51 protein-coding genes are annotated in these 56367 nt (G+C 72.8%); 16 read left to right on the forward strand and 35 right to left on the reverse strand.

Annotated features, from left to right (window positions below):
• Positions 1 to 109 precede the first annotated feature (109 nt).
• The 4 genes from IE318_RS37000 to IE318_RS37015 form a co-directional block, all read right to left on the reverse strand.
• Positions 110 to 1864: an NlpC/P60 family protein gene (locus IE318_RS37000; protein WP_189907313.1), complete on the reverse strand. Its 1755-nt coding sequence runs from the start codon at positions 1862 to 1864 to the stop codon at positions 110 to 112.
• A 95-nt stretch (positions 1865 to 1959) separates the two neighbouring features.
• Entirely contained in the window at positions 1960 to 4377 is a 2418-nt protein-coding gene (locus tag IE318_RS37005; RefSeq protein ID WP_189907314.1) for an ATP-binding cassette domain-containing protein, read from the reverse strand.
• Positions 4378 to 4626: 249 nt separating this feature from the next.
• The gene (locus IE318_RS37010) at positions 4627 to 5643 is read right to left on the reverse strand and encodes an LLM class flavin-dependent oxidoreductase (RefSeq protein ID WP_189907315.1); all 1017 of its coding nucleotides are present in this window, start codon (positions 5641 to 5643) and stop codon (positions 4627 to 4629) included.
• Between the two features lie 83 nt (positions 5644 to 5726).
• Positions 5727 to 5969, reverse strand: a complete 243-nt coding sequence (locus IE318_RS37015) for a hypothetical protein (protein WP_030183679.1) — start codon at positions 5967 to 5969, stop codon at positions 5727 to 5729.
• A 285-nt stretch (positions 5970 to 6254) separates the two neighbouring features.
• Between IE318_RS37015 and IE318_RS37020 the strand changes: the two genes are divergently transcribed.
• Positions 6255 to 6746, forward strand: coding sequence for an LNS2 domain-containing protein (locus IE318_RS37020; RefSeq protein WP_030183682.1), 492 nt, complete (start codon positions 6255 to 6257; stop codon positions 6744 to 6746).
• Between the two features lie 36 nt (positions 6747 to 6782).
• On the opposite strand, the gene IE318_RS37025 is transcribed toward IE318_RS37020, so the two are convergent.
• Positions 6783 to 6998, reverse strand: a complete 216-nt coding sequence (locus IE318_RS37025; protein ID WP_030183685.1) for a dodecin — start codon at positions 6996 to 6998, stop codon at positions 6783 to 6785.
• A gap of 285 nt (positions 6999 to 7283) precedes the next feature.
• Here IE318_RS37025 and IE318_RS37030 point away from each other — a divergent pair, with 285 nt between their 5' ends.
• Positions 7284 to 8543, forward strand: coding sequence for an extracellular solute-binding protein (locus IE318_RS37030; protein ID WP_189907316.1), 1260 nt, complete (start codon positions 7284 to 7286; stop codon positions 8541 to 8543).
• Between the two features lie 42 nt (positions 8544 to 8585).
• On the opposite strand, the gene egtD is transcribed toward IE318_RS37030, so the two are convergent.
• Genes egtD through egtA form a run of 4 tightly spaced genes read right to left on the reverse strand, consistent with a single transcriptional unit; the run spans position 8586 to position 13034 of the window.
• A complete protein-coding gene (gene egtD, locus IE318_RS37035; RefSeq protein WP_189907317.1) occupies positions 8586 to 9548 on the reverse strand; it encodes an L-histidine N(alpha)-methyltransferase in 963 nt (320 codons plus the stop codon).
• Entirely contained in the window at positions 9545 to 10336 is a 792-nt protein-coding gene (gene egtC, locus IE318_RS37040) for an ergothioneine biosynthesis protein EgtC (protein ID WP_189907318.1), read from the reverse strand. Before egtC ends, egtD begins: the two co-directional genes overlap by 4 nt.
• Positions 10336 to 11721 carry an ergothioneine biosynthesis protein EgtB gene (gene egtB, locus IE318_RS37045; RefSeq protein ID WP_189907319.1) on the reverse strand — a complete coding sequence of 462 codons (1386 nt, stop codon included), beginning with the start codon at positions 11719 to 11721 and terminating at the stop codon, positions 10336 to 10338. The genes egtC and egtB overlap by 1 nt, the downstream gene beginning before the upstream one ends.
• Complete coding sequence (egtA, locus tag IE318_RS37050) at positions 11718 to 13034, reverse strand: ergothioneine biosynthesis glutamate--cysteine ligase EgtA (protein ID WP_189907320.1); 1317 nt, start codon at positions 13032 to 13034, stop codon at positions 11718 to 11720. The genes egtB and egtA overlap by 4 nt, the downstream gene beginning before the upstream one ends.
• 334 nt (positions 13035 to 13368) lie before the next feature.
• Here egtA and IE318_RS37055 point away from each other — a divergent pair, with 334 nt between their 5' ends.
• Entirely contained in the window at positions 13369 to 14178 is an 810-nt protein-coding gene (locus tag IE318_RS37055; RefSeq protein WP_189907321.1) for a TIGR02452 family protein, read from the forward strand.
• 51 nt (positions 14179 to 14229) lie between these two features.
• Here the strand turns inward: IE318_RS37055 and IE318_RS37060 are convergent, their stop codons facing one another.
• Entirely contained in the window at positions 14230 to 14676 is a 447-nt protein-coding gene (locus IE318_RS37060) for a type II toxin-antitoxin system PemK/MazF family toxin (protein WP_189907322.1), read from the reverse strand.
• Between the two features lie 62 nt (positions 14677 to 14738).
• Entirely contained in the window at positions 14739 to 15140 is a 402-nt protein-coding gene (locus tag IE318_RS37065) for a hypothetical protein (RefSeq protein WP_189907323.1), read from the reverse strand.
• A 97-nt stretch (positions 15141 to 15237) separates the two neighbouring features.
• On the opposite strand from IE318_RS37065, the gene IE318_RS37070 reads away from it, so the two are divergent.
• Entirely contained in the window at positions 15238 to 15915 is a 678-nt protein-coding gene (locus tag IE318_RS37070) for a helix-turn-helix transcriptional regulator (RefSeq protein WP_189907324.1), read from the forward strand.
• A 113-nt stretch (positions 15916 to 16028) separates the two neighbouring features.
• Positions 16029 to 16460: a hypothetical protein gene (locus tag IE318_RS37075; RefSeq protein WP_189907325.1), complete on the forward strand. Its 432-nt coding sequence runs from the start codon at positions 16029 to 16031 to the stop codon at positions 16458 to 16460.
• A 60-nt stretch (positions 16461 to 16520) separates the two neighbouring features.
• Here the strand turns inward: IE318_RS37075 and IE318_RS37080 are convergent, their stop codons facing one another.
• The gene (locus IE318_RS37080; protein ID WP_189907326.1) at positions 16521 to 18026 is read right to left on the reverse strand and encodes an SPFH domain-containing protein; all 1506 of its coding nucleotides are present in this window, start codon (positions 18024 to 18026) and stop codon (positions 16521 to 16523) included.
• Positions 18027 to 18172: 146 nt separating this feature from the next.
• Complete coding sequence (locus IE318_RS37085) at positions 18173 to 18391, reverse strand: NfeD C-terminal domain-containing protein (protein WP_030183716.1); 219 nt, start codon at positions 18389 to 18391, stop codon at positions 18173 to 18175.
• 115 nt (positions 18392 to 18506) lie between these two features.
• Here IE318_RS37085 and IE318_RS37090 point away from each other — a divergent pair, with 115 nt between their 5' ends.
• Entirely contained in the window at positions 18507 to 18956 is a 450-nt protein-coding gene (locus IE318_RS37090) for a CU044_2847 family protein (RefSeq protein ID WP_189907327.1), read from the forward strand.
• Positions 18957 to 18969: 13 nt separating this feature from the next.
• Here the strand turns inward: IE318_RS37090 and IE318_RS37095 are convergent, their stop codons facing one another.
• Positions 18970 to 20436: a chloride channel protein gene (locus IE318_RS37095; RefSeq protein ID WP_189907328.1), complete on the reverse strand. Its 1467-nt coding sequence runs from the start codon at positions 20434 to 20436 to the stop codon at positions 18970 to 18972.
• Positions 20437 to 20805: 369 nt separating this feature from the next.
• Here IE318_RS37095 and fxsA point away from each other — a divergent pair, with 369 nt between their 5' ends.
• Genes fxsA through IE318_RS37110 form a run of 3 tightly spaced genes read left to right on the forward strand, consistent with a single transcriptional unit; the run spans position 20806 to position 23509 of the window.
• On the forward strand, positions 20806 to 20985 hold the full coding sequence (gene fxsA, locus IE318_RS37100) for an FxSxx-COOH cyclophane-containing RiPP peptide (protein WP_189907329.1): 180 nt from the start codon (positions 20806 to 20808) through the stop codon (positions 20983 to 20985).
• Positions 20982 to 22211, forward strand: a complete 1230-nt coding sequence (locus IE318_RS37105) for an FxsB family cyclophane-forming radical SAM/SPASM peptide maturase (RefSeq protein ID WP_189907330.1) — start codon at positions 20982 to 20984, stop codon at positions 22209 to 22211. The genes fxsA and IE318_RS37105 overlap by 4 nt, the downstream gene beginning before the upstream one ends.
• Positions 22208 to 23509, forward strand: a complete 1302-nt coding sequence (locus tag IE318_RS37110; protein ID WP_189907331.1) for an aKG-HExxH-type peptide beta-hydroxylase — start codon at positions 22208 to 22210, stop codon at positions 23507 to 23509. The genes IE318_RS37105 and IE318_RS37110 overlap by 4 nt, the downstream gene beginning before the upstream one ends.
• A 20-nt stretch (positions 23510 to 23529) precedes the next feature.
• Here IE318_RS37110 and fxsT read toward each other — a convergent pair whose 3' ends face one another.
• From fxsT to IE318_RS37135, 5 genes are all read right to left on the reverse strand, one after another.
• Positions 23530 to 27987, reverse strand: a complete 4458-nt coding sequence (gene fxsT, locus IE318_RS37115) for an FxSxx-COOH system tetratricopeptide repeat protein (protein ID WP_189907332.1) — start codon at positions 27985 to 27987, stop codon at positions 23530 to 23532.
• Positions 27984 to 29060: an AAA family ATPase gene (locus IE318_RS37120; protein ID WP_189907333.1), complete on the reverse strand. Its 1077-nt coding sequence runs from the start codon at positions 29058 to 29060 to the stop codon at positions 27984 to 27986. Before IE318_RS37120 ends, fxsT begins: the two co-directional genes overlap by 4 nt.
• Positions 29057 to 30559, reverse strand: a complete 1503-nt coding sequence (locus tag IE318_RS37125) for a VMAP-C domain-containing protein (protein WP_189907334.1) — start codon at positions 30557 to 30559, stop codon at positions 29057 to 29059. The genes IE318_RS37120 and IE318_RS37125 overlap by 4 nt, the downstream gene beginning before the upstream one ends.
• Positions 30556 to 31452 carry an effector-associated domain 2-containing protein gene (locus IE318_RS37130; protein ID WP_189907335.1) on the reverse strand — a complete coding sequence of 299 codons (897 nt, stop codon included), beginning with the start codon at positions 31450 to 31452 and terminating at the stop codon, positions 30556 to 30558. Before IE318_RS37130 ends, IE318_RS37125 begins: the two co-directional genes overlap by 4 nt.
• A 361-nt stretch (positions 31453 to 31813) precedes the next feature.
• A complete protein-coding gene (locus IE318_RS37135; protein ID WP_189907336.1) occupies positions 31814 to 32788 on the reverse strand; it encodes an alpha/beta hydrolase in 975 nt (324 codons plus the stop codon).
• A 232-nt stretch (positions 32789 to 33020) separates the two neighbouring features.
• Between IE318_RS37135 and IE318_RS37140 the strand changes: the two genes are divergently transcribed.
• Entirely contained in the window at positions 33021 to 33902 is an 882-nt protein-coding gene (locus tag IE318_RS37140; protein ID WP_189907337.1) for an LLM class F420-dependent oxidoreductase, read from the forward strand.
• 72 nt (positions 33903 to 33974) lie between these two features.
• Here IE318_RS37140 and IE318_RS37145 read toward each other — a convergent pair whose 3' ends face one another.
• A complete protein-coding gene (locus IE318_RS37145; protein ID WP_030181802.1) occupies positions 33975 to 34538 on the reverse strand; it encodes an NAD(P)H-dependent oxidoreductase in 564 nt (187 codons plus the stop codon).
• A gap of 120 nt (positions 34539 to 34658) precedes the next feature.
• Between IE318_RS37145 and IE318_RS37150 the strand changes: the two genes are divergently transcribed.
• Positions 34659 to 35324, forward strand: a complete 666-nt coding sequence (locus IE318_RS37150; RefSeq protein ID WP_229904009.1) for a TetR/AcrR family transcriptional regulator — start codon at positions 34659 to 34661, stop codon at positions 35322 to 35324.
• Positions 35325 to 35379: 55 nt separating this feature from the next.
• Here IE318_RS37150 and IE318_RS37155 read toward each other — a convergent pair whose 3' ends face one another.
• Positions 35380 to 36519 (reverse strand): FAD-dependent oxidoreductase, encoded by a 1140-nt coding sequence (locus IE318_RS37155; protein ID WP_189907365.1) that lies wholly within the window; start codon positions 36517 to 36519, stop codon positions 35380 to 35382.
• 82 nt (positions 36520 to 36601) lie between these two features.
• A complete protein-coding gene (locus IE318_RS37160) occupies positions 36602 to 37288 on the reverse strand; it encodes a TetR/AcrR family transcriptional regulator (protein WP_189907339.1) in 687 nt (228 codons plus the stop codon).
• A gap of 161 nt (positions 37289 to 37449) precedes the next feature.
• On the opposite strand from IE318_RS37160, the gene IE318_RS37165 reads away from it, so the two are divergent.
• Positions 37450 to 38484, forward strand: coding sequence for a LacI family DNA-binding transcriptional regulator (locus IE318_RS37165; RefSeq protein WP_373311392.1), 1035 nt, complete (start codon positions 37450 to 37452; stop codon positions 38482 to 38484).
• Between the two features lie 119 nt (positions 38485 to 38603).
• Here IE318_RS37165 and trxA read toward each other — a convergent pair whose 3' ends face one another.
• Entirely contained in the window at positions 38604 to 39008 is a 405-nt protein-coding gene (gene trxA / locus IE318_RS37170; RefSeq protein ID WP_030181825.1) for a thioredoxin, read from the reverse strand.
• A 139-nt stretch (positions 39009 to 39147) separates the two neighbouring features.
• Here trxA and IE318_RS37175 point away from each other — a divergent pair, with 139 nt between their 5' ends.
• Positions 39148 to 40578 (forward strand): dihydrolipoyl dehydrogenase family protein, encoded by a 1431-nt coding sequence (locus IE318_RS37175; RefSeq protein ID WP_189907341.1) that lies wholly within the window; start codon positions 39148 to 39150, stop codon positions 40576 to 40578.
• A gap of 71 nt (positions 40579 to 40649) precedes the next feature.
• On the opposite strand, the gene IE318_RS37180 is transcribed toward IE318_RS37175, so the two are convergent.
• The 4 genes from IE318_RS37180 to IE318_RS37195 form a co-directional block, all read right to left on the reverse strand.
• Entirely contained in the window at positions 40650 to 41294 is a 645-nt protein-coding gene (locus IE318_RS37180; RefSeq protein WP_189907342.1) for a peptide deformylase, read from the reverse strand.
• A 47-nt stretch (positions 41295 to 41341) separates the two neighbouring features.
• A complete protein-coding gene (locus IE318_RS37185; RefSeq protein WP_189907343.1) occupies positions 41342 to 41689 on the reverse strand; it encodes a tetratricopeptide repeat protein in 348 nt (115 codons plus the stop codon).
• A 79-nt stretch (positions 41690 to 41768) separates the two neighbouring features.
• Complete coding sequence (locus IE318_RS37190) at positions 41769 to 42236, reverse strand: winged helix DNA-binding protein (protein WP_189907344.1); 468 nt, start codon at positions 42234 to 42236, stop codon at positions 41769 to 41771.
• Positions 42233 to 42724: a MarR family winged helix-turn-helix transcriptional regulator gene (locus tag IE318_RS37195; RefSeq protein ID WP_189907345.1), complete on the reverse strand. Its 492-nt coding sequence runs from the start codon at positions 42722 to 42724 to the stop codon at positions 42233 to 42235. Before IE318_RS37195 ends, IE318_RS37190 begins: the two co-directional genes overlap by 4 nt.
• A 199-nt stretch (positions 42725 to 42923) precedes the next feature.
• Between IE318_RS37195 and IE318_RS37200 the strand changes: the two genes are divergently transcribed.
• A complete protein-coding gene (locus tag IE318_RS37200; RefSeq protein ID WP_189907346.1) occupies positions 42924 to 43889 on the forward strand; it encodes a pirin family protein in 966 nt (321 codons plus the stop codon).
• Between the two features lie 1415 nt (positions 43890 to 45304).
• On the opposite strand, the gene IE318_RS37205 is transcribed toward IE318_RS37200, so the two are convergent.
• The 7 genes from IE318_RS37205 to IE318_RS37235 form a co-directional block, all read right to left on the reverse strand.
• Positions 45305 to 46198 carry an aldo/keto reductase gene (locus tag IE318_RS37205; RefSeq protein ID WP_189907347.1) on the reverse strand — a complete coding sequence of 298 codons (894 nt, stop codon included), beginning with the start codon at positions 46196 to 46198 and terminating at the stop codon, positions 45305 to 45307.
• Positions 46199 to 46218: 20 nt separating this feature from the next.
• Positions 46219 to 47475, reverse strand: a complete 1257-nt coding sequence (locus IE318_RS37210; protein WP_189907348.1) for an MFS transporter — start codon at positions 47473 to 47475, stop codon at positions 46219 to 46221.
• Positions 47476 to 47586: 111 nt separating this feature from the next.
• Positions 47587 to 48429, reverse strand: a complete 843-nt coding sequence (locus IE318_RS37215) for an aldo/keto reductase (RefSeq protein WP_189907349.1) — start codon at positions 48427 to 48429, stop codon at positions 47587 to 47589.
• Positions 48430 to 48561: 132 nt separating this feature from the next.
• The gene (locus tag IE318_RS37220) at positions 48562 to 49248 is read right to left on the reverse strand and encodes an NADPH-dependent F420 reductase (protein ID WP_189907350.1); all 687 of its coding nucleotides are present in this window, start codon (positions 49246 to 49248) and stop codon (positions 48562 to 48564) included.
• A gap of 324 nt (positions 49249 to 49572) precedes the next feature.
• Positions 49573 to 50559, reverse strand: a complete 987-nt coding sequence (locus IE318_RS37225) for an aldo/keto reductase (RefSeq protein WP_189907351.1) — start codon at positions 50557 to 50559, stop codon at positions 49573 to 49575.
• A 365-nt stretch (positions 50560 to 50924) separates the two neighbouring features.
• A complete protein-coding gene (locus IE318_RS37230) occupies positions 50925 to 51671 on the reverse strand; it encodes an SDR family NAD(P)-dependent oxidoreductase (RefSeq protein ID WP_189907352.1) in 747 nt (248 codons plus the stop codon).
• A 103-nt stretch (positions 51672 to 51774) separates the two neighbouring features.
• Positions 51775 to 52710 (reverse strand): quinone oxidoreductase family protein, encoded by a 936-nt coding sequence (locus IE318_RS37235; RefSeq protein WP_189907353.1) that lies wholly within the window; start codon positions 52708 to 52710, stop codon positions 51775 to 51777.
• 156 nt (positions 52711 to 52866) lie between these two features.
• Between IE318_RS37235 and IE318_RS37240 the strand changes: the two genes are divergently transcribed.
• On the forward strand, positions 52867 to 53751 hold the full coding sequence (locus IE318_RS37240; RefSeq protein ID WP_189907354.1) for a helix-turn-helix transcriptional regulator: 885 nt from the start codon (positions 52867 to 52869) through the stop codon (positions 53749 to 53751).
• Positions 53752 to 54104: 353 nt separating this feature from the next.
• Here IE318_RS37240 and IE318_RS37245 read toward each other — a convergent pair whose 3' ends face one another.
• Complete coding sequence (locus IE318_RS37245) at positions 54105 to 54995, reverse strand: helix-turn-helix transcriptional regulator (protein ID WP_189907355.1); 891 nt, start codon at positions 54993 to 54995, stop codon at positions 54105 to 54107.
• Between the two features lie 262 nt (positions 54996 to 55257).
• On the opposite strand from IE318_RS37245, the gene IE318_RS37250 reads away from it, so the two are divergent.
• Complete coding sequence (locus tag IE318_RS37250; RefSeq protein WP_189907356.1) at positions 55258 to 56274, forward strand: zinc-dependent alcohol dehydrogenase family protein; 1017 nt, start codon at positions 55258 to 55260, stop codon at positions 56272 to 56274.
• The last annotated feature ends 93 nt before the right edge of the window (positions 56275 to 56367 follow it).

The raw sequence follows: 56367 nt of genomic DNA on the forward strand, positions 1-56367 counted from the left end.
CTGCCTGAACGGCGTGGGAGGTGCCCCCACCACCAGCCGCCGCTCCCTGATCCGGCCTGATCGACGAGACACCCCCTGGTCGCGTGAACACGCAGAGCGGCGCGGTGCCTCAGATACGGCGCACGGTGTGCAGCGACGTGGCGTAGGTGCCCGTGCCGTCGAGGAGCGAGGCGCCGCCGAGGTCGGACATGGTGGGCCCGTCGACGGTCTTGCGGCTGGACAGGAAGCGGCGCTTGCCGGCCGCGTCCGCGCCCAGATAGATCCCGACGTGGTCGACCGTGACGGTCGGGTTGTCGTCGCCGGAGTCGGCGTTGAACAGCACGAGGTCACCGGGCTGGAGCAGAGTGGCGGCGGGCGGCTTGGTGCCGTCGGTCCGGTCGATGACGACACCGGGCGCGTAGTCGACGATGTAGCGGGAGTTGCGCGGTATCCGCTCCCCGGACGTGTCCGCGCCCGCGGCCATCGGCACGCCCATGTGGTAGCCGTACACCATGCGCGTGTAGCCCGAGCAGTCCAGGTTGCCGACCTGCTTGCTGGACGGACCGGTGTAGGTGCCGTCGGGGAACGTCCATCCGACGTTCATGTACTCGTGGAAGTCGGCGCCCTCGTAGCGGAAGCCGTGCGGGTCGAGATAGCCGTAACCGGACTCGCCCAGCACCTGCTTGCCCTGCGCCGGCCCGTCCCCGGTCGTGACCGCGGGAGCGCCCCCGAGGAACATGGCGGCGTACGCCAGCACGTCCGGCACGGTGGAGCCGGCCCAGCCGCGGATGGTCTGCTCCAGCTCCGTCGTCCAGGTGCCGTCGAAGGGCTGGGCCAGCACCCGCACCCAGTCGCCATGGGTGACGGTCGGCGGGGTGTCCCAGTTCGCGGCGTCCACCTCGAATCGGCTCACCAGCAGCTTGACCGGCAGGTTCGTGCACCCGTCGTTGGCCAGGGCGCGCAGACCCACCCGGCCCTTGCCGAAGGTCGGGTCACTGGTGTCCACGGCCCACGCGGACGGTTCCGTCGCGTCCGAGCGCCAGGCCTTGGCCCGGATCCGGGTGCCCTCGCGGCGCACCCGGATCGTCCAGTCGGTGCCGGCGGGGTTGCCCGTGGCCAGCGTGACCGCCGGGACGAGGGACGTGACCGTGTCGGCGACCTCCTTCTCGACGCGCAGCTCGACCGCTCCGGTGGTCAGGAAGGACAGCCGGGCACGGTAGTTGTTGTGCGGGTCCTGGTAACCGAAGGACAGCGCGTACGAACACGCCTGCCCGGTGGGCACCTTGTCGAACCGGGCCACGGAACGCACGTCGACGTCGGTGATCTCGCCGTCGCGCAGGGTCGCGTGACGGCTGGCGTAGTCGGTGGTCAGGGCGATGATGCCGGTGCCGGACACGACCGAGTAGTCCGTGTCGGCGGGCCCGAGCGTGGACCAGCTGCCGCCGCCCGGGGAGGTGCCCCAGTACACGCGGTCGGCCTCCGGCAGTGTGGTGTCCGGCAGCGTGCGCCCGAAGTCGTCCACGAAGGGGCGCTTGTTCTCGGCGAACGTTCTTCGCGGGCCCGGCAGCAGCACGGTCCGGGCGCCGTGGGTGAGCAGCGCGACGCGTCTGCCACCGGAGGTGATCTCCGTGCGGGCCGGGGTCCCGGGCAGCACGGTGGCGGTGAGCGGCGAGGACAGCGTCACCGGCGTGAAGTAGGAGGCGTCCAGCGGAGGCAGGGTCACCGAGGAGCGGGCCGCGGTCAGGCCGCTCGGCGCCGGCAGGGGGTCCACGGTCGTGGGGGCGGCGTCCGCACGTGCGGGGGCCGCGGCCAGACCGCTGAGCGGGACGGCGGCGGCGGTGGCGGCGAAGGCGGCGAGCAGGCCGCGACGAGAGGTGTGCGTCATGGTCGCCATGATCCAGTACGGCCCGGCGGCCGCGGGCGCCGACTCGGGACAAGTCTCGTAAGATCCCTATGCGTTGAGCGTCCCGATGTGCCCGGTCAGTCCTGTGTCGGGACCCCGCCTTCCTCCTCGCGGCGGCCCCCACCGTCCTTGCCGCCTCGAGTCCCCTCGGCGCTCCCGGTGCCCGGCCGCAGTGCCCGCGCCAGATAGGGCGCCGTGGCGCTTCCCTCCGTCCGGGCCACCTGAACCGGCGGTCCCGCCGCCACGATCCGGCCACCCGCGTCGCCGCCGCCCGGCCCCAGGTCCACGACCCAGTCGGCGCCCGCGACGACGGACATGTCGTGCTCGACGACGACCACGGTGTGCCCGGCGTCGACCAGCCCGTGCAGCTGCCGCATCAACACCTCGACATCGGCCGGGTGCAGACCGGTCGTCGGTTCGTCCAGGAGGTAGAGGGTGTGGCCGCGGCGCCCGCGCTGGAGCTCACTGGCCAGCTTGATGCGCTGTGCCTCGCCGCCGGACAGCTCGGTCGCGGGCTGGCCCAGACGCAGATAGCCGAGGCCCACGTCGAGAAGGGCGCCGAGGCTGCGGGCCGCGGCCGGGGTGTCCGCGAAGAACTCCGCCGCGCCCTCGACCGTCATGTCCAGCACCTGGGCGATGTTCCGCCCGCGGTACGTCACCCGGAGCGTCTCGGGGTTGTACCGGGCCCCACCGCAGTCCGGGCACGGGGCGTAGGTGCTCGGCAGGAACAGCAGCTCCACGCTGACGAACCCCTCGCCCTGGCAGGTCTCGCACCGGCCACCGGCCACGTTGAAGGAGAACCGCCCGACCCCGTAACCGAGTTCGCGGGCCGTGTCGGTGCCCGCGAACACCTTCCGTACGACGTCGAACAGCCCGGTGTAGGTGGCCAGGTTGGAGCGCGGGGTACGCCCGATCGGCTTCTGGTCCACGCGGACCAGCCGCCCGACCCCGGCCAGATCCTCCGTGATCGCCCCGATGAGCGTGGACTTGCCGGACCCCGACACACCGGTGACCGCGGTGAACGCCCCGAGCGGCAACTCGGCCGTCACCCCGCGCAGATTGTGCCGGGTGACCGGCCCGACCGTCAGCTGCCCGCGCGGCGGCCGGACCTGGCGCACCGGCGCGCCGCCCCGGCCGAACAGGTGACGGGCCGTGGCCGACTCGGCCACCCCCGCCAGCTCGGCGACGGGTCCGCTGTGCAGGACCCGCCCGCCGTGCTCGCCGGCCCGCGGCCCCACGTCCACGACCCAGTCAGCGCCGCGCACCACGTCCAGATGGTGCTCCACCACGAACACCGAGTTGCCCGCGGCCTTCAACCGCTGCAACACCGTGAGCAGGGCCTCGGTGTCCGCCGGGTGCAGACCCGCCGACGGCTCGTCGAGGACGTACACCACGCCGAACAGCCCGGAGCGCAGCTGGGTGGCCAGCCTCAGCCGCTGGAGCTCACCGGCCGACAGGGTGGGCGCGGCCCGGTCCAGGCTGAGATAGCCGAGGCCGAGCTCGAGGACGGGCGCGATACGGGACTTCAGGTCGTCGGTGAGGACACGGGCGGCCTCCGAGGTGCCCCGAAGGACCCCGGCCAGCTCGCCGAGCGGCAGCGCGGCCAGCTCGGCGATGGTGCGCCCGGCGAAGGTGACGGCCAGCGCCTCCGGCCGCAGCCTGCTGCCACCGCAGACCGGGCAGGGCGCCGAGACGAGGAAGCGCTCGGCCTTCGCCCGCAGCGTCGCGCTCTTCGAATCGGCGAACGTCTTCATCACATACCGGTGGGCGCTCATGTACGTGCCCTGATAGGGCCGCTGGATCCGATCGGCCTCGCGCACCGGATGCACGGTCACCACCGGCTGCTCGTCCGTGAACAGGATCCACTCCCGCTGCTCGGCGGGCAGCTCGCGCCAGGGCCGGTCGACGTCGTACCCGAGCGCGTCCAGGATGTCCCGCAGGTTCTTGCCCTGCCAGGCACCCGGCCACGCCGCGATCGCCCCCTCGCGGATCGACAGCGAGGGGTCCGGGACCAGCAGGTCCTCCTCCGTACGGTGCACCCGCCCCAGGCCGTGGCACTCCGGGCAGGCCCCGGCCGCCGTGTTCGGCGAGAAGGCGTCCGAGTCCAGCCGCTCGGCGCCCTGCGGGTAGTCACCGGCCCGGGAGAACAGCATGCGCAGCGAGTTGGAGAGGTTGGTCACCGTGCCCACGGAGGACCGCGAGGTCGGCGTTGACCGCCGCTGCTCCAGCGACACCGCGGGCGGCAGCCCGCTGATCTCCCCGACCTTCGGCGCCCCCACCTGGTGGATGAGCCGGCGCGCGTACGGCGCCACCGACTCGAAGTACCGCCGCTGCGCCTCCGCGTAGATCGTCCCGAACGCCAGCGACGACTTCCCCGACCCCGACACCCCCGTGAACACGGCCAGCGCGTCCCGCGGCACATCGACGTCGACGCCTTTGAGATTGTGCTCACGGGCACCGCGGACACGGACGTACGGGTCGTGGGGGGTGTGCATGGGGTCGCTCCGTACCCAGGTGCGGTGGTCGAGGGGCAAACCCCGCAATCGTATGCGAACTCCCTCCCGGGCCGGGATCCGCTCCCACGGCGGGCCGTGCGGGACGAACGGCCGGTGTCGGAGGCGCTGCGCAGCGCCAGCGGCTCGTGCGGCCGGCGGCCGGGGCCGTCTCGGAACTCTTCGGCAGCCCGGACGAGTTGAGTGGCGATGGCGAGGGCGGATTCACCGACGCCGCATGACGGCGCCGCGCTAGCGGCCGGTTCGCTCCCGGGCGGTGAAGAGGCGTGCCAGCCTCCGGTAGGAGTCCAGCAGCGCCTCGCGGTCGTACGTGCTGGTGGTGAGCAGGACCTCCTGGGCGCCCGTCTCCTGCAACACCGTCTCCAGTTCCCCGGCGACCTGTTCCTCGGTGCCCGTGAGGTGGCCGGCCAGACCGGAGTCGTAGAAGCCGCGCTCCTTGGCGGTCATCGGCAGGGACTCCACGCGCTCGGCGGGCGGCAGCGGCGGGAAGGTGCCGTGGGTGCGGGCGTGGGCCATGGACCAGGCCTCCGGGATCAGGAGCCGGCGGGCCTCCCCGGGGGTGCCGGCCACCGCGACCGTGCCGGAGATCACGACGTACGGCTCCCGCGCCCAGGGGGAGGGGCGGAAGGCGTCGCGGTACCGCTCGATGCCGCGCAGCGTCTTCTCCCGGTCGCGCAGGTCGCCGATGACCATGGGCAGGCCCGCGCGGGCCGCGATCGCGGCGCCCTCGCCCGTCGCCAGCACGAACGGCGGCACGCGCAGACCCTCGGCGGGCCGTGCGCGCACGCCCGTCGGGGACGTGCCCTCGAACCAGCCGAGCAGTTCGGCCAGCTGCGCCCCGAAGTCCTCGGCGGCGTGTCTGTCCCGTCCCAGGGCCCTGCGCACGCCGTCGGTGAAGCCGACGGAACGGCCCAGGCCCATGTCGATGCGCCCCGGGTACAGCGACTCCAGCACACCGAACTGCTCGGCCACCACCAGCGGCTGGTGGTTGGGCAGCATCACGCCGCCCGCGCCCACCCGGATCGTGCGGGTCGCGGCCGCCACGGCGGCAGCCAGCACCGTCGGTGCGGAGCCGGCGACGCCGGGCACGCCGTGGTGCTCCGAGACCCAGAACCGGTGGTAGCCGAGGCGCTCCACCTCCTGCGCCAGCCGCACGGTGTCGCGCAGCGCCTCCGAGGGCGGGTGGCCCTCGCGCGTGCGGGAGCGGTCCAGGACGGAGAAGCGGGTGGCCGAGATCAGGGAACTCACACCCGGTTCAACGCGGGGGCAACGCCGTGATTCCCGCGCGGTGCCGTGGGGCGGCGAGCGGTGCTGCGGGGTGGGCCCCGGGGTCAGCCGGAGTCGGGGGAGGCGCCGTCCGTCTCCGGGCCCCAGTACTCGGGGCCGACGCCGCGCCAGTCGATCAGCGGGGACACCGAGACCTCCGCGGGGTCGACCTCGAGGCCGGCCCGGCGCAGGAACTCGGCGACATCCGCGATGCTGTACGCCAGCCCCAGGATCTCGCCGTCCACACGGACGCGCCGGCCGCCCGTCGGCGAGGGCGGGTGCACGGTCACGGGCAGTGATCCGGACATGTTCCCAGCATCAGGCGCCGCGCCCGCCCCCGCATCCGGACGGCACGCAGTCCGCTCCGCCGGGCGCACGCGCACCCTAGGGTGGTGTCTCGTCGATCATGCCGGGCTCGCGGTGGCCGGCACCGCACCTCGCCGCGTTGTCGTCGGTCGCCGATGCTCCGCATCGACTCCCTCCTCCGCCTTGCGATGCTCCCCCACTGCCTGAACGGCGTGGGAGGTACCCCCACCACCAGCCACCGCTCCCTGATCCGGCCTGATCGACGAGACACCCCCTAGGCTGTGCGTGTGAAGGAGAGCAGCCAGCGGCCCCTCGCCGTGTTCGATCTGGACAACACCCTCGCCGACACGGCGCACCGGCAGCGGTTCCTCGAGCAGCGGCCCCGGGACTGGGACGCCTTCTTCGCCGCCGCGCCCCAGGATCCGCCGCTCGCCGAGGGCGTACGCCTCGCCCTGGACAGTGCGCGCGAATGCGAGGTCGTCTACCTCACCGGGCGGCCCGAGTGGTGCCGCCGGGACACCCTCGACTGGCTCGCCGCCCACGGGCTGCCCGAGGGACGTGTGCACATGCGGCGCGACGACGACCGCAGGCCGGCCCGCCGCACCAAGCTGGAGATCCTGCGACGGCTCGCCCGTACCCGGGAGATCCGCGTCCTCGTGGACGACGACGAGCTGGTGTGCGCGGAGGCCGAAGGGGCGGGCTTCCGCGTCCTGCGCGCCCGCTGGGCGGCCCCCTCCGCCGAGCTGAAGATCGCGCAGGAGCGCGAGGGGCGGACCTGACGGGTGCCGGGGCTGCCCGTGGCGGTCCGGCCGGCCTCAGTCCGCGTCCTCGATCCGGAAGCCGACCTTGAGCCCCACCTGGTAGTGCTCGATCTGCCCGTTCTCGATCTGGCCCCTGACCTGGGTCACCTCGAACCAGTCCAGGTTGCGTACGGTCTGCGAGGCGCGGGTGATGGCGTTGCGGATGGCCTGGTCGACTCCCTCGTGCGAGCTACCGACGATTTCGGTGACCCGGTAGATGTGGTCGGTCATGCGGGTGCTCCTCTCGCGGACGACGCGCCTGGCGCCGTGGACGGTGACGGGGGTCGTCACATCCGTCGGTGACACGCCGGTGACGAGCGTGTCCCACGTCACTCCACCGTGCCGTATGCGGAGGCGGATCGCGAGATGTGCGGACTGTGACCGGTGTGCCACTTGACCAATGTATTGGTCCATACCAAAATCCCAGCACACCCGTGCGAGCCTTCTGCTCGGCCCCCCACGTCGGGATCTTCCCTGTCCACAGACAGAAGTCCACAGACAGAAAAGGACCCCTTCGTGAGACGTCGCCTTCTTGCCCTCGTCTGTGCGTCCGCCTCCCTGGTCAGTGCCTGCGGTGCGCTGCCCGGCGGCGGAGGCGGGCGGCACACCGTGACCGTGTGGCTGATGCAGGGCAGCGCGTCGCAGGACTTCCTGCGCCGCTTCACCGAGGACTTCGAACGCGGCCACGACGATCTGCGCCTCGACATCCGTATCCAGCAGTGGACCGGCATCGGCCCGAAGGTGCAGGCCGCGCTCTCGGCGAGTTCCGACGCCGGTCCCGACGTCATCGAGGTCGGCAACACACAGGTCGCCCAGTACGTGGAGGGCGGCCGGCTGACCAACCTGACCCTGGAGTCGATGCGGGACTGGGGCATGCAGGACTGGCTGCCCGGCCTCGCCGAGCCGGGCCTGGACAACTCCGCGCAGTTCGGCATCCCCTGGTACGCCGCCAGCCGGGTGGTGATCTACCGCAAGGACCTGTTCGAGAAGGCGGGCATCACCTCCCCGCCGGGCACCCGGGCCGAGTGGCTCGCCGACACCGAGAAGCTCGACTCCGGCGGCAACCAGGGCATCTACCTGGCCGGACAGGACTGGTACACGCTGTCCGGCTTCATCTGGGACGAGGGCGGCGACCTCGCCAAGCAGTCCACCAACACCTGGAAGGGCACCCTGGACACCCCGGCCGCCCTGCGCGGGATGGACTTCTACCGGCGGCTGCAGGCGCTCGGGAACGGCCCGGCCGACGCCGACGAGGAGCACCCGCCGCAGGCCGGGGTCTTCGCGGGCGGGAAGGTGGCGCAGATCGTGGCCGTGCCCGGGGTCGTCCAGGCCATCGTGCAGAAGAACCCCGCACTCAAGGACGAGCTGGGCTTCTTCCCCGTGCCCGGGAAGACCGCCGGACGGCCGGGCACCGTCTTCACCGGCGGCTCCGACTTCGTCGTACCGAGGAACACCGACGACCGGGACGCCGCCGTCGCCGTCGTCGCGGCCCTGACCGGCGCCAAGTGGGACACCGATCTGGCCCGCACGATGAACTACGTCCCCAACAAGACGACGCTCGCCCCGGCCGTCGCCGGCGAGGAGGCGGTCGCGGCCATGGCGGCGGGCGCCGCGCACGGCCGGGCGACCCCCAGTACGCCGCAGTGGGCGGCCGTCGAGGCCGACAACCCGATCAAGGAGTACATGACCAAGGTGCTCGACGGAGCCGACCCGCGCACCGCGGCCCGCCAGGCCTCCCGGCGCATCACCGAACAACTGGCCCCCGGCCTGGGCTGACCCGCCGGCCCGGGTCGAAGGTCATCGGTTACCGGTCACCGGTCACCGCGCCACGCTCAGCGACAGCGCGAAGCGGTTGTCGGTGTCGGTCCACCAGTGGGTCAGGTCCAGGGAGGCGGCGGCCAGCTCGGCTTTCACCCCCTCTCGGCGGAACTTCGCCGAGACCTCGGTGCGCAGCTCCTCGCCCGCGGTGAAGTGGACGGCGAGGTCGAGGGCCGGGACCTTCACGGTCTGGGCGGTGCGGGAGCGCAGGCGCATCTCGATCCACTCGTGGTCGGCGTCCCAGAGCGCCACGTGGTCGAATGCGTCCGGGTCGAAGTCGGCGCCCAGTTCGCGGTTGACGACGGTCAGGACGTTCTTGTCGAACGCCGCCGTCACCCCGGCCGCGTCGTCGTACGCCCGCACCAGCACGGCCTCGTCCTTCACCAGGTCCGTGCCGAGCAGCAGCGCGTCACCGGGGGAGAGCAGGGCCCGCACCCCGGCCAGGAAGCCGGCGCGCTCGTCGGGCAGCAGGTTGCCGATCGTGCCGCCGAGGAAGGCCAGCAGCCGGGGACCGGGCGTGTCGGGCAGCGCGAGTCCGGCGGTGAAGTCGGCGATCAGGGCGTGCACGTTCAGCCCCGGCCGCTCGGCGGCCAGGGCCTGCCCGGCGTGCTCCAGCGCGCTCTCGCTGACGTCGACGGGCACGTAGCTGTGCAGGCCGGACAGCGCGTCGAGCAGGTAGCGCGTCTTCTCCGAGGAGCCGGAGCCCAGTTCGACGAGTGTGCGGGCGGGCAGTGCGGCGGCGATCTCGTGCGCCCGGCCGGCGAGGATCTCGCGCTCGGCGCGGGTCGGGTAGTACTCGGGCAGTTCGGTGATCCGCTCGAACAGGTCGCTGCCATGCGCGTCGTAGAACCACTTCGGCGGCAGGGTCTTGGGGTCGGTGGTCAGGCCGTGCAGGACGTCGGCGCGCAGGGCGGCGGCCATGGCGTCCTCGGGTAGGGTGCGGGTGACGTGGAAGGGACTCAACGGCTCGGCTCCTCGGATGGTGCGGATGCCAGGTCCTCGGTGAGGTCCTTGAGCGGGGTGAGCAGGACGTCCTGGCGGCTCGCCGCGAGCAGTGTGCGGTCGGGTACCTGGAGCCAGCGCGGGTCGTCGTCGTACGGTTCGGAGGCCACGACCGCGCTCCGGCCGGGCTCGGCGAGGTACCACAGGGTGTCGCCCCAGGCGGTCGCGGTGATCGTCCCGCCGTCGGTGAGCAGCAGGTTGAGCCGGGCGCCGGGGGCGGCCGAGGCCACCTCCACAACGGTGTCGGCGAGCGCCTGACCCGGCTCGTCGCCGCCGCGCAGCCGGGCCAGTGCCAGCGCCCAGACGAGCGCGGAGTCGTTGCGGGCCTCCAGCGACAGCAGGTCCTGGGCCGGCAGGCTGCGGGCGAGGCCCGCGAGCGAGCCCGGCCAGCCGGGGACGGCGCCGTTGTGGCTGAACAGCCACCGGCCCGCGGCGAACGGCGCCGCCGCGGCCTCCGCGTCCGCGCCCGCCAGGGTCGCGTCCCGTACGGCGGCCAGCAGTGCGGTGGTGCGCACGACCCGGGCCAGGTCGGTGAAGGACAGGTCCGCCCACACGGGCCCGGCCCGGCGGTAGCGGGCCGGCACCGGGTCGCCCGCCGCGTACCAGCCGACGCCGAAGCCGTCGGCGTTGACCGTCCCGTACCGCTGCTGCCTGGGCGCCCACGACTGCCGGTACAGGCCGTGCGGCGGTTCCACCAGGAGCCGGCCGATCGGCTCCTCGTCTCCCACGTACGCCAGGTGACGGCACATCAGGCGTCTCCCCGGTCGGCCGAGCGGGCCGTGCGGAACCCGGAGAAGATCTGCCGCCGGATCGGGTAGTCCCAGTTGCGGAACGTGCCCCGGCAGGCCACCGGGTCCACGGCGAACGAACCGCCGCGCAGCACCTTGTACTCGGGCCCGAAGAACACCTCCGAGTACTCCTTGTACGGGAACGCGACGAACCCCGGGTACGGCACGAAGTCGCTCGCCGTCCACTCCCACACGTCACCGATCAACTGCCGTACGCCCAGCGGCGACTCACCGGCCGGGTAGCTGCCGGCCGGGGCCGGGCGCAGATGCCGCTGGCCGAGGTTGGCGTGCTCGGGGGCCGGGTCGGCGTCGCCCCACGGGTAGCGCGTCGAGCGGTCGCCCGCCGGGTCGTGGCGCGCCGCCTTCTCCCACTCGGCCTCGGTGGGCAGCCGGCGCCCCGCCCAGCGGGCGTACGCGTCGGCCTCGTACCAGCACACGTGCAGCACCGGCTCGTCGGGCGGCACGACCTCGGTGACGCCGAAGCGGCGCCGGAGCCACTGCCCGGCGTCACGGCGCCAGAACAGCGGCGCGTTGATCTCGTGCCGCCGTATGTGGGTCCAGCCGTCCGGCGCCCACCAGCGCGGGTCGTCGTAGCCGCCGTCTTCGATGAACGCCGTGTACGCGCCGTTCGTGACCGGGGTGGTGTCGATCCAGAACGGCGCCACCTCGCGCACGTGCGCGGGCCGTTCGTTGTCCAGCGCCCACGGCTCGGTGGAGGTGCCCATGGTGAACGGGCCGCCGGGGACCAGTACTTCCGCCGGGCCGGTGAACAGGGGCGCCGGTTCCGGGTCCGGCGCGGTCAGGGCCTGCGGGCCCCGGCGCAGCTGATGGGTGATCAGCATCGTCTCGTCGTGCTGCTGTTCGTGCTGGGCGATCATCCCGAAGGCGAAGCCCGCCTCGGTCAGCCGCGTGCCGTGGAACGCGGTGGACTCCAGGACGTCGATCACCCGGCCGCGCACCTCGGCGGCGTACGAGCGGGCCTCGTCGGGTGCCAGCAGAGGCAGCGAGGGGCGTTCGGCGCGCGGGTGCTCGAAGGCGTCGTACAGGCCGTCGATCTCCGGGCGCATGGCCTCCCGGCCGCCGACCGCGCGCAGCAGCCACAGCTCCTCCTGGTTGCCGATGTGCGCGAGGTCCCACACCAGGGGGGACATCAGCGGCGAGTGCTGGGCGGTGAGATCGGGTTCCTCGACGCAGGTGGTCAGCAGGGTGGTGCGGTCCCGGGCCGTGGTGAGCGAGCCGAGCACCCGCTCACGCAGCGTCTCGGGGTCGGACTCGCGGCCGGACGCGGACTCGGGCGCGGAGTCGAGGGCGGTGTCGGGCGCGGTGTCGGATGCGGGGTCGGTCATGTGCGGATGTCCTTCCCGTGGGCGCGACGGCGGTCCGGGCCGCGCAGTCGGTCGAGCAGATCGTCGGCGGGACAGCGGCCCTTGAGGACGTAGCGGTCCAGGTACGCACCGACGGCGTCGGTGACCTCGGCGGTGGCGCCGAGCCGCGGCAGGGCGTCCAGGGCGGCGACGAAGCAGGCGATCGCCGCCTCGTGCAGCTCCGGGTCGGCGAGCCCGGTGCGGGCGGCGTCGGTCCACAGCGGATTGTGCGGCGCGGGCAGCGCGAGGGTGCGCTCGGCGAGCGGCTTCACCGCCCGGTACGCGGTCTCGGCCGCCTCCGGGTCGTCGAAGAGCGCCGTCGTCACCGCGAGCGGCACGATCCACCCGTCGTCGCCGGGCTGGGCGTCGATCATGCGCAGTTCCAGGTGGCCGCGCGGCCTGACCGGAGGGAACAGTGTGGTCATGTGGTACTCGAGGTCGTCTCTCGTCGGCGGCCTCGGCCGGCCCGAGCGGATCCACTCCCGGAAGGTCAGCGCCTCGGGGACCTCCCACGGCCCGCTGTCGTGGCGTACGCACATCACCGGCGCGTCCAGCACGTGCCGCGCCCACGCGGTGCGCGGAGCGCCGTCCAGCGGGGGAGCGCCCGCCCTGCCGGGACCTATCTCCGTCCACAGCAGCTGCCGGGTGGAGAGCCAGCCGGTGGGCCGGCGCCCGAGCAGCGGGGAGTTGGCGAACGCGGCGACCAGGACGGGTCCCAGCTGGTGTGCGAGCCACCACCGTCGCACATGGCCCAGCGGCCCCGGCTCCTCGTGGCCGGCGTCCAGGCACACCTGCACGGATGCCGTGGCGCACATCATGTGCCGGCCGGCCGGGCCGCCGCGGTCCAGACAGGTCTCCAGGGCGTCGTAGCGCCGCTCGCGCAGGAACCTGCGGGGCCTGTGCCAGGGGTCGTGGCCGACGCCGACGAGGCGGAGGCCGCCCTGGGCCAGTACGGCACGGACGGCGTCGAGGTCGGCGGAGACGGTACCGATGCACTCCATCAGGGAGGCGGCGGGCGGCGAGCTCAGCTCCAGCTGGCCGCCGGGCTCGACGGTGAGCGCCGACCTCAGGGGCACGGTCCGCAGTGCGGCGTACGCCGCTTCCAGACGTTCGGGCGTCACGGGGACGCGCGGGGTACGCAGCTCGTGGACGAGCCATTCCACTTCGACGCCGACGGAGCGGGGTGGTCCGGTCTTGAAGCAGATGCCGCTGACCAGTGCCTCGACCTCGGCCTCGGTGAGGGCCGTACGGCCCTGCGTACAGCCGCTCGCCGGGGCGGCGGGCGAATCTGACATGTCGGGATCCTCCTGAGATTCCACCATGCCACCGGCCCGGGATCGGTGGGCCGGGGCGGAGTCACACCGTCCCACCCAAGACCCTGCGGCCGATTCGCACAAGGGTGCAGATCGGGACAATCCTGCCTTGAAATCTCTGTTTCCGCGATGTTTGCCGGTGCCTCACGGCGCTTCACGGGGCGGGTTCCGTCACGGGCCTCTCGTGGGGCCCGCCGGTGGCCTCCCTCCCGGAAACCCGTTTGCACCGCACGTCCAGGATCGCCCACGATGCGTGCATGAGCACGACGGGGGAGGCCGCGCGGCGCGCGGTCATGGCGCGTACGGGGGTGGCGCCATGAGCGCGCGCCTGCGCGGGATCGCGCAGCAGACGGAGCAGATCGTGATGGCGGGCGCCTACCGCGCCGCCGAGGGGCGCGAGGTGCGGATCGCGGCGGCCGTCGAGGCCGCACGGGAGGGCACCCGCGTGTACGGCCCGGAGCCGGTGCCGGTACCCCGCTGGACCCCGGTCGAGACGTCCGTCGAGGTCACCGGCGAGAGCAGCCTGGCGGCGGCCCGACGCCTCTCCGGCCCCCCGGTGGCCGTCCTGAACTTCGCCTCGGCCCGCAATCCCGGCGGCGGCTACCTCAACGGCGCCCAGGCCCAGGAGGAGGCCGTGTGCCGCGCCTCCGCGCTGCACACGTGCCTGCTCGGGGCCAAGGAGTTCTACGACCACCATCGGGCCCACCGAGACCCGCTCTACTCCGATCGGGTGATTCACTCGCCGGCGGTGCCCGTCTTCCGCGACGACGGTCACCGGCTGCTGGACGAGCCGTACACCGCCGGCTTCCTGACCGCCGTCGCGCCGAACGCGGGCGTGGTGCTGCGCGACGCCCCGGAGCGCGCCGGTGAACTGCCGCACGCCCTGGCCGTCCGCGCCGAGCGGGTGCTGGAGACGGCCGCCGCGCACGGCTACCGGCGGCTGGTGCTGGGCGCGTGGGGCTGTGGGGTGTTCCGCAACGACCCGGCGCAGGTGGCGGGCGCCTTCCGGGCGTTGCTCACCCCCGGCGGGCGGTTCGCGGACGCCTTCGAGCACGTGGTGTTCGGGGTGCTGGACCGCACCCGGGACGGCCTGGTCCGCGAGGCGTTCGTACGAGCGTTCGCCTGAGTCCGGGCCTGGGCCTCAACCTCGGCCTCCGTCCGAACCTGGGTTCGAGTCTCAGCTCCAGCCGTACCGCTCCCGCAGCCGGTGCACCACCGAGTTGAAGCGCATCCGGTCCAGCGCACAGGCCTCGCGCCGCATGCCGTCCTCGTGCAGCCGCAGCACCCGGTCGACGTCCACCCAGGAGTCGCGCCCCGACCGGTCCCAGGGCCCGTTCCCGATCGGCACCCACTCCCGGTCGCCGTCGTGCGCCTTGCTGGACAGTTGGACGGCGAGCAGGGTCCCCGCGGCCTCCCGGGCCACCACCAGCACCGGACGGTCCTTGCCCCGCCCGTCGTTCTCCTCGAAGGGCACCCAGGTCCAGACGATCTCCCCGGGGTCAGGGTCACCGTCGTGCGCGGGCGCGTACTCGGTGCGCACCCGGCCGACCGCGCGCGGGTCGGCCTCGGTGGTGGCGGTGGGGCCGTAGCGGCCCGGGACGTCGTCATCGGTGAAGGCAGTCACGGGGGCACCCTAGATCGTGCGCATGTACGCCGGGACACCGGGCGTACGGTGCTGATTCCCTGTCAGGAGACCTCGCCGGGCCGACCGATGCGCATGCCGGGCCGGCGGCGGTGCACGGTCAGGTGGGTGAGGCCGTCCTCGCCCGCGCCGATGCTGCGTGTGGAGCCGTACGGGAGCCGTACCGTGGCGCCCTCGGCCAGTGGCCGGGGCTCGTCCCCGGTGCCCGCGCCGAGCACACCGCCACCGGAGACGACGTACAGCAGCACGTCCAGATCCGCTTCGGCGTGCGGTGCGACGCGCCCGCCCGGTGCGAGGCGGACGAGGTTGGCGTCCGGCTGGCGTCCGCTCTCCGCCGGCTTCCACGGCACACCCGCCGGGACCGGCGGGGCGTCGGCCGGTGGGCGGGCGTCGCACAGGACGCGCGGCTCCGGCGGCTCGCTGTCGTGCGCGGACGGCGGCGTCATGCCGCACCCCTCTCTCCGTCGGCTCCCGGGTATGGCCTACGATTTTTCCATGTGGGTTTCGTAGAAAATCGCCGCAGCTGAGAAGAGGTGAGCAGGGGTGGCCATCACACGGCGGAGCCCTCGCCGACGCGAGGTGCTGGACGTGCTGCGCGCGGCCGCCGGCCCGCTGGGCGTCACGGAGACGGCCGAGCGGATCGGGGTCCATCCCAACACCGTCCGGTTCCACCTGGACGCACTGGTGGCCGAGGGACTGGTCGAGCGGCGGATCGAGGAGCCCTCGGGACCCGGCCGTCCCCGGACCGTCTACGTCCCGCAGCCCGGCATGGACCGCGGCGGAACGCGCGGCTACCGCCTGCTGGCGCAGATCCTGCTCAGCCAGTTGGCGTCCCGGGGGCCCGAGGCCCGGTCGGCCGCGACCGAGGCGGGCCGTGCGTGGGGGCGGTACCTGGTCGACCCGCTGCCGCCCTTCCGGGAGCCGACGGCCGAGGAGGCGGTGGGGCGTCTGGTCGCCCTGCTGGACGACCTGGGCTTCGATCCGGTGCCCGAGGGAAGCGGCGCGGGCGAGCCGCCGGAGCGGATCCGGCTGCGGCACTGCCCGTTCCTCGAGCTGGCCGAGGAGTACGGCTCGCTGGTGTGCCCGGTCCATCTGGGGCTGATGCAGGGGGCGCTGACCGAACTCAGGGCCCCGCTGACCGCGACCGGCCTGGAACCCTTCGCGGAACCCGATTCCTGTCTGGCCCATGTGCGTCCCTTGACGTCCCTTGACGTCCCTTGACGTCCCTTGACGTCCCTTGACGTGCCTTCACGTCGGCTGAAGACCTCTGAACGCCTGAAGTCCTGAAGTGAGCAGGCCGCGGGCCGGCGCCCCGGCAGAGAGGCAACGCATCGATGAACACCACGTCGGCCGCCACGGCGAGCGCGGTCACCTTCGTCTGGCTCGGCATGGTGCTGGCCATCTCCTTCCTGGAGGCGCCGCTGAAGTTCCGCGCCCCCGGTGTGACCATCCCCATCGGCCTGGGCATCGGCCGGCTGGTCTTCCGGGCGCTGAACCTGGTGGAGGCCGCCCTGGTCGCCGTCGTGATCGTCGCGACGGCCGTCGGCGACGCCCCGAACCGCGTCGTCGCGCTGACCGCGGCCGTGGCCGTCCTGCTCCTCGCCCAGCTGGTATTCGTCCGGCCACGCCTCAACCGCAGGTCCGACCGCGTCCTGGCGGGCGAGGACGACGGCCCTCGCTCCCGGGGCCACCTGGCCTATGTGGCCCTTGAGGTGGGCAAGGTCGCTGTGCTGATCGCCCTGGGAATCAGCCTGCTGACGGTGTGAGCGACGCGCGTGAGGCCCTCCGGAGGGAGGACCCCACGCGCGTGCCCGTGTCCGGGACGGTCAGCTCTCGCCGCCGTCCACCGGGACCTTCTGCACCGGGGGCGGCACGCTTCCGTTCAGGGACGGCGAGGCGCCGTTCCCGCCCCCGCCGTTGCTGTTCGACCCGTTCTGGTTCATGGACGCCAGCAACTGGCGGGCCAGGCCCAGCCCGGTGCCGCCCATGGTGAGCGCCTTGGCGAACAGGTCGGCCATGCCGTCGGCGCCGTTGAGCAGCACCATGTTGTCGACGTTGCCGAACGCCGAGGCGCCCGCCTGGACGATCTCCGGCCAGTTCTCGGCGAGTTGCTGGGCGACGACGGCCTCCTGGTTCTCGGCGAGGGCGGCCGCCCGCGCCTTGATGGCCTCCGCCTCCGCCAGACCCTTGGCCTTGGTCGCCTCGGCGTCCGCCAGGCCCTTCGCCTGCGCGGCCGCCGCCTCGGCCTCACCGGTGGCCCGGGTCGCCGCGGCGGTCGCCGCACCCCGGGTCTTGGTGGCCTCCGCCTCCGCGCCCGCGGCCGTCTTGACCCGGGTCGCCTCGGCCGCCGCCGCGAGCTCCGTCTCCTTGGCCTTCGCCTGCGCCGCCGAGATCCGCGCGTCGCGCTCGGCCTCGGCCAGCGTCCGCTTCTCGTACGCCTTGGCGTCCGCCGGCTTGCGCACGTCCGCCTGGAGCTGCTGTTCGCGCCGGTGCGCCTCCAGTTCGGCGACCCGCGTCTCCTGGACGACGACCTCCTGCCGAGCCCCGGCATCGGCGAGCGGGCCGGCCTGACGCGCCTTCGCGGCCGCCTTGTCCCGCTCGGCCTGGTAGCCGGCCTGGAGGATCTCGCTGTCCCGGGTGGCCTCGGCCATCCGCGCGAACGACTGCTGCTCCGCCTCGGTGGCCAGCCGGTTCGCCTCCGCCTGCGCGATGCGGGCGTCCCGCTGGACGGCCGCCGCGTGCGGCATCGCGAGGTTCTGGATGTAGCCGGTCGGGTCCTCGATCTCGTGGATCTGCAGCGAGTCCACGATCAGACCGAGCTTCTCCATCTCCGTGCCGCAGGCCGCCCGGGTCTGCCCGGTCAGCTTCTCCCGGTCGCGGATCATGTCCTCCACCGTCAGCCCGCCCACGATCGAGCGCAGATGACCGGCGAAGACGTTGTGCACCCGCTCCGACATCAGCTTCTGCTGGTCCAGGAAACGGCGGGCCGCGTTCGCGATCGACACGAAGTCGTCGCCCACCTTGAAGATGACCACGCCCCGCACCTTCAGCGGAATGCCCTGATGGGTCACGCAGTCCACGTGCAGTTCGGTCTCGTTCAGGTCGAGCGAGAGCTTGCGCACCACCTGCACCCCGGGCAGCACCAGCGTGCCGCGCCCGGTGACGATGCGAAAGCCCATGCCCTCCTCGAGGCCCTCGGTCCGGTGCTTGGAACCCGAGATGATCAGTGCCTCGTTGGGCTCGGCGACCCGCCACATCAGCTTGAACAGACCGATCAGAACGAGGACGGCGACGACCGCCACCCCCGCCACGACGCCGACGATCATCGGCATACGCCCCCTTTGGGTTGGTGCCCGTTCGGCACCGAACGAAGGGAGTGTGCTCCTCGGCGGGTCCCTGGTGAAGACACCGGCGCGTCCTTGTTGCAATCTTGACGCGTACGGCTCCCACCTGCGCTCTCATCCGCGAGGGAGCAGGCTCAACTGTCGTACACCGCTTCGACGTAGACGGTCCGGGGCGGCAGGTACTCCACCACCATCACCACCGTGCCCCGCTCGAGCCGGCCCTTGCCGTCGGCGGCGTAGGCGAGGAAGTGCTCGGCCCCGCCGCGCACCCGGACGATCACCTCGCCGACCAGCCCCGGCCCGACGGTACCGGTGACACGCCCCATCAAGCCGACCATCCCCGCATCCTCCATGGCCGCAGCCTAGATCCTGCCGGGGCATCAGGCAGGAGGACGGAGGGTAGATGCTCGTACTGGTGCCCCGGGGGACCCCGGGGAGACCGGACACGGTCGGGAGAAGGGGGAGTTCATGTCCGACGAGCTGGTGCGGTTCGAGCTGGGGGAGGGCTCGGCCGGTGTGTACGTCGAGGTGGCCGACGACGACTCCGGAGTGGAGCGCGTACGGCGGCGCGGCGGCGCCCCGCCTCAGGCGGTGGACGGATTCGAGCACGGCCTCGACCAGATCCGGGACGTGGCTGCCCGCACCCTGCGGCGGATCACCTCGATGCCGGCGGCGCCGTCGACGGTGGAGCTGGAGTTCGGGGTCAAGTTCAGTGTGGAGGCGGGCGCGGTCATCGCGCGGACCGGCGTCGAAGGACATCTGAAGGTGAAGGTGGTGTGGGAGAACGCCGCACCGGACGGGCGGGCGAACCAGGACGAGGACGAAGAGGAGGACGAGGGGACCACGCACACGCCTCACGCGACCGACGCGACCGGAGACACTGCCCAAGCCGCAGCCGGTGCCGGAGCCGGCGCCTGAGCCGGCGCCCGGATCACTTCGGCATCGGATCCGTCGACTTGATCACCACAGGGTCCGCATCCGTCGGCTCCCGGCGCATGGGAGCCACCCGCGTGGGCTGCGTCGGAGGCACGGCATCCTCCGGGGGCCCCGCCACCTTCACCAGGCTCGGCGCGGCCCCGACCCGCTCGAGCTGGCTCCGGTACAGCGTCGTCCGCCCGGTGACGGCCTGTGCGCACAGCACCGCCAGGATGCCCGGCCCGAGGAGCGAGGCGTCGCCCAGCATCTCCGCCACCATCACCAGCACCCCGAGCGGAGCATGGGCCACGGACCCCAGACAGGCCGCCATCCCGACCGCCACCGGGACCAGCGGGCTGTGCGGAGCGATACCGAGCGGCTCCGCCAGCCGCCACAGCGCCGCGCCCACACCGGCGCCCACCACCATGCCCGGCCCGAAGATGCCGCCCGAACCGCCCGAGCCGACCGTCAGCGCCGTACCCACGATCTTCGCCAGCGGCAGGGCCAGGACCACGGCCAGCGGCAGATCCAGCAGCAGCTGACGCTGGGTCACCGCCTCCATCAGGCCGTACCCGGTGCCCAGCACGCCCGGCACCAGCAACCCCAGCCCGCCCACCAGCAGCGCGGCGAACGTCGGCGCGGCGATCCGGGCGAGCAGCCCGCGCGCCCGTTTCTCCACCCGCGTGTGCACCGCGTAGAAGCATCCCGTGTACAGCCGCCCGGCGCCGCCCGCGACCAGCCCGACCACGGCTACCAGGGCGAACTCGCCCACGCCGCTCACCGCCTGGCCCGGGTGGGACCCCAGCACCGGTGTGAACCCGAAGCACGCGCCGAACATCAGCCAGCCCGCAACGGAGGCGATCAGCGCCTGCGGCAGCACCCTGGCGTCCATGCCCCTGCGGTACAGCATCTCCGCCCCGAGCAGCGCCCCGCCGAGCGGAGCCCTGAAGATCGCGCCCACCCCCGAGGCGAGCCCGATCACGAGGGCCGTACGGGCCTGCTGCCGTGACATGCCGGTGCGCCGGGCGATGACCGAACCGAACGCCGCCGAGATCTGCGCGGCCGGCCCCTCCGTGCCCCCCGAGCCACCGGAGCCGAGGGTCAGGGCCGAGGCCACCAGCTTCACCACGGTCACCCGGCCGCGCATGCCCGTCGGGTCCTGGTGCGCGGCGGCGATGGCGGCGTCCGTGCCGTGACCGCGAGCCTCGGGCGCCAGCCACAGGGCGAACACCGTGGCCACCAGGGCGCCGCCGGCCGCGACCAGCGGCACCAGCCACGGCCGGTTCGAACCCGCCAGCGTACGGAATCCGCCCTCCGCCGACGTCCGGTAGGGCCGGTAACCGGCCACCGATTCCAGCAACCAGCCGGTGCACAGGTGCAGCAGACCGAACAGCGCCGCCGCGCCCAGCCCCGCCACGGCGCCGATCAGCACCGCCGGCACCACCCAGCGCGCCGGCGAGTCGTCCGCGCCGTCGGCGGGCATCAGCCGCGCGCCCCAGGACCGTAACGACCGGCGCCCCGGCCGCACTGCCGTACCACGCGCCCCCGTGTCCACTTGTACTCTCCCGCCGCCCGACTCCTTCACCAAGTCAGAGCCTGACGGTTGCCCGGTGGCAAGGTCAACCTCGCACCCTCGGACGGACGATGACGGCGGGTCAGGAGAGTGACACCGCATCGCACAACCGTCCAATCCACCCCAACGGAACCGGTGTGCCGCGCCCGAATCGCGGGCTGACCTGCCCACGTTCCTGTGGTTATCCTCAAAGTCGGTGCAACGGACAGTCATGGTGTGGCGGCGACAGGTGGGGGGCTGAGACCGATGCCGAGCGGGGCCGGTGAGCGCACGGCGGACATGCCGGATCTGACGGGGCTGCCCCTGGAGGAGATTCTTGACGGCACCGACTCCGCGCTGTCCGAGGCGTTGCGCCGCGTGCTGCGGCAGCTGACCGGAGAGGAGGCGCCGGTGGCCGCCTACGACTCCGGAGGCGACACCTCAGAGGGCCCCCGCCGGGCCACCACCCCCGCTCCGTGAAGCCGACGGACCGCGCGGAGCCCGGCCGCTGGCCCGACGACCTCCTCGACGTCGCCGCCCTGCGCACCGCCGGCACGCGCCCCTTGCCCTTCCGGGAGTTCGTCGTCAAGGTGCACAGCCGCTGCAACCTCGCCTGCACCTACTGCTACGTCTACGAGGCCGCCGACCGGCTCTGGCGCAACCAGCCGCACACCATGGCGCCGCACACCGCCGAGCAGGTGTGCCGGCGCATCGCCGAACACGCCGCACACCACCGGCCCGCCTCCGTGCGCGTCATCCTCCACGGCGGTGAACCGCTGCTGGCCGGCGTCCCCCTGCTGCGCGGCCTGACCCGCACCCTGCGCGCGCTGATGCCCGAGTGCACCACAGCGGAAGTGATCATCCAGACCAACGGCACCCTCCTCGACGAGGACGTGCTGCGGCTGTGCCGCGAGGAGGACATCCGGATCGCGGTCAGTCTCGACGGCACCGCCGAGATCCACGACCGCACCCGCCGCGACCACGCCGGACACGGCAGCCACGCCCGGGTCGCCGACGCGCTGCGGCGACTGGCCGCACCCGAGCACCGCAGCGTGTGGGCCGGCCTCCTGTGCACCGTGGACGTCACCGCCGACCCCCTGGCCACCTACGAGCACCTGCTGTCGTACGACCCGCCGTCGATCCGCCTCCTGCTGCCCCTCGGCAACTGGACGAACCGGCCGCCGGGCCGCACCGACGACCCCGCCGAGACCCCCTACGGCCGGTGGCTGGCCACCGTCTTCGACCGCTGGTACGCCACCCCCGGACCGCCGGTGCGCATCGCGTTCTTCGAGTCGCTCCTCGACCTGCTGCTCGGCGGAGTCACCCGCACCGAGACCATCGGCGGTGCCCCCTCCCAGCTCGCCGTGGTCGACACCGACGGCGCGCTCACCCTCTCCGACCAGCTGAAGTCGGCGTACGAAGGGGCCGACCGCACCGGTCTGGACGTCCACCGCCACCCGTTCGACGCGCTGCTGGACCATCCCGGGGTCGCGGCCCGCCAACTGGCCTCCGGTGCTCTGGCCGCACAGTGCCGCACCTGCCCGGTCGGCGCGGTCTGCGGCGGCGGCCACTACCCGCACCGCTACCGCGCCGACAACGGTTATCTCAACCCGTCCGTGTACTGCCCGGACCTGATGGCGCTGATCCGGCACGTCGCCGACGTCGTCCGCGCCGACCTCGCCCGAACCACCGGGGTCCGCCCTTGACGCAGGACCGCCCGGCCGCCGCGACGGCCGCACCCGCGCTGACGCTGCCCCGCGACCTGTGGCGGCAGATCGCCGGCGGGGCACCGGACACCGGCACCCTGCGCCTGCTGCGCACGGCCCGCGCCGGCCGTAACCTCCTGCTGCTGCGCGCCGCGCACCACGCCTCCCGCACCACGCCCGACGAGGGCGGCCGGGACTCCGGAACCGCCACCGCCCTTCTCGCCGCCGTGCGCCACCGGGCACCCGCCGTCTTCGACACACTCGTCACGGACCCCGCTGCAGGCGTCCTGCTCGCGGAGGCCGTGCGCAGCGGCCGCCGCGACCCGGTGGCCGTGCTCGCCGCGGTCGCCGCACACCGGGCGGGCATCCCCTTCCGCCTGGAGCTGCCGGTGCGCCACGGCGTCGTCGACCTGCCCGGCCTGGGCCGCGCCACCCTGGACCCGGCCGCGGGCACCGCGCGCGTGGAACGCGACCCGCAGGGCACGACCACCGTCACCGCCCCGGGCACGCCCGCCGCCGTCCGCATACCCGACCTGCCGGACCCGCGGGACCCGCCGCACCGGGCCGAGTCGGCGGCGGAGCCCGCACCCGGCTGGGAGCCGGTGCCACAGGTCCTCCTTCCGGCGCGCCGCCCGGGCCCGGCCCCCGTGATACGCCTCGACGCCCACGGCCCCCTGGAGGCCGACGCCCCGCGCCCCCTCGGCGCGCGGGAGCTCGCGCGCTGGCGGGACCGGCTCGGCGCCGCGTGGGAGCTGCTCGCCGATCGCCATCCCGGCCGCGCGGACGCCGTACGCGGCACCGTGCGCGCCGTCGTCCCCCTCGACCCGCGGCCGCCCGGCCCGCCCGGCGGCACCCGAGGCGCCTGGCTGAGCGCCTCCTTCAGCGACGCCTTCGGGCTCGTGGCCCTCGCCCCGGTGGACGACCCGGCCGAACTCGCCGCCGCGCTCGTCCACGAGACGCAGCACTCCCTGCTGTACGCCCTTCAGGACCTCACCCGGCTGCTCGACGCCCGGCCCGGTGCCCGCGGGCACGCGCCCTGGAGCGACCGGCCCCGTCCGCCGTCGGCGCTGCTCCAGGGCGCCGCGGCCTTCCTGGTGACCGCCGGGTTCTGGCGTCGTGAGGCCGCCCTCGGCCGTCCGGACGCGCGGGCGCCGTACGAGCGCTGGCGGCGCACCGCCCGGCTGGCGTGCGACGAACTGGAGCGCGGCGGCTGGCTCACCGACAACGGCCACCGCCTCCTGGACGCCCTGCGGGACGTCCTCGCCGACTGGGACAACGGCCTTGAACCGGGCGCCTGAAGCGGGTGCTCGAACAGGCCCTAGATCGGCGGCGGCTCGATGTCGCACTCGATGCGGACACCGGCGGCCGCCGCCCGGCTCTCCGGATGGTCCGGGCCGAGCGTCGCGAGGTAGCGCCGCCGTACCGAGGCGAGCAGCTCCTCACCGGCCTCCGCGTCGCCCGTCGCGGTCGTGTCCAGGGCGGCATTGGCCAGAGCGGCCAGCGTCGCCGGATGCCGGTCGCCGTAGCGGGCCTGGAGTCTGCCGGCGCACTCCTCGCCCAGCGCGAGTGCCGCCTCCGGGTCGCCGGCCAGGGCCAGGTCGGTGGCGAGGTTGATCCGGGCGAGCAACAGCCAGGGGTGGTCGTCGGGCAGTGCCGAGGCGAGCGCCGCCACCGTCTCCTCGTCGACCCGGCGCGCCTCGGCGTGCTGCCCGGCGGCGCGCAGGGCCGCCCCGTGGTCGACGCCGGCCGCGCCCGTCAGCGGGTGCCGCGGGCCGAGCACCGCCTTGTAGCGGTGCAGGGCCTCGGCGCTGTGCTCGCGCGCCCCCTCCGGATCCCCGGTCAGCCGCAGGTCGTTGGAGATGTTCGTCAGTGCCGCCAGGGTGTCGATGTGGTCCGGGCCGAAGTGCAGCCGGTACAGCTCCAGCGCCTCCCGCGCCAGGGCCAGGCCCTGCTCCAGCTCGCCCGCCTTGCGGCAGGTCACCGACATGTTCTTGATGGCGCGCAGCGTGTGCGGGTGCTGGTCGCCGTACTGCTCGCGGTAGCGGGCCAGGGTGCTCGTCTGCAGGATCAGCGCGTCCGCGTAGCGGCCGCACTCGCGCATGTCACGGGCGACGTTGTTGATGGAGAACAGCGTCGAGCGGGCCGTGGGCCCCAGGAGTTCCAGGCGGGCGTCGTGGATGCGCTCGTCGAGCGCGAGCGCCTCCTCGTACAGGCCGTTCACGCGCAGGCTCACGCTGTAGTTGTGGCCCACGGTCAGCACGTGCGGGTTCCCCTCGCCGTGGCGTCCGACGCTGCGGTCGTAGGCGTCGCGGTCGAGGGCCAGCGCCTCGGTGAAGCGGCCCGCCGCGCGCAGGTCGGCGGCGGTGGCACCGGCCACCGTGAGGGTGAACTCGTCGTCGTCGCCCAGGGTGGCGCGCAGCCGGCGCAGCACGTCCTCGTTGATCCGCCGGGACTCGTCGAACTCGGCCAGCTGCCAGTGGGCGCTCGCCTGCTGACGGCGCGCCCACAGCGTCTGGACGTGGTCCGGGCCCAGCGCCGCGTGCCACACGCCGGCGACCTGGCGGGCCAGCTGGGCCGCGCCGCGGAAGTCACCGCGGGCGATCACGTAACCGAGGATGTTCAGTGCCGTGTCCCGGGCCTCGGCGTCCCCGCAGTGCAGCAGGCCGGACGGCTCCAGGTGGGGCAGGATGTCGGCGTAGTTGCGCCAGTTCTGCGGGCGCTGCGAGTCCCCGGGATCGTGCGCGCCGATGATCTGGTGGACCAGATGGCGGAGCCGGGTGGCCTCCTCGGCGGACAGCTCGTCGCGCAGGACGCCGCCGAGCAGCCGGTGCACCTGGAGCGTGCCGGTGGCCGGGTTGACGGTCAGCAGCGAGTACTGGTTGATGGCCCGGATCGCCCTGCCCCGGGCCAGCTCGTCACGGGCGACGGGGGCGAGGTCGTCGGGCAGGTTCAGCAGCCGGGCGTCGCGCAGGAAGGACTGCGCGATGGGCTCGGGCCCGAAGAAGGCCAGCAGCCGCAGCAGTTCCAGCGCCTGCGGGTGCTGCGCGCGCAGCAGGTCCACCGAGGTGCGCCAGGTCGCCGCGACGGGCCGGACGCCGGAGGCGGTGGGTTCCTCCAGCACCTCCCTGCGGCGGTTCTCCAGCAGGTCCAGATAGGCGCCGGTGTCGATCCCGGACTGGGTCAGCGCCGCCACCGAGTGCTCGAGCGCCAGCGGCAGGTCGCCCAGCGACTCGGCGAGCCGCTCCGCCTCCTCGGGGCTGGTCCAGGGGGTGCGCCGGCGCAGGAACCCGACGCTCTCCTCCCGGCTGAACACGTCCACCTGCAGGGCGTGCACCCGCTCCGCCCAGCCCGAGTGCCGGGACGTCACCAGGACATGGCCGGCCCCGTCCGGCACGCCGAGCAGCGAGGGAATGTACGGGACGACGTCCTCGGGCGCCCCCGCGTTGTCCATCACCAGCAGCCAGCGCCGGAACGGCGTCCCCGTGGACATCGCCGCCAGCACCCGGTCCACGGGGTCGCCGGGGCCCTCGGCCGCCGTGCCGAAGTCAGGTACCAGGGAGGAGAGTTGCTGCCGGATCACGGCGGGCTGCTCGGCGTCGATCCACCAGATCCGCTCGTACTCGGTGTGGTGGCGGTGCACGTACTCCACGGCCAGCCGGGTCTTGCCGACCCCGCCCATCCCGTACAGGGCGTACGGCAGTACGGCCGCCCGGTCGCCCGAGTTCAGCATGGCCCGCAGCCGGTCCAGCTCCTCCTCCCGGCCGGTGAAGTACGAGGCCTGGGGCAGCGGCATGGTCCGCGGCAGCCGGGCGGGCAGCGGCGGCCGTGCCGCGGTGCCACCGCCACCCTGCTGGTCCGGCCGATCGACGCCCGGAGCCGGGTGCGTCGTACGGGACGAGGCGGGATCCATCGACACGACCTCCATGCGCTGAGCCGATTCCCCGGGGGGAGGAGTGGTGGGCACATCCTGTGCGCCGGGTGCGGCGGACCGACGCCCGCTTTCCTCCCCCTCGACCGCCGTCTCCAAAGACGAGTGCGCCCGTGCGCGGGCCAGTGCGCCTCTGTAGGCCGGTCCGAGCGCCGCCAGGGCGGGCTCCGCCGCCGACAGCAGTTCATGGTCAGCGGCGCCCAGTCCGGCCTCGTCCAGTTCGGCGGGCGCGGCCACCAGAGTGCCCAGGAGCCCGGAGCGCGCGCCCATCACCCGTCCGGCGACCGCCGTCACCTCCTGGAGCGTGCGCAGGGTCTCGGTCCGTCCGAGGCCGCGCAGGAGCCGCTCGCGCACGCCGTCCAGGAACTCGTAGCGCGGGCCGTCGCCGCCCGCGCCGGCGTGCGCCGCCAGCAGCCCGCCGAGCAGGATCTCCGCGAACGGCAGCGGTCCGGCCGCACGGCCCAGCAGCCGCTGTACCGCACCGACCACCTCCGGCCGCAGCGGGACCATCGCGAGCTGTGCCGCGAGCCTGCGCGCCTGCGGGGAGGCGTTGCGCAGGAAGCGGCGCACCGCCTGCTCGGCGGAGACGGGCCTCGGCCGGTGGTCCGGGGCGAGCGGCGGCAGGGACTCCGGTGCCAGTCCCTGCTCGTCCACGAGCAGGGCCGTCACATCGCTGTGCGCCCGCGCCTCGCCCGTCACCATGCGCGCCCAGCCCGCGAACCATGCGCTCTCCAGTTCGAGCACCGGGACCGGCAGCGCGCGCGGGCGCACCCACCGCCGGTCGTGGCGCAGCAGCAGGAGCGCGTTGGGCAGCCCGGCCGCCACGGCCCGCACCCGCAGATCGCGGGGGACCGCCTCGCACAGGTCCCACAGCCTGCTGGGCAGCGGCTGAAGCACCGCGACGGGCGCCTGCCGGGCCCAGCGGTGCAGCAGCCGGGGCACGCTGCCGGACGCCCAGGCGTCGCCCACGCAGTCGCTCATCAGCAGCACCAGCCGGCGCCCCTGCGGATGGAGCAGCTCTCCGGCGTCGCGTGCGGGGCCGCCCCGCTCCGAGCGCAGCCGCGCCGACTTCCCGCCGCGGGTGTCCAGCCACCAGATCCGTACGTCGGCGAACGCGCCCTGGCGGCGCAGGAGTTCGGCCAGCTCGTGCGCGACGCCGCGCCACAGGGCCATGGACACGCTCTGCTCGACGACGAGGGCGACCTCGAACCACCGGTCCGGCACGTCCACCAGCACCGGACTCCACCGGCCCAGCTCGGCCGACCTGACCGCGGTCCGCTCGTCGTCCAGGGTGTAGTGGCGGCGCGAGGGGATCCGGCGGTTGAAGGGGCGCAGGGTCCGGGCGAAGCGCAGCGGGTCGCGCAGGATGCCGGGGCGTGTGTCGGTGTCGAACAGCAGCGGGGCACCGGCCGGGGAGCCGACCGGGGAACCCATGTCGTGCAGCGGCCCGCGGGCCAGACGCGCGGAGGCCGTCCCGAGGGAGGGCACGGCGGCGGGCGCGTCCCCCGTCTCACGTCGGGGCCGTGCCGGATCCGCGGCCGGTGCGCCGGAACCACCCGGACCGCCCGGGCGAGGCGGCGCGCCGGCCAGGTCGGTCTCCGGGGTGGGTTCGGGTCCGCTGGAGAGGTGGGACCGGGAGGCCGCTCGCGACGGGGAGTCGTCGGCGTCCGGCGGGGCGCTCGGGGTGTTGGGGAGGCGCTCGGGGGCGTACTCGGTGCTCGCCGTCGGCGCGTCCGCCCGCGCGGCCCGCTCCGACAGTGCACCGTCGGCCGCCCCGATGCGCTCGGTCAGCCAGAGCGCCTCCGCCCACTCGCGTGCCGTCGGCGCCGGGCCCGCACGGCCGGTCATGGCGAGGAGTCCGTCGCCAGGCTGCGCCACAGCGCGGTCCGCAACTGCGTCCAGGACGCCTCGTCGGCGTCGGCGGCGCCGTTCGTCAGCATGTGCACGGTGTTCAGGAGCTGGTCGGCGGCGAGCGAGCCGTCGCCGCGCTCCTTCAGGAACGAACGGACCAGCTGCCGAGTGCGCGGATCCGTCTGCGGGCCGAAGTGCGCCTCGACCATCGCGGCCAGCCGCTCCTCGTCCGGGACGGCGAGTTCGACCTCCAGGCACCGGCGGCGGAAGGCGGGGGAGAAGGCCCGCTCCCCGTTGCTGGTGATCACGACGATCGGGAACTCCGAGCAGCGCACCCGGCCGTCGCGCACCACCACGGGTAAGCCGTGGTCGGCGGTGCCCACGCTCGCCTCGCGCCGGGACTGCCCCAGCCGCTCCAGCTCCCGGACGCGGAACTCGCCCTCCTCGAAGATGTGCAGCAGGTCGTTGGGCAGGTCGATGTCGCTCTTGTCCAGCTCGTCGACGAGCAGCACCCGCGGCCGTTTCCACGGCAGCAGTGCCGTGCCGAGCGGACCGAGCGTCAGATAGCGGCCCACGTCGGGCAGTGGCCCGCGCTCCGCGCCGGGGGCCGCCGCCATGGGCGTGTCCTGCACCCGGCCGATCGCGTCGTAGTCGTACAGCCCGTCGCGCAGGGTGGTGCGGCTGACGACCGGCCACCACAGCACCCGGCCCAGGCCCAGCTCGGCGGCGATCTGGTAGGCGAGGCTCGACTTCCCCGTCCCCGGCTGCCCGGTGACCAGCAGCGGACGGCGCAGCAGGATCGCCGCGTTGATGACGTCGACGACGGCATGGTCCAGGGTGCCGGGCCGGCGTGAGCCCAGCTTGCGCTCGACGTCCGTGTGGTCGCCCGGGTCGGGGATGTCCAGCGGTGGGCTGTCGGTGGCCGGCCTGAAGCGCCGCCACGGCGGCGCGACGGGCAGCGGAGGCAGCGGGTCGGACGGCGCGTGCTGCGCGCCGTTGTCCCGGAACACCCACCAGTCGGGAGGCCGGGGATGCCGCGCCTCACGCTGGTCGGTCGAGTCCCCGCTCATGGATGGCCACCCCCGGTCCGCGGATGCCCGAGCGCGGCCTCCGCCCCCTCCAGTCCGTCTTGGCTGTCCCACACTAGGGTGACGTGGCGATGCAGGTCCAGCTTCACCGCTGCCCCGCCGCCGCCCGGACCGACGCCCCGCAGATGTCGTACCCGGTCGGGCAGCGCATCCAACCTCCCGGCCAGCACTTCCCACAACTGCGGCCGCGCTTCGGCGTGATGGCCCTGCCGACGCAGCGCGACGATGGCCGGGATGCCTACCTCCAGCAGCACGTACACCGGGTCCGCCGCCGCGTCGCCGTCCCACGGCGGGGGCTCCAGCAGCACGAAGCAGAACGGGGTTTCACCGTCGCGCAGCTCGGTGAGCAGCTCGTACGGGGCGGGGACGCCGCCCGGCGCGGCGTAGCGCACGGCGGGCGCCTCGAAACCGCCGTCCGGGTTCGAGTGCAGCCAGGCCAGGCGCCGGTGCAGGGCGGGCCACCAGTACCGCTTGTGGAACCGGTCTCGACTGCGCACCAGGACAGTGTGATCGGCTCCGATCGGCCGCGCCACCGAACCCGCCGGTCGCACCGGGAACTGGTCCACATCCAGCCACAGCAGCGGCCTGGGCAGCAGGAACTCCACCCGCAGCCCCGCGCTCAGCTCACCCAGCCGCTCCAGCACCGTCTGGTGCAGCGCGGCGACCGTCTCCTCCAGCGCGCCGCGCGAGGCCACCCGGCAGTCGGCGAGCAGCGAACTCGGTCCCTCCCGCGTGGCCAGCAGCCAGCCCCGCACGTGGTACTCGTCGGGGGCGGCCGGATGCGCCACGATCTCCACCAGCAGACGGGACGGGTCGAAGGGCCGCCCCACACGTGCCGCCTCCCGGGCCCGGGCCCACTGGAGGACCTCCTGAGGGCAGCCGATGCGGTGCGCCACCTTGTCGCTCCAGTCCCGCAACTCCGCCTCCAGCGGCGGCGGCTGGCTGACCGCCACGGCCTCGACGAACGACAGCAGCGGGTGCGCCTCGTCCTCCAGCACGAGCGCGTCCTCCAGCGCGTCGAGCAGCGCCTCGGGCGCCTCGGACCCGCCGGCGTCGCCGTCGCCCGGCGGCAGGAACGGCAGGAACCGCAGGGCGACCGACCCGAGCCGCGTACCCGGCGCACGCGCCGCGAGCAGGGCGCACAACTCCTCGCGCTCGGTGGGCGTGAGCAGCCGCTCCGGGTACAGCCGCAGATACATCTGCTCCACCGCCGCCCACGCCAGGGTGCCGGTACGCCCGCTGCCCAGCGTGTCGAGGTAGAACCGCAGCCCGTCGGGGTAGCCGTCGCACTCCCGCAGCGTCGCGTAGAGGTCCTCCCGGAGGATTCCCGACGGCTCCCCGCTCTCCAGCGGCCCGAAGCGCTCGGCGAACGCCTCCGCGGTCCGCCGCAGCGGACGCTGGTGGCCGAGCCCCGGGATCCGCGCGATCAGACCGGCCAGCTCCCAGAACAGGTCCGTGCGCGGTGCGTCGGCACCCGTCATGACACCGGCCCCGGAGCGCCGCGCAGCCGCAGGACGACCCGCTCGAACTCCCGCATCGGCAGCGAGCCCCGCTCGTACCAGCGCAGCGCGGCGGCCAGCCGGTCGATGCCGTCCGCGTACTGAAGGCACAGCTCGACGACCCCGCGCACGTCCTCGATCAGCACAGGCGACCGCTCGGCGAGATCGAAGATCTCGTCGCCGGTGTCCCGCAGCACGCTCTCCCGGCGCTGCGGGTCGCGCATGCTCGGCACCTTCACCAGGGCGGTCGTCAGTTCACGGTCGGCGCCCGGCGGCCAGGAGGGCACGGTGCCGGGACCGCCGTGCAGCGCGTCGCCCAGCAGCGGGCAGTACTGCACGACGGCCTCGACCGGGATCATCCAGGCGACGCGGGAGTCGGCGGGGAGCCGCGCGGCCACGACGATGCCGATGACGTCCCCGCTGTCGTCGACGACACCCGCCCCGCTGTAGCCGCCCCGCACCCGCTCGTCGGCCGGTTCCAGGCTGTCCATCTGGACCCAGTCCGGGCTCAGCCCGCCCGCCCCGCGCAGCCGGGCCGTCACCCAGACGCCGGGACCGGCCGCCGAGGCCTGACCGAACACCCGCACCTCGCGGCCCCGCGCGTGACCGCAGTTCCGCAGCCGCGCCGGGACGCAGTCGGACGGCGCCGGGCCGCTCAGCGTGAGCACCGCGACGTCCGCGCGTTCCTGGTCGGGCGGCGCCCAGCCCTGCGGCACCACCCAGCCGTACGACACGTCAGTGGTGAGGGAGCCCGGGTGGTCGACGGCGACACGCCGTTCCCCGGGAGTCTCGCCCTCCCTCAACTCCAGTGCGGCCTGCACGACATGAGCGCATGTCAGCACCCGCTCCCCGTCCACCAGAACACCCGATCCCACCGGTGTGTTGTCCGCGCCGAGAATCCGAACACGCCATGAGTCCTCGATCGACTGCGACACCCCGCGCCCCGTTCGCTCCGCCTTTGCACGATGTTGACAGACAACCGCTTCTGGTAACAGTTGTGCGCCTGAATCCGGTTTCTGACCCCCGGGCACACGCGGGTGGCGCCGTCGCGTGCGACGTGCACCGCCCCCGGTGTCGTGCCCGGTGACAGGGTGATCCACGCGCGCCGGGGGCGCGCTGGTTCCAGCGGTCCGCCCGCGCTGCGTTCCAGTGGTCCGCCCGTACGGTCGTTCCGGCGGTCCCGGCGGCGGTCGGCGGGCCGGCGGCGGCCGGCAGCCCGCGCCGTCGCCGGCGTCGTCAGTGGGCCAGCAGCCTGCGCAGCCAGTCCATACGGGCGGCCTGCGCGGTTTGGGACAGGGCCGCCCGCGGGGCGATGCCGTCGAAGCCGTGGAAACCGCCGGGCCAGACGTGGAGTTCGGCGACGCCCCCGGCCCGCCAGATACGGGAGGCGTAGGAGACCACCTCGTCGCGGAAGGTCTCCGCGGAGCCGACGTCGAGGAAGGCCGGCGGCAGGCCCGACAGGTCCTGGGCGCGGGCCGGCGCGGCGTACGGCGACACGTCCGGGCCGCCGCGCCGGTCACCGAGCAGCGCGGTCCACGCGGTCTCGTTGGCCGTGCGGTCCCAGAGGCCGGCGCCCGCCATCTGGCGCGCGGACGGCGTGTCGTTGCGGTCGTCGAGCATCGGGGACATCAGCATCTGGCCCAGCGGCCGCGGTCCGCCCGAGTCCCGCAGCAGCAGCGCCAGCGCGGCGGCGAGCCCGCCGCCGGCGCTCCCGCCGACGAGCACGATCCGGCGCGGGTCGCAGCCCAGCTCCCGTGCGTGTTCCGCCGTCCACAGCAGACCCGCGTGCACGTCGTCGACCGGCGCGGGGTGAGGGTGCTCCGGCGCCAGCCGGTACTCCACCGACACCACGGCCGCCTGAAACCCCTTCGCCCAGTCCAGGGCCGTGTTCACGCCCAGTCTGCGGTTCCCGAGGACCATGCCCCCGCCGTGCACGTGGTAGAGGAGCGGCCGGCCGGTGCCGGTGGCCGGTGCGGTGGGCCGGCAGACCAGCAGCGGGACGCCGGGCGCGCCCTCGGGCCCCGGCACGGTCGGCTCGGTCACCTCGAAGGCGCCGTCCACGGTCAGGTCCAGCGCGTCCAGGAGTTCGACGGCGGCACCCTGCCGGGCGGCCGCGATGTCCTCCGGCGCGAGCCCGGGTCCCATCAGACCCCCGGCCTCCTCCAGGGCGGCGGCGAGCTCGGGGTCGAACGGGGGCGGGACCGGCGTCATGGAGTCTCCTCGCGCGGATCGCGGTGTGCGGCGGGCTCGTGTGCCCTGTGCGGGTACCCGTCCGCGGCGTGGACGCCGCCGCACGGCGGACATGTCCCGCCGACCGGCGGGTGGTCACCGGCCCTTCCGGCCCGGACACGGCGGTGTGGCCGGCCTGATCGACGAGACACCCCCTAGCGTCGGGAGGGGCCGAGACGGTCGGCCTCGGAAACGGTGACGTACGGAGGCACGCATGCGGGTCGGTGTGCACATCAACCGGTTCGACAACGCGGGCGGCGCGCCCGCGCTCGGCATGGAACTGGCCGCCGCGGGGGAGGCGGCCGAGGCAGCCGGAGTGAGCCGGCTGTCGGTCATGGACCACTACTTCCAGATGGAGTTCAACGGCGGAGCCGAGGACCCGATGCTGGAGGCCTACACCACGCTCGGCTTCCTCGCCGGCCACACCTCCACCGTGCGGCTCGGCGCCCTGGTGACGGGGGTGACGTACCGCCACCCCGGGCTGCTCGCCAAGATCGTCACCACGCTGGACGTGCTCTCCGGCGGCCGGGCCACGCTCGGCATCGGGGCGGCCTGGTACGACCGTGAGCACCATGGGCTGGGCGTGCCCTACCCGCCGCTCGCCGAGCGTTTCGAGCGGCTGGAGGAGACCCTGCGGATCTGTCTGCAGATGTGGGACCCGGACGCCGATGGCCCCTTCGAGGGCACGCACTACCGGCTCGCCGAGACACTGTGCGTGCCGCCGCCGGTGAGCTCGCCGCACCCGGAGATCATGATCGGCGGCGGGGGCGAGAAGAAGACGCTGCGCCTGGTCGCGCAGTACGCGGACGTCTGCAACCTGATCCCCGCCTCCCCCGAGGAGTTGCGGCACAAGCTGGACGTGCTGCGTGGGCACTGCGACAGCGTGGGGCGCGACTACGACGCCGTACGCAAAACGTTCGTGTACACGGGGGAAGCGGCGACCGAGGAGGACCTCGACACCCTGCTGCGGGACCTGGAGGGCTACGCCGGGCTCGGTGTCGACACCGTGATCCTGGCTCCGCGCCTGGGCGACCCGGCGGGCTGGATCGACCGTTTCGCCTCCCGGGCCGTCCGGCGCGTCGCCGAACTGGAGTGAGGCCGCGCCGTGAACCCGGTGAGGGGCCCGAGCGCAGCGCTCAGGCCCCTCACCGGGTTCGTCCGGGTCGGCTCAGGCGGCGACGGCCTCGCCGGCGTGGCCGTGCAGGCGGGCGACGACCTCGGTCAGCTGGGCGGCGACCTCGGCGTCGTCGACCGGGTGGGTCTCGGCGAAGCGGGTCACGGAGCCCGGGATGGACAGCTTGATGTCCTCGATGACCTTGCCGCCGGCGATGCCCACGGCCTTGCGGGCGTCGTCCTGCGCCCACACGCCGCCGTACTGGCCGAAGGCGGTGCCCACGACCGCGACGGGCTTGCCGGTGAAGGCGCCGGCGCCGTACGGACGGGACAGCCAGTCGATGGCGTTCTTCAGCACGGCCGGGATGGTGCCGTTGTACTCGGGGGAGAAGAGCAGGAAGCCGTCGGCGGCCTGGGCGGCCTCGCGCAGCTTGGCGGCGGCGGCCGGCACGCTGCCCTCGACGTCGATGTCCTCGTTGTAGAACGGAACCTCGGCCAGGCCCTCGAACAGCTCGACCTCAGCACCCGCGGGGGCGAGCTTGACGGCCGCCTCGGCGAGCTGGCGGTTGTGCGAACCGGCGCGAAGGCTGCCGACGAGCGCGAGGATACGAACAGACATGAAGACTCCAATGGGGGGCTGAAACACTGCCGTAACGATCCGGACCGAGGTCCGTTTAATTTTCTACCAGACTAACCGGACCACGGTCCAGTTTTCTTCCCGATGCTTTACGCTGGCTTCATGTCCAGCACCCTCCCGCCCTTCCCCACGCCTCAGGAGCCCGTGGAGAACACGCCGGTGCTGCTCGAGCTCGGCACCGACGTGGACGAGCCCTGCCTGCGCGCCGACGCCGCGCGCAACCGCGCCCGGCTACTGGACGCGGCGGCACGCCTGGTGGCGGAGCACGGCGCGGCCGGCGTCACGATGGAGGCGGTCGCCGCGGCCGCCCAGGTGGGCAAGGGCACGGTCTTCCGCCGCTTCGGCGACCGCACCGGCCTGCTCACGGCACTGCTGGACCACTCCGAGCGGAAGTTCCAGGCGTCCATCCTGAGCGGCCCCGCCCCGCTGGGGCCCGGCGCGCCGCCGGTGGAGCGGCTGCGCGCGTTCGGCTGCGCCGCGCTGCGCCGCGCCGCCGACGACCTGGAGCTGCAACTTGCGGCCGAGCCCTGCCCCGACCGCCGCTTCCTGGTGCCGCCCCGCCAGGTGCGCTACGGCCATGTGCTCATGCTGCTGCGGCAGGCGGTCCCGGACGCGGACTGCGAACTGCTCGCGCAGACGCTGATGGGCTACCTCGAACCCGCCCTGATCCACCACCTGACCCGGCAGTGCCACATGCCGATGGACCGGTTGCAGGCAGGCTGGTTCGACCTCGTCGAACGCGTGACCGGCAGCGGGGGCTCGCGCTGAGAGCGGGCTGCCCTATCGAGAGCGTGCGGCCGGTCGTCGTCGAGGCCGGACGGGCTCAGTGGTGGCCGGCGAACATCTCCAGCAGGCCCTCCGGCGCGTCCTGACGGAACAGCAGGGCCGCACCGCGGCCCGAGTCCTCCGCCGCCGCCTCGCTGCGCGGGAACAGCCTCTCCTCGTACGCCGTCAGCGCGGCCTCCACGTCGTCCGGCCGGGCGGCCAGGAACCGGCCGAGCTCGGCGCCGTCGAGCATGGCGAGGTTGGCGCCCTCGCCCGCGAACGGGGACATCAGATGGGCCGCGTCGCCCAGCAGCGTCACCCCTGGCACGCGTTCCCAGCGGTGGCCCACCGGCAGGGCGTGGATCCGCCGCGGGACCAGCGCGCCGTCGGCATCGGCGACCAGTGACCTCAGGGCCTTGTCCCAGTCGGCGAAGTGCTCCAGGACCCGGGACTTCGCGGCCCCTGTGTCGCCGAAGTCGATGCCGTCCAGCCAGTCCTCCGGGGCCTCGAGCGCCACGTACACATGCAGGCTGCCGTCCGTCTCGCGGTGCGCGAGAAAGCCCCGGCCCGCCCCGAGCGCGAAGAAGAACCCGCCGCCCACCACCTCGGCGGCGACCGGATGGCGTACGTCGGCCTCCAGCAGGTCCACCTCGACGAACGACACGCCGGTGTAGGCGGGCCGCGCCGCCGAGACCAGTGGCCGGATCCGCGACCAGGCGCCGTCGGCGCCGACCAGCAGATCCGTGGTGAACGCCGAACCGTCGGCGAGCCTCACCTCGTGCCGGCCGCCGCCCAGCGGCCGCGCGCCGGTGACCTTCGCGCCCCAGCGCACGGTGCCTTCTCGCAGCGAGCCCAGCAGCAGCTTCCGCAGGTCGCCCCGGTCGATCTCGGGCCGGCCGCCGGTGCCGTCGTCGGGCTCGTCCATGCGGACCACGGCGTCCTTGTCGAGCACCCGCGTGGCCTGGCCGCCCGGCAGCACCGACTCCCGGAACCGCTCGTGCAGTCCGGCGGCGCGCAATGCCTCCTGGCCGGAGTCCTCATGGATGTCGAGCATGCCGCCCTGGGTGCGTGCGGCGGGGGAGGCGTCGAGCTCGAAGACGGCCGCCTCGATGCCGTGCACCTGCAGCACCCGGGCCAGCGTGAGGCCGCCGAGCCCGCCGCCGATCACGGCTATCGGGTGGTGCGGGATGTCGATCATGTCGGTCCTGTCGGTCATGGGGCTCTCCTCGGGGGGCGGCTGGACGGGCGGGGCACCGACGGCCCGGCGGGGGCGGTCTCGGTCACTCGGGCACGCTCGTGCGCTCGATGCCGTTGATCAGGGTCTGGAAGCCCCAGGACAGACGGTCCTCGGGCGCGCCGGACAGCAGGGGGCCGGCGAGGGCGGCGATGTGCGGGTGAGTGCGGTCCGACGCGCTGTGCAGGGCGTGCGCGAGCGCGTCCCACTCGGCCCGGTCGGTCGCCGAACCGTCGTGCGCCGAGTGCTCGGCGGCCGTCGCGGTGGCGTGCTGGAGCAGCAGGTCCACCCCCCACGCGGCCCGGTCGGGCGCGACGCCGCCCTCGTCGAGGAGGCCGAGCAGCGTCTCGATCAGGTTCAGGTAGTGCGGGCCGCTGGGCCGGGCGGTGAGCGCGGACCGGGCGAGCCCGGGGTGCTCCATGAGCATCGCCGTGTACGCCGTGAGCACCTGCTCGAGCCGTCGGCGCCAGCTGCCCTCCGCGGGCGCGGGGCCCACCGTGCCGAGCAGCTCGTCCAGCACGGCCGCGTGCAGCTCGGCGGTGTTGCGCACGTACACGTACAGCGAGGCCGGGCCGGTGTCGAGCTCCTGGGCCAGGCGCCGCATGGTCAATTTCTCCAGCCCCTCGGCCCGCAGCACGGCCACGGCCGTGGCCACGATGCCCTCCCGGGTCAGTGCGGGCTTGGCCGGGCGGTCGCGACGGCTGCGTGGGGCGGTGGGTCGGTGTGCTGTCACACGGCGACTGTAACGAACATGTTCGTTGCGAACAAGTTCGTTACACACATGTTCGTGGCGAACGCGTTCGCCGCAGGCCGTACGTCTCCCGCCCGTTCCGCGCGGCCCCGACGCCCCTGCCCGGTCCGCGCTCCCCGCCTTCTGCCAAGATGCGGTACGTCATGGTGCAGATACCAGAACCCGCCGCGTCCTCGTCACCCGCACCGCACTCCGTCCCCACGAGTGCCGATGTGGCCCGCCTGGCGGGCGTCTCGCGCGCGACCGTCTCCTATGTCCTGAACAACACCGGCGCCGTACGCATCAGCGAGCCCACCCGCCGCCGGGTCCACGAGGCCGCCAGAGAACTCGGGTACGTCCCCCATGCCGCCGCACGCAGCCTGCGCGCCGGGCACAGCCGGATCGTCCTGATGCCCGCCCCCGCCATCGCACCGGGCCCCCTCTACAGCCGGTACCTCAACGAACTCCAGTGGGCGCTCGGCCGACTGGACTACACCGTGGTGCAGCACGGGAACGTCGGCCTGCACGGCGACGAGGCCGTCCGCGCCTGGGCCGAGCTGCGGCCGGTCGCGGTCCTGGTCCCCGGCGCCGGGATCGGCCCCGAAGGCGTCGCGGTGCTCAAGCGCTCCGGCGCCCGCGCCGTGGTCACCCTCGGACCCGAACCCGTGGACGGCGCCCACGCCCTGCTCATGGACAACGAGCGCGTCGGCCACCGCGCGGGCGCCCACCTCTACGCCCGCGGCCGCCGCCGGATCGGTGTCGTCGTGCCCGAGGAAAGCGGCCTCGAGATCTTCTCCCGGCCCCGCCTGGCCGGCGTACGGAACGCCCTGCGCGGCACCGACGGGACCGTGACCGAGCTGCCCCTCGGCTACGACGAGGAGTCCGCGGCCCGCCTCGCCGAACGCTGCCGCGGGCTGGGCCTGGACGCGGTGTTCGCCTACAACGACGAGTACGCGATGCTGCTGATGCGCGCCCTGCAGGACGACGGCGTCCGCATCCCCGAGGAGACGGCCGTGATCGGCGCCGACGACCTGATGCTCGGCCGGCTGCTGCGCCCCCGGCTGAGCACCGTGCACATCGACCTGCCCTCCGGCCGCTACGTCGCCGACCTCGTCGACCGGGCCGTACGCAACCCGGGCGCGGCAGCCGAACGGCTGACCGTGCTCGGCGCGACGGTGGTCCAGCGCGAGTCCACCTGACCCGGGACGCGGAGGAACGGCCCGCTCATGAGTGTCGGGCCCGCTGATGAGCAACGGGCCGTGCGACGAGGGACGGACCCGTCGATGTCGACGGGTCCGTCCCTCACGAGGAAGGGCCCCTACTGCCCGTCAGGGCCCGTCTGCCCCTGTTCCTGGCCCTGCGCCTGCTGCTCGGCGACAGCCTTGCGGACCTCGTCCATGTCCAGCTTGCGGGCCTGCCCGATCACATCCGTCAGGGCGGCCTCCGGCAGCGCGCCCGGCTGCGCGAACACGGCCACCTGGTCGCGGACGATCATCAGCGTCGGAATGGACTGGATGCCGAAGGCCGCCGCGAGCTCCGGCTGCGCCTCGGTGTCCACCTTGCCGAACACCAGGTCGGGGTTGTCCTCGGCCGCCTTCTCGTAGACCGGGGCGAACGAACGGCACGGCCCGCACCAGGACGCCCAGAAGTCGATGAGAACGAAGTCGTTCTCGGTGACCGTCTGGTCGAAGTTCTCTTTGGTGAGCTCCACGGTGCTGCTCATGGCGTATTCCCTCTTCCTGGTGTGGGGACGTACTTCCTGGCGCGGGGACCGGACCGTCCGCACAACACGGCCGACCCTACGGGTATTCCGCGCGCGTACCCGTGTGGCCACGGCGCACACCACCCTCCAGACTGACGTCATGACGGAAACGGAAACCATCGCGTACGACGTCGTGGTGCTAGGGGCCGGACCCGTGGGGGAGAACGTGGCCGACCGCACCCGCGCGGCCGGTCTGTCCACCGCGGTCGTGGAGAGCGAGCTGGTCGGAGGCGAGTGCTCCTACTGGGCGTGCATGCCCAGCAAGGCTCTGCTGCGCCCGGTCATCGCGCGCGCCGACGCCCGCCGCCTGCCCGGCCTCAGCCAGGCGGTGCAGGGCCCCCTGGACACCACGGCGGTCCTCGCCCGCCGGGACGAGTACACCTCGCACTGGCACGACGACGGCCAGGTCCGCTGGCTGGACGGCATCGGCGCCGACCTGTACCGCGGCCACGGCCGTCTCGCCGGTCCGCGCACGGTCACGGTCACCGGCGCGGACGGCGGGCGTGTGACGCTGACCGCCCGGCACGCCGTCGCCGTATGCACCGGCACCGGCGCCCAGCTGCCGGACCTGCCCGGCCTCGCCGAGGTCCGGCCGTGGACCAGCCGCGAGGCCACCTCCGCGAAACACGTGCCCGAGCGGCTGATCGTGGTCGGCGGAGGAGTGGTCGCCACCGAGATGGCCACCGTCTACCAGGCGCTCGGCTCCCAGGTCACCGTCCTGGTGCGCGGCAAGGGGCTGCTGCCCCGGATGGAGCCCTTCGCCGGGGAGCTGGTCGCCGAGGCGCTCACCGAGGCGGGCGCCGACATCCGCACCGGCACCTCGGTGGAGTCGGTGACCCGCGAGAACGGCACCGTCGTGGCCGTCACCGGCACCGGCGACCGGATCGAGGCCGACGAGATCCTCTGCGCCACCGGACGGGCCCCGCGCACCGAGGACATCGGTCTGGAGACCGTCGGTCTTGAGCCGGGTTCCTGGCTCACGGTCGACGACACCCTGCGGGTGGAGGGCAGCGACTGGCTCTACGCGTGCGGCGACGTCAACCACCGTGCCCTTCTCACCCACCAGGGCAAGTACCAGGCCCGGATCGCCGGCGACGCCATCGGCGCCCGCGCCAAGGGCGAGCCCCTCCAGGAGCCGGCCCCGTGGGGCCCCCACGCGGCCACCGCCGACCACCACGCCGTCCCGCAGGTCGTCTTCACCGACCCGGAGGCCGCCGCCGTGGGCCTGTCGCTGGCGGAGGCCGAACAGGCCGGCCACCGGGTCCGCGCCGTCGACGTGGAACTCTCCTCGGTCGCCGGGGCCGGGCTGTACGGGGAGGGTTACCGCGGCCGCGCCCGCATGGTGGTCGACCTGGACGAGGGGATCCTGCGGGGTGTCACCTTCGTCGGTCCCGGCGTCGGCGAACTGCTCCACTCGGCGTCCGTCGCCGTCGCCGGACAGGTCCCGGTCGACCGGCTGTGGCACGCGGTCCCGTCCTATCCGACGATCAGCGAGGTGTGGCTGCGCCTGCTCGAGGCGTACCGGGGCTGACCGGCGCGGTGCCGGCGGCGGCGACGCCCCTCAACGCGGCTCGAGCCCCCGTCACGGCGGCTCGAGCCCCGTCACGGCAGCTCGAACCCGAGGGCCCGCGCCGCCTCCTCGGGTGTCGGCTGCGCCCAGCGCGCCGCGAGCGTCTCGTTCGAGGACAGCGAGCGCAGCTCGGCACGGTCGAGGTAGAGGGTGCCGTCGAGGTGATCGGTCTCGTGCTGCACGATACGGGCCGGCCAGCCGGTGAACACCTCGTCCACCGACCGGCCGTGCTCGTCCTGCGCACGCAGCCGCACCTCGGCGTGGCGGGCCACCACCGCCTGCCAGCCCGGCACGCTGAGGCAGCCCTCGTAGAACGCGGCCCGTGCGGCGCCGACCGGCTCGTACGACGGATTGACCAGCACGCGGAACGGCTGGGGCACCCGCCCCCGCGCCCGTCGCACCTCCTCCGGAACCGGCGCCGGATCCTCCAGGACCGCGATCCGCAGAGGCACACCCACCTGGGGCGCGGCCAGTCCCACGCCGGGCGCCGCGTGCATGGTGAGGCGCAGCGCCTCGACGAACCGGGCCAGCAGCGCCGGCTCCAGCTGGCCGTCGAACGGCTCGGCGCCGCGCCGCAGCACCGGATGACCGGCCGTCACCACGGGCAACGGCCCGCCCGCGGCGAGAAGTTCCTCGACCCGCTCGGCAACGGGCGTACACGCATTCGGGCAGTCCATCGCGCCAGCATGCCACGGCCCCGACCGGAGCCGTGGCACCGTCCCACTCACACGTCCGCGAACTCGCCCGCGAGCGCCGAGGCGATGCGCAGGTGCGGCGCGGCCTCCTCGTGGCGTCCCTGCCGCTGGAGGGTGCGGCCGAGCATCAGCCGGGCGTAGTGCTCCACCGGGTCACGCTCCACGATGACGCGCAACTCCGTCTCGGCGCGGCGCAGCTGGGCCGAGTGGTAGTAGGCACGGGCCAGCAGCAGCCGCGGTCCGGTCTGCTCCGGCACCTCCTCGACCAGTGCGGCCAGGACGCGGGCGGCGCCGGCGTAGTCCCGGGCGCCGAAGAACAGCTGCGCGCGCTCCCAGCGCTCGGCCGGTGTTCCGTGGTCGTAGTACGTCGTGTTCACGCGTGACCTCCTTCGGTCTACTGCAACCAAGACAGGTGGTTGAACATTCCACCATGTGCCGCGCCCGCTGGAGGCCCGGTCAGGAGGCGAGCGCGGCCAGCTCCGCGTCGGCCCGCTCGGTGACCGTGGTCAGCACGCGGGCGGCGGCCGCCAGGTCCTCGGCGGGGATGTCGGCGTAGATACGGGCGGCGATCTCGGCCGTCTCGGCGCTCGCGCCGGCGTAGAAGGTTCGCCCGGCGTCGGTGATCCGCAGGCGCGGACCCTCGGCCGCCAGCAGCCCCTTGGCGATCAGCTGCCCGATGACGTCACGCACCGCGGCCTCGTCGGCCTTGAGGGCGGCGACGGTACGGCCCACCAGCCGGTCGTGCTCGACGGGGCCGCCGGCGGTGGCGACCGGCCGCAGGGTCACCATCTCCTGGAACGTGACGTGGTAGCGGGACAGCACCTTCTCCAGGACCCCTCGGGCGGCGTAGTGGGCCACGCCGATGAGGCGGCTGTCCATGGCCGGGGCGGGGGCGGGGGCGGTGGCGCGGGAGGTGGTGGTCATGACTGCTCCTTCTCGTGCTCACTGTTCTGACTGAACGGATCAAGAGGTGCGTCGAGCAGGGTCGCCAGCTCGCGGGTGAACGCCCGTGCGCGCGGGCTGTCGAGGCCGCCGAGCGGCTCCAGCAGCTGCCGCAGAAGCCCCTGGACGACCTTGATCGCCTGCTCGGTGACGTCCCGGCCGCGCTCGGTGAGCGCGAGCTGGACGGCGCGCGGATCCTTGGGGTCCCGGGTGCGCTCGAGCAGCCCCGCGGACTCCAGGCCGCGCGCCAGCTTCGACACGTAGAGGGGCTCCAGTCCCGTGTGGTCGGCCAGGCGTCGCTGGCTGGGCCGCAGTCCGGAGCGCTGCATGCCGTACAGCGAGGCCACCAGCGAGTACTGGGCATGGGTCAGCCCCAGCGGTGCGACGGCGCGATCGACCGCCACGCGCCACGTCATGGACAGACGCCAGACCAGGAAACCGGGCGTCGCGCCCTCGGATGCCGTACCCATGACAAATACAGTACATGGCTACTATGTACATGGCTACTATTTACACGACCGCTGTTCCTCCCAGGGCACCCGGCGGACATGGCGGCGGCTCACCAAGAACGAAGACGGGCCTCACCGAGGACGGAGGTGGGCCGCACGCTTCGCCGGACGCCCGCGTGACGGACTGACGGAACCACTCCGGCGGGACTAGGTTGTGGCCATGAGCAATCTTGACCGCGAGGCGGTCCCCGCCGTGTGCGGCGGCCGTGGTTTCGTGGTGACGGAGCCGGTGCGCGAACTCCTCAGCCCGCGCCACGTCAAGCTCGGCGAGTCCACCGAGGTCCGCCGGCTGCTGCCCAACCTGGGCCGCCGCATGGTGGGCGCATGGTGCTTCGTCGATCACTACGGCCCGGACGACATCGCCGACGAGCCCGGCATGCAGGTGCCCCCGCACCCGCACATGGGTCTGCAGACGGTGAGCTGGCTGCACGACGGCGAGGTGCTGCACCGCGACTCGACCGGCAGCCTCCAGCTGATCCGCCCGGGCGAACTGGGTCTGATGACCTCGGGCCGGGCCATCAGTCACTCGGAGGAGAGCCCCCGGTCGCACGCCCGCTTCCTGCACGGCGCGCAACTCTGGGTCGCGCTCCCCGACGCCCACCGCCACACCGACCCGCACTTCGAGCACCACGCCGACCTGCCGACCGTCACGGCACCCGGCCTGACCGCCAGGCTGATCCTCGGCGAACTCGACGGCGCCACCTCACCCGGCACCACGTACACCCCGATCGTCGGCGCCGACCTGGCCCTCACCCGTGGCGCGGACGTACGCCTCCCCCTGGAGCCCGACTTCGAATACGCCGTGCTGTCCATGTCCGGCGAAGCCCACGTCGACGGCGTACCGCTGCTGCCCGGCTCGATGCTCTACCTCGGCTGCGGCCGCAGCGAACTCCCCCTGCGCGCCGAGTCCGACGCCGGCCTCATGCTCCTGGGCGGCGAGCCCTTCGAGGAGGAGCTGATCATGTTCTGGAACTGGATCTGCCGGTCTCAGGAGGAGATCGTACAGGCCCGCCGGGACTGGATGGAAGGGACTCGGTTCGGGGAAGTGAAGGGGTACGACGGGGATCCGCTGCCGGCCCCCGAGCTGTCGGCGACGCCGCTGAAGCCGCGTGGACGGGTGCGCTGACCTGCGGAAATGCTTATTTCGCGGTAGTGGGCGGAGGAAGGTTCGTCGGACGCTGCCGTCTGCCTCGCCGGCGTTTACGGGAGGGCGGCGGAGCGTGTTGCGGACCTGAGCATGAGCGGCGGATGTTTCCAAGGTGTGGCCGTCTGTGGGTACCTCTGGCAGTACTTTTGCTGACCTAATGCTGACTTTGCTGACTCTGTGTCAGGTGCCGTTAGGGCGCTCTTTCCGCAGCTCGGTCGCGGGCGGTGGTCTTCGCGGGTTCAGTGGCGGTGGGACGAGTGCTGACTTGGTGGGCTGCTGAGCCGCCCATCGACGTCGAACGGCAGTCCTCAGCCCACCGTCTTGTGGAGGATCGACAAATCAGCCCGGCAATTGCGGGGCTGCGCACGTGGACCACCGGCCCGGATCCGGCCTTCGCTGGATCTCTGCCGCGCCCGCTGCTGCGGTCCCACCTGGCACAGGTTGTAGAGACCGTCTTTGGGTGTCCACTTCAGTCCAGGGCGGGTGCGTAAGTGCAGGTCAGGGCCTCGCGGTCCGAGGGGGTCGGCGTAGTTGGTGACAGACGTGTGAGAGCGCCGGTGATACGGCGAGGCCCCGCTGAGGACCATTCTGGGGGCCTGTGCGCGGAGCCGTGAGACGACGAGGCCGCACCGGAGCGCTGCGGTACGGCCTCGTCGTGAGATTGGTTTCGCTGTCGGGCACGATGCGGGTAGGCGCCTGATGCGGTCCGTGTTCCTGCGACGCTTCCGGGGCACCTACTTTGCGACTGCACTCGCCGGGCGGAGTTCACTTCTCACACGCGGCGCAGGTGCTCGACCTGTTTTCCGAGAACACGGTGTGAAGCGTGTCGCTGGCTCGCACTCCCGCTGCCTGCGGTGCGCGGTCGGCTGCCACGACGACGGCGTCTGGATCTCGCTCCAGGACGAGACGGCAAGTCCGCACCGCTCCCCGACGAACCGGCTCTCCGGGCCTTCGGCCACGACAAGAAGGCGGGTGGATGGCTCGTCGACAAGCATCTCGCTTCCTCGCTGGACACCACTGGCGACGGACGCACCGACATCGTCGGCTTCGGCGGCCCGGGCGTATGCGTGGCGCGCAACCTCTACCGCCGATTCAAGACCCGTTCCCCCCCGAGGGTCCCATGCACCGCGCGAGCGGATCTTCGCGCGGGGCCCGGTTCCGTACAGCTGGGCATCACAGCCGTTCGACGCGGCCAGGTGCGGACGTGCTGTGGAGTCGATGCCCTGCGCGGTGGCGGCGAGGGCGTCCTCGTTGCGGCCCACGATGATGACGCGGTGGCCGTTACGGGCGAGCGTCTGCGCGGTGACCGATGCCCGATGCCGGATCCGCCGCCGGTGAGGAGAATGATCTTCTGGTCCATGGGTGTTCCTTGGAGCCGGAGCGTGGGGTGGTGTTCAGGCTTCGTCGATGACGAGTTCCAGGCTGTGGGGGTCGCGTTCGTCGGGGTCGGGGCCGTGCCGTACGCCGGTGTCGAGCGCGTCGATGGCGCCGAGTTCGTCCGTGGTGAGGGTGAAGTCGAGGACGTCGAAGTTCTCGGCGATGCGGGCCGGGTTGGTCGACTTCGGGATCGCGGAACGCTGCTGCTGGAGGTGCCAGCGGAGCATGACCTGGGCCGGCGTCTTGCCGTGTGCGTCGGCGATCTTGCCGAGGACCGGGTCGGTCAGGGTGCTGGTGCGGTTCTCGCCCCAGCCGGGGTAGAAGGTGATCCCGCCGATCGGGGACCACGCCTGGGTGAGGATGCCGTGCGCACGGTCGGTGTCCTGCACGGCGGGCTGGGTGAAGTAGGGGTGCAGTTCGACCTGGTTGATGGCGGGGACGACGTCGGTGTTCGCGATCAGGGTGTCCAGGTGTGGGGGCATGAAGTTGCTGACGCCGATGGCCCGGACCTTGCCGTCGGCGAGCAGCTTCTCCAGTCCGCGGTAGGCGGCGATGGTCTGTTCGAAGCGTGCCGGTGCGGGCTGGTGGAGGATCAGCAGGTCGATCTGTTCGACGCCGAGTTTGCCGGCGGCCTTGTCGAAGGCGTGCTGGGTCTGGTCGTAGCCGTAGTCGCTGACCCAGACCTTGGTCTCGATGAAGACGTCCGAGCGGTTCAGGCCGGAGCGGCGGATGCCCTGGCCGACCTCCCGCTCGTTGCCGTACACGGCCGCGGTGTCGATGTGCCGGTAGCCGGTGTGGAGAGCGGTCTCGACCGCGGCGGCGGTCTGGTCAGGGGGCGACTGGAAGACACCGAATCCGAGGGCCGGCATCACGACGCCGTTGTTCAGAGTGAGGGTGGGGATGGTGTTCATGGCGGATGACTCCTGGTGCGTCAGCGGGCAGCGGCCGGTGCCTCGACCGGTGCGCCGGTGGGGTGGTCGGGTGTGGTGCTGGTGTGGGCGAGGCGGCGGCGGGTCAGCGTCCACACGGTGAGTCCGGCGAGGGTGATGGCCAGGGAGGCGGACATGATCGCGGCCCAGCCGCCTGCCGACCACAGCGGTCCGGCGATCGCCGATCCGGCTGCTCCGCCGAGGAAGTTGCTGACGACGAAGGCCGTGTTGAGGCGGCTGCGTGCGGATCCGGGCAGGGCGAACAGCCTGGTCTGCCCGAGGACGAGGATGGACTGGGCGGCGATGTCGAGGGCGATCACGACCACGACGAGGGCGACGATGGAGTTCCTGCCCACCCAGGCGGCGGCCAGGGACAGGCCCAGCAGGGCCAGCGCGAGGCCGGTGGCGGGCACCGACCAGCCGCGGTCGTGCAGGGCGCCCGCGCGCCGCGCGGCGAGGGCTCCGGCGAGGCCGGCCAGTCCGAGCAGGCCGATCTGGCTGACGGAGAACGAGAACGGCGGCGCGGTCAGCAGGTAGGTCAGCGACGTCCAGAACATCGAGAACACCGCGAAGCTCGCCGCGCAGATCGCAAGGGTCGGCCCGGCTGTGCGGTGGTGGGCCACGGTGATGAACACCGAGGCGAGCAGCCGCGGGTAGGGGACCGGCTCGCGGGGTGCGAGCGGCGGGATCACCGTGCGCAGGACGGCGGCGAGCACGAGAGCCGCCACGGCGGCGATCACGTAGATGGCCCGCCAGCCGAGCAGGTCGGCGACGAAACCGCTGATCGTGCGGGACAGCAGGATGCCGATCAGGGATCCGGAGGCGACCGCGCCGACCACACGGCCGCGCCGTTCGGGCTCGGCCAGTTCACTGGCCAGCGGGGTCAGCAACTGCGCCCCGACGGTGGTCAGTCCGACCCCGCCGAGCGCCGCGAGGAGCACCGCGAACGACGGTGCCAACGCGGCGCCGAGGAGGGTGGCCGCGGACAGGGCGAGAATGAGAGGGATGAGGCGGCGCCGGTCGAGGACGTCGCCGAGCGGCACGATGAGGAAGATGCCGAGCGCGTACCCGACCTGGGTGACGGTCACAAGGGTGGCAGCGCTCGAGGACGAGACACCCAGCGACGAGGCGATGACCTCGATCAGGGGCTGGGCCCAGTAGAGGTTGCCGACGGCCATGCCCGCGGCGATCGCGAAGACGAGCGTGCGGGCCGGGGTCATCCGACGGTCGGGCACGGAGCCGGTGGTCGGCCCTTGCATGCGAGAGGTCCTTTCCAGGGAACGGGGGAGTGGTGCGGTTGCCGGCGGCCCGCGGCGAAGTGGCCGTACGAGCCGCCCTACGGCGGCCGTGGCCGTCCGCCGACGCAGCGCCTACTCGAAGGTGCGGAGGAGTTCGAGCATGCGCGGGTCCTGGTGGGTGAATCCCACCCCGGGCTGCCCGCGGTCGAGGCCGGCGATCGCGGCCATCTCCTCGTCGCTCAGATGGAAGTCGAACACGTCGGTGTTCTGGCGCAGCCGTTCGGCGCGGGTGCTCTTGACCACGAGGGCGATGTCGCGCTGGGCCAGCCAGCGCAGGATCACCTGCGGGACCGTCTTGCCGTGCGCGTCGGCGATGCGCTTAAGCACCGGGTGGGTGAGCACGTCGGGGTTACCCTGCGCGAGCGGGGACCACGCCTGCAGGACCGTGCCGTGCTGGTCCTGCAGGGCCTGCATGTCCGTCTGCTGGTAGAACGGGTGGGTCTCGCGCTGGTTGACCGCCGGCACGACGCGGTGGTGGGTGATCAAGTCGGCGTAGCGGTCGGGGTAGAAGTTCGACACGCCGATCGCCCGGATCAGGCCCTCGTCGAAAAGTTCCTCCATCGCCCGCCAGGCGCCGTAGTAGTCACCGAACGGCTGGTGGATGAGGTAGAGGTCGAGGTAGTCCAGGCCCAGGTTGTCCAGTGAGACCTGGAAGGCCTGCTTCGTCTGCTCGTAGCCGTGGTCCTTGAACCACAGCTTCGTCGTGATGAACAGGTCCTCGCGCGCGACGCCGGAGCTCTTCAGCACCGTGCCGAGCGCCTTCTCGTTGTAGTAGCGGGACGCGGTGTCGATGAGCCGGTAGCCGGCATCGAGGGCGGCGGGGACCGTCTCGGTGACCTCCGCGTCGCTCATCTGGAAGACGCCGAGCCCGAGCTTGGGCATCTCCACACCGTTGTTCAGAGTGATGTACTCCATCAGATCCTCAACTCTCGTTGCCGCCCGTGAGGGGCGGTCCGACACCGGCCGGGGAGGGCCAGGGCGGGTGCCCGGCCGGCGTCGTGTCCTGAAGGGGGTGGGGTGCAGGTTCAGCTAGCCGCTGCCGTGTTGTCAGGCGCGGACGATGGCGATGTTGAAGTCGAACGTGCCCAGCGCGGCCGACATGGCGAAGTAGAACGGCCCGTACATCTCCACACCGCGCGCGCCGCGGATGCCGCCGAGGTCGACGACGGCCTTGGCCGGCCAGCCGAACTGTCCGATCAGTTCCGTGACGGTCGCCTTGGCGTCGGCGTCCTCGCCCGCGACGAAGATGTTGTGCTCGCCCGGCACCCGGCCCGGGTGGACCATGACCTCGGCGAACACCGTGGTCAGGGCCTTCACCACACGGGCGTCGGGGTAGGCGCGCTGGATCTGCTCACCGAGGCTGTCGGTGTTGGCGACCGTCAGCGTCGGCGGCAGGCCCTGCGACAGGTCCAGCGGCAGCGCGATGTCCCAGAGCACCTTGCCGGACAGGTTCGCAGCGCCGGCCGCCTCCAGCACGGTCAGCGAGATGGCGCCCGGGCTGGCGTTGACGACCAGGTCACCGTGCGCGGCGGCGTCCGCGAACGTCAGCAGCCGCACCGCCGGGTGCTCGCCCTGCCACTGGCCGAAGGGCACGTTGCCCATCGCGTCGGGCTCGGTGCGCGCCAGGGTCTGCTCCACAGTGCGGGTGCCGATCACCACGTCGTGGCCGAGCGCGCTGAGACGGCCCGCGAGAGCGCGGCCGACCATGCCGGTGCCCAGAACAGCGATCTTCATGAGGTTCTCCTCGAGCGGTTTCACACAGATGACCGGCCTGCCGGGGCGGAAGGCCCGCGGCCGGACCCCGAAAAGGGCGGGGCACGTTCTATGCAACGCGAGACGGCTGTGACGTGGGAGCCTGCGCTGTGAGGGGTACTGGCAGGGACCCCCACGGCGCCGATCCCTGGTGCTTGTGGCTCGTGGGAGCAGACGCCGCGCGGGTGCACCGACGGTTGAATCGCAGGGTCGTCGCAGGGGGCGCCCGGCAGGAGACGCGCCCGCGGAAGCGGGCCCAGCACGTCAGCTGGGCCCGCCCCCGGCCCATGCCTGGGAATGCCGTGTCTACGGGAAGAAGTAGGTGGGCTCGCGAGGGACGTAGTGCTCCTCGAGTGCGGTGACCTCGTCGTCAGTCAACTGCAGGTCGAGTGCCGCTGCCGCGTCGGCCAGATGGTGGGGCTTGGTCGCGCCCACGATCGGAGCCGTGACCACTGGATTCCTCAGCACCCAGGCCATGCCCACCGTGGCCATCGACACCCCGCGTTCCCCAGCGATCCGCTCGACCGCGTCGACCGTGGCCTTGTCGCTGTCCAGGTACAGCGGGCGGCCGAGCGGATCGACGCTCGGGGCGCTCTGTCCACGTGTGGTGCTCTTCTCTCCCCACGGGCGGGCCACGATCCCTGCCGCGAGCGGACTCCACGGCAGGCTGCCCACGCCCTGATCGGCGAGCAGGCGGAACATCTCGCGTTCCTCCTCGCGCTGCACCAGGCTGTACTGGTCCTGCATCGTGACGAACTTCGTCCAGCCGTGGAGTTCGGCGGTGTACTGCAGTTTCGCGAACTGCCATGCCCACATGGAGGAGGCTCCGATGTAGCGGACCTTGCCCGACTTGACCACGTCGTGCAGTGCCTCCATGGTCTCCTCGGCCGGAGTCTCGGGATCGAAGCGGTGGATCTGGTACAGGTCGATGTAGTCGGTGTCCAGACGGGCCAGCGAGGCGTCGACCTGATCCAGGACTGCCCTGCGGGACAGACCAGAGGAGCCCGGCCCCTCGCCCATGGGGAAGAACACCTTCGTCGCCAGGACGATGGCGTCGCGGCGCGTGAACTTCTTGATGGCCCGGCCCACGATCTCCTCGGAAGTGCCCGCGCCGTAGACGTTGGCGGTGTCCCAGAAATTGATGCCGAGGTCGAGCGCCTGCTGGAAGAACGGCGCGGCCCGCTCGTCGCTCAGGGTCCACGGCGTCATGTCCGTCGGGGTGCCGAAGCTCATGCACCCCAGCGCGAGGCGGCTGACCTTCAGGCCGGACGATCCCAATCGGGTGTACTCCATTTGAGGCTTCTCCTTAGAACAGATCGTGTCGGGCAGGTGAGAGATCCTGACTGCGCGCACGCACCGCGCCGCGCTGCACGGGGCTGGTACACCGTCCTCGCGCGCCCGGAACGGGCCCTCCACGCTGGTGGCCGACGGGCACCGCCACCCTCTTGTGAATTGGCGGGGCCGAGGTGCGGTATGACGAGGCGCGCGCATGACACCCAGGGGTCGACAGGAGTCGGGGCGGCTTCGGAATGCCTGTCCATCCGTGGCACCCTGCTGTGCCGTTCCGCCTCTGTTGCCGCGTGAAGGTCTCATCTACGAAGCGAAGGGCGGCACAACACTGCCTCCCTTTGGGGAAGCAGGTGATTCGCCAGGGGCTGTCACCAGGGCAGTTGCTTGCCGTCCCGGAAGAACAGGCCGGTGGGGCCGTCGTCAGGCAGCGTGGCAGCCCAGACGACGCCCTTGGCGCTCTCAGCGGCGGGGCGCGCCCATTGCTCGGTACCGGGGCGGGTGGCGGTCACGCCGGGGCAAACGGCGTTCACGAGGACGTTCGCACCCTTGAGCTCCTTCGCCGTTTTGATCGTGAGCCCGTTGAGCGCGGTCTTGGTGAGGGCGTAGGCCGTGATCGGCATCTCGCCGAACCGGTCCATCTCGAATCCGGGGTAGTTGACCAGCCCGTAGTCGGGGTCCCAGAACGACCCGGCACCGCTGGACACGTTCACGATCCGGCCGTGACCGCCGGCGACGAGGAGAGGCAGCATGTGCTGGGTGACGCTCCAGGTGCCCACGACGTTGGTCTGGAACTCGAGCATCAGCTCGTCCAGGTCCTTGTCCGCGACGGTCGGGGCGGCCACCATCACGGCCGCGTTGTTGATCAGGACGTCGAGACGGCCGAAGCGCTCCTCGACCTGCCGCGCGGCCGCCGCCACGCTGGCCCGGTCAAGGAGGTCCAGCTCGAGAGCGGACGCGTCGAAGCCTTCCTCGTCGAGTTCGGCGGCCAGCGGCTCGACCTGGCTGAGCTTTCGGGCGGAGAGGATGACGTGGAAGCCCTCGGCGGCCAGCTGCCGGGCGGTCTCGAAGCCCAGCCCTTCGCGTCGGCCGGATCCGGTGATGAGCGCGGTACGCATGTCTTAGTTCTTTCGGATGGCTGAAGATGAACAGGGAAGGGGGCGCCGCCGTCGGAAACGGGCAGGGTGCGGCACGTGGGGGCGACGGCACCGCCGTGTGGTGTCAGAAGGTGAGGACGATGCGCCCGCGCAGGCCGCCGGCCTCCAGCAGCCGGTGCGCCTCGACGGCTTCCTCTGCGGGCAGGGTTTTCGCCACGCGCGGGACGAGCCGTCCTTCGTCCGCGAGCTGCTGGATGCGCACGAGTTTGGCGTGCTCGCGGACGTAGTGCGGGACGAACGTGTTCTGCGTCGTGATGCCGCGTTCACCGGTGTTCGCACTGGCGATGGAGGAGGATGCGGCCCGGCCGCCGTCGCGCACCGCACGAAGCGCCTGCTCGGCGATGCCCGCCGTGTCGATCAGGCCGTCGACGCCGCCCGGCACCTCCTGGCGCACCAGATCCGGGAACTCGGCCCCGCGCGGCAGGACCACGTCGGCACCCAGGCCCTTGACCAGCTGCTCGTCCTTCGGCGCCGCATCCGCGATCACCCGATACCCGTCGGCCTTGGCCAGCTGGACCGCGGAGCCGCCGACCGCGCCAGCGGCACCGGTGACGGCCACGGACGCGCCCGCCGGCAGATCGAGCAGATCCAGCGCCATGCGTGCCGTCAGGCTGTTCATCGGCAGCGTCGCCGCCTCGGCGTCGCCCAGGCCCTGCGGGATAGGCACGACGGACTCGGCGGGGACGACGATGTGCTCCGCGTACGCACCGTGGGCGCCGGAGACCACCACGACCGCCATCACCCGGTCCCCGACCCGCAGGGCGGTGTCGGTCCCCTCACCGACCGCCTCGACCACGCCGGCCGCGTCCATTCCGGGCACGTAGGGCGGCACGATACCGGCCACGTGCGCGATACCCCGTCGCACCAGGGCGTCGACCGGATTGACGGCCGCCGCACGCACCCGGATGCGGATCTGTCCAGGCCCGGCCGCGGGCACCGGCAGGTCCAGCACCCGCAGCACCTCGGGCCCGCCGAACTCAGTCAGTCCTACGGCTTTCATGAATGACTCCACTCGTCGTGATCTCGGGCGTGCGGCTCGGTACGCTCCCGTCGGCATCACCGAGTCAACCGATCCCGCCCGCAGGGTGGGAGTCCGCGCCGTAAGGGGTAATGACAGGGACCCCCACCCGCCGCGAACGCTGCCTACCCTGGCGCTATGGACAACCGGGATGAAGTCAGCGCGTTCCTGCGCTCCCGCCGCGACAAGATCACCCCCGAGCAGGCGGGACTGCCGGTGTACGGCCAGCGGCGGGTGCCCGGACTGCGCCGCGGCGAGGTCGCGATGCTCGCTGGAGTCAGCGTCGAGTACTACACCCGCCTCGAGCGCGGCAACCTCAAGGGCGTCTCCGACAGCGTCCTGGACGCCCTGGCCCAGGCGCTGCGCCTGGACGACACCGAGCGCATGCACCTGTACGACCTCGCCCGTGCCGCCGGGCCCGCCCCCAGGGCGCAGGCCAAGCGCCGCGAGTCCCGCCCGGTGGTGCGGCCGAGCGTCACGCGCATCATCGAGGGCATGCCGCACCTACCGGCGTTCGTGAAAAACGAACGCCTCGACAACCTCGCGGCCAACGCGCTGGGCCGGGCCCTGTTCGCGCCGATGTACGCCGACCCCACGACCGGCGCCAACAGCGCCCGCTTCGCGTTCCTCAGCCCCGCGGCCCGCCCGTTCTACACCGACTGGGAACGCGTCACCCACGAGTCTGTTGGCGTCCTGCGCGTGGCGGCCGGCAAGAACCCCTACGACAAGGAACTGTCGAACCTCATCGGCGAGTTGTGCACCCGCAGCGACATCTTCCGCACCATGTGGGGCTCCCACGACGTACACGTCTTCCGCGAGGGCACCAAACGCCTGCGCCACCCCGTCGTCGGCGACCTGGAACTCGACCACGAAAGCATGCAGCTCGAAGACGGGCTCAGCGTCGTCGTCTACAGCGCACCCCCGAACAGCGCCGCCGAAGACGCCCTCAAACTCCTCGCAAGCTGGTCCGCCACCGCAGGCCAGGATCAAGCCCAGGGCACCGGCATCCCGTCCACCAACTGACCGCGCGCCTGCCTGACGGTAGGCATGAGGGCCAAGACCGGGTTCCCGCCCCGCTGCGGGCTCCTTGGCGTGCCTTCGGGACGACGCATTCCTCGGAGCTGCCGAGTGAGCCCCTGGGGCGGGAGCCTTCACCGCTAGGGGTGACCGCCGGCGCCGTGTACGCCGCGAGCAGCACCCAGAGGGAGCCACGTCGTATGGCCAGGGACATCCGTGGCTATCGCCTCCGGTCGTGTTCGGGTGGGAGTTGGCGCAGGCAACGAACTGCGCGCTCCACTTGGCAACGGCGCCAGTAACGGCGCTTAGCCACGGTGGTTGTGACTGAGCGTCGTCACGGTGTTCTGCGTCTTCGTATTTCAACCGGTCGTGTGCCGCACGTCCGGGGTGCTGTCCTCGGTGGCGGCGAGGGAGGACAACAGGCGCAGTCCCTCTTCGGAGGGGGAGCCGGGTTCGGCGGCGTAGACGGTCATGTGAAGCCCGGGATCGGCGGCCAGGTCCAGCGATTCGTAGGCGAGGGTGAGCTCGCCGACCGTCGGGTGGTGGAACCGCTTGGTGCCGGTGCCGTGCCGGCGGACATTGTGCGCGCCCCAGCGCGTGCGGAACTCCTCGCTGCGGGTCGACAGTTCGCCGACGAGGTCGTGTAGGTCCTTGTCGTGCGGGGTGCGGCCGGCCTGGGCGTGGAGGTTGGCCACGGCCATGTCGGCGAATAGGTCCCAGTCCGGGTAGAACCGGCGCGAGGCCGGGTCGAGGAACTGGAAGTGCGCCAGGTTCTGCTGGTCGGCCGGGTTCGCGAACAGGTCGGTGTAGAAGGCGCGAGCCAGCCGGTTCGAGGCGAGGATGTCCAGCCGGCCGTTGCATACGACCGCGGGCCCGGCGGTGATCGCGTCCAGCGTCCACTGCAGGCTGCGGTGGACCTGCTGCTGGCCCTTGGCGTGGCGGCGCCGGGGCCGGGTGAGGACATCCGTGCCGTCGGCGGCCTGCGCCAGGTTCAGCAGGTGGGCGCGCTCGGCGTCGTCGAGTTGCAGCACGCGGGCGACGGCTTCGAGGACGGTTGGGGAGACGCCGGCGAGATGGCCGCGCTCGAGTTTGGCGTAGTACTCGACGCTCATGTCGGCCAGGGCCGCGACCTCGCTGCGGCGCAGCCCGGGCACGCGCCGGCGGGAACCCGAGGGCAGTCCTGCCTGCTCGGGGCTGATCTTCGCTCGCCGCGAGGTGAGGAACTCGCGGACCTCCTCACGGTTGTCCATGCCTTCGACGGTACGGCCCGACCGGCGTGAAAGGGATGCACTGCCAATACACCCGTCACTGGTAACTCGCTGCGCACGCGGTAGAGCGGTTTCCTGGAGAAGCAGTCACCCCTTCGAACGGCGGACACCCTCCTGGGACGCACCTCCGACAACCGCGGCAGCGCGCTTGCGCCTCTGCCCCGGAGACTGCCTGACCTGGTCCGCGGCGACCGAGCCGCCCGGACCACACCCCTGTGAGTACGGAATGTAAGGAACCACTCTGATGCGCGGAGCAGTGATCCACGCCCCCGGCGATATCCGTTTCGAGACCCTTGACGACGCGAAGATCCTCAAGCGCACCGATGCGGTCATCCGTACCGCGGTCACCTGTGTGTGCGGCTCGGACCTGTGGCCCTACCGGGGCGCCGAGCCGACCGAGCAGGCACACCCGATGGGCCACGAGTACGTCGGCTTCGTCGAGGAGGTCGGATCCGAGGTCACCTCGGTTCGGCCGGGCCAGTTCGTCGTCGGCTCCTTCGCGACCTCGGACAACACCTGTGCGAACTGCCGCAACGGCTTTCAGTCGAACTGCCTGAACCGTGAGTTCATGAGCACCTGCCAGGCCGAGTACGTACGGATCCCCAATGCTGAGGGCACCCTCGTCGCCACCGACGACATTCCGGACGAGGCGCTGTGGCCCGGTCTGCTGGCCGTCTCCGACGTGATGGGCACCGGCTGGTGGGCTGCCGAGGCCGCCGAGGTGAGGCCCGGCTCGACCGCCGTGGTTGTCGGTGACGGCGCGGTCGGGCTGTGCGCGGTGATCGCGGCGAAGGAGATGGGTGCCGAGCGGATCATCGCCATGTCCCGGCACGCCTCGCGCCAGAAGCTGGCCCTGGAGTTCGGTGCGACCGACATTGTCACCGAGCGTGGCGACGAGGGCATCGCCCGGATCAAAGAGATGACCGGCGGGATCGGCGCCGACAGCGTGCTGGAGTGCGTCGGCACCGCTCAGGCCATGCGGCAGGCCCTGCACTCCGCCCGGCCCGGCGGCAGCGTCGGCTTCGTCGGCGTGCCGCACGAGGTCGCGGTCGACGGGCAGGAGCTGTTCTTCTCCCACGTCGGTCTGCGCGGCGGTCCCGCCCCCGTGCGCCGCTACCTGCCCGACCTCATCGACCGCGTCCTCACCCGCCGCATCGAACCGGGCAAGGTCTTCGACCTCACCCTGCCCCTGGAGCAGGTCGCCGAGGGCTACCAGGCCATGGACGAACGCCGCGCCATCAAGACCCTCCTCAAGCCCTGACAGGCCCGCACATCCGGCCTTCGCCAGGCACCCCGCGCGCGCATCGACGCGGAACCCGCCGGCGCATTCACACACTGCCTGCCCGCAACGCTC

The sequence above is a fragment of the Streptomyces spiralis genome, from assembly GCF_014654675.1.
Taxonomy (GTDB): domain Bacteria; phylum Actinomycetota; class Actinomycetes; order Streptomycetales; family Streptomycetaceae; genus Streptomyces; species Streptomyces spiralis.

What these genes read in the sequence shown, in the direction of transcription:
- IE318_RS37210 (WP_189907348.1), bottom strand. Translation starts at nt 47,475, where the DNA reads ATGCAAGGGCCGACCACCGGCTCCGTGCCCGACCGTCGGATGACCCCG.
- IE318_RS37230 (WP_189907352.1), bottom strand. Translation starts at nt 51,671, where the DNA reads ATGCGTACCGCGCTCATCACCGGATCCGGCCGACGCGAAGGGCTGGGC.
- IE318_RS37200 (WP_189907346.1), top strand. Translation starts at nt 42,924, where the DNA reads ATGAGCAATCTTGACCGCGAGGCGGTCCCCGCCGTGTGCGGCGGCCGT.
- IE318_RS37165 (WP_373311392.1), top strand. Translation starts at nt 37,450, where the DNA reads ATGGTGCAGATACCAGAACCCGCCGCGTCCTCGTCACCCGCACCGCAC.
- IE318_RS37190 (WP_189907344.1), bottom strand. Translation starts at nt 42,236, where the DNA reads ATGACCACCACCTCCCGCGCCACCGCCCCCGCCCCCGCCCCGGCCATG.
- IE318_RS37150 (WP_229904009.1), top strand. Translation starts at nt 34,659, where the DNA reads ATGTCCAGCACCCTCCCGCCCTTCCCCACGCCTCAGGAGCCCGTGGAG.
- IE318_RS37135 (WP_189907336.1), bottom strand. Translation starts at nt 32,788, where the DNA reads ATGACGCCGGTCCCGCCCCCGTTCGACCCCGAGCTCGCCGCCGCCCTG.
- IE318_RS37180 (WP_189907342.1), bottom strand. Translation starts at nt 41,294, where the DNA reads ATGGACTGCCCGAATGCGTGTACGCCCGTTGCCGAGCGGGTCGAGGAA.
- IE318_RS37090 (WP_189907327.1), top strand. Translation starts at nt 18,507, where the DNA reads ATGTCCGACGAGCTGGTGCGGTTCGAGCTGGGGGAGGGCTCGGCCGGT.
- IE318_RS37125 (WP_189907334.1), bottom strand. Translation starts at nt 30,559, where the DNA reads ATGACGGGTGCCGACGCACCGCGCACGGACCTGTTCTGGGAGCTGGCC.
- trxA (WP_030181825.1), bottom strand. Translation starts at nt 39,008, where the DNA reads ATGAGCAGCACCGTGGAGCTCACCAAAGAGAACTTCGACCAGACGGTC.
- IE318_RS37005 (WP_189907314.1), bottom strand. Translation starts at nt 4,377, where the DNA reads ATGCACACCCCCCACGACCCGTACGTCCGTGTCCGCGGTGCCCGTGAG.
- IE318_RS37215 (WP_189907349.1), bottom strand. Translation starts at nt 48,429, where the DNA reads ATGGAGTACATCACTCTGAACAACGGTGTGGAGATGCCCAAGCTCGGG.
- IE318_RS37235 (WP_189907353.1), bottom strand. Translation starts at nt 52,710, where the DNA reads ATGAAAGCCGTAGGACTGACTGAGTTCGGCGGGCCCGAGGTGCTGCGG.
- IE318_RS37220 (WP_189907350.1), bottom strand. Translation starts at nt 49,248, where the DNA reads ATGAAGATCGCTGTTCTGGGCACCGGCATGGTCGGCCGCGCTCTCGCG.
- IE318_RS37095 (WP_189907328.1), bottom strand. Translation starts at nt 20,436, where the DNA reads ATGCCCGCCGACGGCGCGGACGACTCGCCGGCGCGCTGGGTGGTGCCG.
- IE318_RS37025 (WP_030183685.1), bottom strand. Translation starts at nt 6,998, where the DNA reads ATGACCGACCACATCTACCGGGTCACCGAAATCGTCGGTAGCTCGCAC.
- IE318_RS37145 (WP_030181802.1), bottom strand. Translation starts at nt 34,538, where the DNA reads ATGTCTGTTCGTATCCTCGCGCTCGTCGGCAGCCTTCGCGCCGGTTCG.
- IE318_RS37250 (WP_189907356.1), top strand. Translation starts at nt 55,258, where the DNA reads ATGCGCGGAGCAGTGATCCACGCCCCCGGCGATATCCGTTTCGAGACC.
- IE318_RS37205 (WP_189907347.1), bottom strand. Translation starts at nt 46,198, where the DNA reads ATGAACACCATCCCCACCCTCACTCTGAACAACGGCGTCGTGATGCCG.
- IE318_RS37080 (WP_189907326.1), bottom strand. Translation starts at nt 18,026, where the DNA reads ATGCCGATGATCGTCGGCGTCGTGGCGGGGGTGGCGGTCGTCGCCGTC.
- IE318_RS37140 (WP_189907337.1), top strand. Translation starts at nt 33,021, where the DNA reads ATGCGGGTCGGTGTGCACATCAACCGGTTCGACAACGCGGGCGGCGCG.
- IE318_RS37240 (WP_189907354.1), top strand. Translation starts at nt 52,867, where the DNA reads ATGGACAACCGGGATGAAGTCAGCGCGTTCCTGCGCTCCCGCCGCGAC.
- IE318_RS37065 (WP_189907323.1), bottom strand. Translation starts at nt 15,140, where the DNA reads ATGACGCCGCCGTCCGCGCACGACAGCGAGCCGCCGGAGCCGCGCGTC.
- IE318_RS37055 (WP_189907321.1), top strand. Translation starts at nt 13,369, where the DNA reads ATGAGCGCGCGCCTGCGCGGGATCGCGCAGCAGACGGAGCAGATCGTG.
- IE318_RS37000 (WP_189907313.1), bottom strand. Translation starts at nt 1,864, where the DNA reads ATGACGCACACCTCTCGTCGCGGCCTGCTCGCCGCCTTCGCCGCCACC.
- IE318_RS37015 (WP_030183679.1), bottom strand. Translation starts at nt 5,969, where the DNA reads ATGTCCGGATCACTGCCCGTGACCGTGCACCCGCCCTCGCCGACGGGC.
- IE318_RS37175 (WP_189907341.1), top strand. Translation starts at nt 39,148, where the DNA reads ATGACGGAAACGGAAACCATCGCGTACGACGTCGTGGTGCTAGGGGCC.
- IE318_RS37155 (WP_189907365.1), bottom strand. Translation starts at nt 36,519, where the DNA reads ATGATCGACATCCCGCACCACCCGATAGCCGTGATCGGCGGCGGGCTC.
- egtC (WP_189907318.1), bottom strand. Translation starts at nt 10,336, where the DNA reads ATGTGCCGTCACCTGGCGTACGTGGGAGACGAGGAGCCGATCGGCCGG.
- fxsT (WP_189907332.1), bottom strand. Translation starts at nt 27,987, where the DNA reads ATGACCGGCCGTGCGGGCCCGGCGCCGACGGCACGCGAGTGGGCGGAG.
- IE318_RS37245 (WP_189907355.1), bottom strand. Translation starts at nt 54,995, where the DNA reads ATGGACAACCGTGAGGAGGTCCGCGAGTTCCTCACCTCGCGGCGAGCG.
- IE318_RS37120 (WP_189907333.1), bottom strand. Translation starts at nt 29,060, where the DNA reads ATGAGCGGGGACTCGACCGACCAGCGTGAGGCGCGGCATCCCCGGCCT.
- IE318_RS37195 (WP_189907345.1), bottom strand. Translation starts at nt 42,724, where the DNA reads ATGGGTACGGCATCCGAGGGCGCGACGCCCGGTTTCCTGGTCTGGCGT.
- fxsA (WP_189907329.1), top strand. Translation starts at nt 20,806, where the DNA reads ATGCCGGATCTGACGGGGCTGCCCCTGGAGGAGATTCTTGACGGCACC.
- IE318_RS37225 (WP_189907351.1), bottom strand. Translation starts at nt 50,559, where the DNA reads ATGGAGTACACCCGATTGGGATCGTCCGGCCTGAAGGTCAGCCGCCTC.
- IE318_RS37075 (WP_189907325.1), top strand. Translation starts at nt 16,029, where the DNA reads ATGAACACCACGTCGGCCGCCACGGCGAGCGCGGTCACCTTCGTCTGG.
- egtB (WP_189907319.1), bottom strand. Translation starts at nt 11,721, where the DNA reads ATGACCGACCCCGCATCCGACACCGCGCCCGACACCGCCCTCGACTCC.
- egtA (WP_189907320.1), bottom strand. Translation starts at nt 13,034, where the DNA reads ATGTCAGATTCGCCCGCCGCCCCGGCGAGCGGCTGTACGCAGGGCCGT.
- IE318_RS37085 (WP_030183716.1), bottom strand. Translation starts at nt 18,391, where the DNA reads ATGGAGGATGCGGGGATGGTCGGCTTGATGGGGCGTGTCACCGGTACC.